The following is a 57,671-nucleotide window of genomic DNA, read 5'->3' on the forward strand; positions in this document are numbered from 1 at the left end:
GCCCCGGCCGACCTGGCGCTGGCCATGTCGCACGTGAACTCCGAGCCCCGCGGCGCGCTCGGCTTCGCGACGCCCGCCCGCGCCTTCCGGGCGATGCTCGGCGGCGACGCGGCGGCGCTGCTCGAGGCGTACGGCGTGGAGGACGTGCCCGTCGAGGAGCTCGACCTGACGCCGGGGCTCATCGAGCGGGCGCGCGCGGAAAGGGGCGATGCCCCGCTGTCCTAGCCTAGAAGGAAAAACGGAATAGACGGACCGACCGTCCGGCTGAGTCTGGGAAGAGGCGCCGGGCGGCGGGCGGAGCATGGCCACCGGACCCATCGAAACACATCTCCACCGTTCCTTCAACTGGGAAAATGCCGCCCCCGGACCCCGGGAGGGGCCGCGGGGGCGTTCGGCTAGGTGCGGGAATGGCCTATTTGCTCAATGTGTTCGGCTGAGATCGGAAATCAACCGAAACAATTTATAGACTGAGTTGGTCGTATTCTTTGGGCAATTGCTCCTATAATATAGCCTTCGCTGCAGTCGGGAGGGGAGGGCTGGGGCTCCGTTATTATGTTGAAACGCTTTAACACTTTTGACGTTCTCACGAGTTTTTTGTTTCAAAAGCGTTAGGATGAGACTCATAGCGTGGGGCGTAATGGGTGCCCCGCACACGATGGGAGGCTATCAATGGCTAATCGTTTCGTTCTCAACACCATTTCTTATCATGGTTCTGGCGCCATCAAGGAGATCCCCGGCGAGCTCCAGCGTCGCGGCTACAAGAAGATCTTCGTCTGCTCCGACCCCGATCTGGTCAAGTTTGGCGTTACCGCCAAGGTGACCGACGAGCTCGATGCCGCCGGTATCGCTTGGAGCCTCTACTCCGAGATTAAGCCCAACCCCACCATCCAGAACGTCAAGGACGGCGTCGAGGCCTTTAAGGCCGCCGAGGCTGACGCTATCGTGACCATCGGTGGCGGCTCCTCCATGGACACCGCCAAGGCTATCGGCATCATCATCAACAACCCCGAGTTCGCCGATGTCCGCAGCCTCGAGGGCGTTGCTCCGACTAAGAACCACGCCGTGTTCACCATCGCCGTGCCGACGACCGCCGGTACCGCTGCCGAGGTGACCATCAACTACGTCATCACCGACCCCGAAAAGGTCCGCAAGTTCGTGTGCGTCGACACCAACGACGCCCCCGAGGTCGCCGTCGTCGACCCCGACATGATGGCTTCCATGCCCGCCGGCCTTACCGCTTCCACTGGCATGGACGCTCTGACCCACGCCATCGAGGGCTACACCACCAAGGGCGCTTGGGAGCTCTCCGACATGTTCCACTTTGAGGCCATTAAGCTGATCAGCGAGAACCTGCGCGACTCCGTTGCCGAGGCCAAGTCCGGTCAGCCCGGCTCCGGCCGCGAGGGCATGGCTCTTGGCCAGTATGTCGCCGGCATGGGCTTCTCCAACGTTGGCCTGGGCATCGACCACGCCATGGCTCACACCCTGTCCGCTCACTACGACACCCCGCACGGTGTCGCCTGCGCCATGCTGCTGCCGATCGCCATGGAGTTCAACAAGCCGGTTTGCGCCGAGCGCCTGGCCAAGGTCGCCGTCGCCATGGGCGTTGACACCACGGGCATGAGCACCGACGAGGCTGCTGACGCCGCTATCGCCGCCGTCAAGCAGCTTTCCGCCGACGTGAACATCCCGCATGTCTGCGAGGCCATGAAGGCCGACGAGATCGAGGTCTTGGCCAAGGACGCCATGGCCGACGCCTGCTTCCCGGGCAACCCGCGCGAGGCGACGCTCGACGACGTCATCGAGCTCTTCAAGAAGATCTGCCCGGCTGCCTAACATGGTTCGGCGGGCCCCTGCCCGTTAGCCCCAGAATCGTCCTCGGACATGTCGGAGGCCCCGCTGCGCACTACGTGCGGCGGGGCCTCCTTCTGTCCTGCGGAAAGATTCTGGGGCTAACGGGCAGGGGCCCGCCGGCTCGTTATCGTGGCGGGCGCTGCTCTGGGAAGCTCGATGGGTTGTCTCGCTAGGTAAATAATTGTGCGTGGTGGTATTGTTGCTGTGGGTTTAATTCGATATGAAAGGGTGACTTTGGTGTCCAAGATGGATTCTACGCTCTCCTATATTACTGACCAGTTGAAGGCGCTTACCTCGATTGCTTCACCTACGGGCTATACCCGTGCGGCTACTGACTATCTAATGGAAACGTTGCGCGATATGGGCTTTGGCCCCGAGCGCTCCAATAAGGGTAACGTGTTGGTTGAGCTTGGTGGCGAGGGTGAGCCGCTCGTACTGGCGAGCCATGTCGATACCCTGGGCGCCATGGTGCGCTCCATCAAGGACAATGGTCGCCTGCGTCCCACGACGCTCGGCGGGCATCAGTGGTCTACGGCCGATGGCGAGAACTGCACCGTTTACACGCGCGATGGCAATGTCTACACGGGCGTGGTCCTCAATACCGAGCCTTCGGCGCATGTGGCCGATGAGCCGGTCAAGACCATCGAGAAGAACATGGAAATCCTGCTCGACGAGAACGTTGACAGCAAGGACGATGCGCTCGAGCTGGGTATTCAGACGGGCGATATCATCGCCATGGATCCGCGCACCACGGTGACGGAGAGCGGCTACATCAAGAGCCGCTTCTTGGACGACAAGCTGTCCGCGTCGATTCTGCTGGGTTTGGCCCGCGCCGTTGCTGGCGGCGAGGTGACGCTTTCGCGCAAGGTGTCGCTGCTCTTTACCGTGTACGAGGAGGTTGGCCACGGCGGTGCCTTTGTGCCGGCCGACACGCGCGAGATGATCAGCGTTGACATGGGCTGCGTGGGCGACGACTTGGGCTGCACCGAGCGCATGGTGTCGATTTGCGCCAAGGATTCGGGCGGCCCCTACAACTACGATCTGGTGACCACACTGTCCAATATTGCGCGCGAGCTGGAGCTCGATTACGCCATCGACGTGTACCCGCATTACGGTTCCGACGTCGAGGCCACGCTTTCGGCCGGCTATGACATTCGCCATGGCCTGATCGGCCCAGGCGTGTATGCGAGCCACAACTACGAGCGCAGCCACATCGACGGTGTGCGCAACACCTACGAGCTCGTTCGCGCCTACGTCCAGCGCTAACGATGCAGCGGCCTCGGCTGACACGGCAGTACCGACCGAGGCTGTCCTCTCTAACTTGCGGTGAAATAGGGACTGTTTGGCGGTTTTAAACGCTTAAACAGTCCCTATTTCACCGCAACTTATGAAGGGGATGGGGCTATTTGATGGCGCCGGTCACGGTGCCGCCGCCCAGGACGATGTCGCCGCGATAGACTACAACGGCTTGGCCGGGGGCGATGGCGCGCTGCGGCTCGTCAAAGGTCAGCAACATTTGCCCGTCTTCGCCGCACGTAAGGATCGCTGCCTGGTCTTTCTGTCGGTAGCGGTACTTGGCGCCCACGCGGATGCCGCCGGCATCCAGCTCGGCCTCCATGCGGTCGGCAGGGGCGCTCCAGATCCAGTCGTTGGCCGTGAGCGCCGTGGCCGTCAGGTCCTCGGCCTCGCCCAGATGCACGGTGTTGTTAGCGGCGTCGACGCCCGTCACATACACAGGATGCGCCATCGCGACGCCCAGGCCTTTGCGCTGGCCGATGGTGTAGCGCAGCGCGCCGTTGTGGCGCCCGACCACGCTGCCGTCGCGCCACACAATGTCGCCCGGTGCAGCGGGATGTCCGCAGCGGCGCTCGATATAGCCCGCGTAGTTACCGTCTGGAATAAAGCAGATGTCCTCGCTTTCGGCCTTCTGGGCGTTGGTAAAGCCCTGCTCGGCGGCTATGCGGCGCACGTCGCGCTCTTTGTCTAGGCCTGCCAGCGGAAAGATCGTGTGCGCCAGGCGCTCCTGCGTGAGCGAATACAAAAAGTAGCTTTGGTCCTTTTTAGGGTCCTCGCCGCGATGCAGCTGCCAGGTGCCGTCTGCCGCCTGGCTTGTTTTGGCGTAATGGCCCGTGGCGATGTAGTCGCAGCCCATGTCCAGCGCTGCATCGAGCAGCGCGCCAAACTTAATGTGGCGGTTGCAGATAATGCACGGATTGGGCGTCAGCCCCTCCTGGTAGGCGTTCATAAAACGCTCGACAACGTTGCGGTCGAAGGTTTGCTGCAAGTCGAGCACGTGATGGGGTATCCCCAGGCGCTCGGCGACGGCCTTTGCATCGGCGATGTCGTGGTCGACCTTACTCATGCCCGTGGCGGGATCGGGCGCGGGGCAGGTGAGGCGCATGGTGGCACCGACACATTCGTAACCCTGACTTTTGAGCAGATACGCGGTCACGCTGGAATCGACGCCGCCGCTCATGGCGACGAGCACGCGCTTGTTGTGCATGAGGAGGTTCTCCTTGGTGGCATGTGGCCAAAAAAGAAAAGCGGCGCGGGAGGCTGGTTCCGCGCCGCAGACATTGTAGCAAGTTCGGACGTCTCGTGGGGCATCCTGTTGGGATGAGCTCAGGCTGCCAGAAGAGAGGGGAGACCGGCGTGCCTTGGACTCGTTCTAAGAACGAGAAGCTCTAGTCCTGGAAGAGCGCCGTGGACAGGTAGCGCTCGCCGGTGTCGGCGAGCAGCGCCACGATGGTCTTGCCTTCGTTCTCGGGGCGCTTGGCCAGCTGCAGAGCGGCCCAGACGGCGGCGCCGGACGAAATGCCCACGAGCACGCCTTCCTTGTGGCCCACGGCGCGGCCGGTGGCAAAGGCATCGTCGTTCTCGACGGGGATGATCTCGTCATAGACCTGGGTGTCGAGGACGTCGGGCACAAAGCCGGCACCGATACCCTGGATCTTGTGCGGGCCGGCCTGGCCCTTAGAGAGCACCGGGGAGGTGGCGGGCTCGACGGCGACGACCTGAATCTCGGGGTTTTGCTCCTTGAGGAACTCGCCCACGCCGGTCACGGTGCCGCCGGTGCCGACGCCGGCGACGAAGATGTCGACCTTGCCGTCGGTGTCGTCCCAGATCTCGGGGCCGGTCGTGGCCTTGTGAATGGCCGGGTTCGCGGGGTTCACAAACTGGCCGGCGATGATGCTGTTGGGAGTTTCCTTCTGCAGCTCCTCCGCCTTGGCGATAGCGCCCTTCATGCCCTTGGAGCCGTCGGTGAGCACGAGCTGTGCGCCGTATGCCTGCATGAGCTTGCGGCGCTCGACGGACATGGTCTCGGGCATAGTGATGATCACCTTGTAGCCGCGGGCCGCCGCCACCGAGGCGATGCCGACGCCGGTGTTGCCGCTCGTGGGCTCGATGATGGTGTAGTCGCCACCGCGCACGAGCTTGCCGGCCTTCTCGGCCTCGTCAATCATGTTCTTGGCGACGCGGTCTTTGACGGACCCGGCGGGGTTGAAGTATTCCAATTTGACGAGCACACGGGCCTTGAGGTCCTCGTCGGCCTCGAAGTGGGTGAGCTCCAGAAGCGGGGTGTGGCCGATAAGCTGATCGATGGACGTGTAAACATTGCTCATGGTGAACCTCCAAAGTGTTCAAATGACTGGATACCGTGTGGTTTTACGGTGTGTGTGGCAGCGAAACCCACAAACCTTATAGGTTGTTCGTTTTGCTGTTGGCAAGCATAGTAGACAGTAAAGCCTAGTAACGCAATAGGAAATAGAAGATTATTACGAGTCGATTAACCATCTTGACGGGAATAGGTATTTTCAAAACCAATTTTTCGGCTAGAATTTCTACGAATTAAAAGACCGAAAGGCAGCTATATATATGTTGGTTTCCACAAAGGGCAGATATGCCCTGCGCGTTATGGTCGACCTGGCCGAGCACCAGGCGACAGGCCGTATCCCGCTTAAAGAGATTGCGGCGCGTCAGGGTATTTCGGAGAAGTACCTCGAGAATATTCTGGCTACGCTCGTGCGCGCCAACATGCTCTCGGGCATGCGCGGCAAGGGCGGCGGCTATGTGCTCACGCGCCCGCCCGAGCAGTACACGGTGGGCGAGATCTTGCGCCTGACCGAGGGCAGCCTGGCGCCGGTCGCCTGCCTGGATGGCGACTGCAAGGGTTGTTCGCGCTCTGACGAGTGCCCCACGCTCGACGTGTGGAAGAACCTGGACAAGCTTATCAACGACTACCTCGACGGTGTGACGCTCGATCAACTTGTCGCTCCCAACGAAGGCTACGATTACGTCATCTAACCCACACCTGCCATTTGGGGACGGGGTGGAAATGGCAGATTCTCTCGCCCTTTGAGACTTGGCAAATAAGAAGGCCGCCCATTTTTGTGATGGGCGGCCTTCGTTTTGGGCTGTTGAGACGGGCGCGGCCGGAATGGCCGTTTTAGCCCTCGGCGATGCTGTCGAGGATGCTGCGCATGATGGACACCAGGATGCTGCCCATAAAGGCCGATCCAAAGCTGGCGATGGAGATACCCGCGCCCAGCAGATTGACCGACAGATAGCTGGCCAGCTCGAGCATAAAGCTGTTGACTACGAGCTGAAAAATACCCAGCGTAATGATCGTGAGCGGCAGCGAGATAACCGTCAGAAACGGCTTGACGAGCGAATCGACGATGTTCAGGAACAGTCCCACGAAGGCGAAACAGACCCAGGCCTCGGCAAAACCGAAGGGCTGGATGCCGGGGACGAGGAACGTGGCAATCGCGATGGCGATCGAGGTAAAGAGCCAGTTAAGCATAAAGCGCATGGTGTGAATCCTTTCTTGCGCAGGGTGCGTCGGTGTCGCGTGAAGCGGTTTGCTGCGGCGGCTTGGACGGCCGCTCGGGTGTGCCGCCTTGTTCGGCCGCCCATTGTCTCAGATATTCGTGGAGCTTACGTGCGCATTCGGTTTCAAAACGGCGTTCGTCCTGAAAAACGCGCCGCTGGCAGAGAGTCTTGTCGCTTTAGTTTGGTGGTGTGCTACACTGCTACGGGCAAAAGCCACAGGCGTTGCCCTATTGCATAGAACGGGCGAACGATGCCCGATGTCAGTATCAACTTCGATGCCTTATGGCGGGTTTGGCGGTGATCGATGAATATCGAGAACATGTTTGACAAGCCTGATGTCAAGCAGCTGGTCCACGCATTTAGTCTTTTGGATGACGAGAAGGATATCCAGGCGTTTTTGACCGATATCTGCACGCCGCGCGAGATCTGCGATCTTTCGCAACGTCTGCAGGTTGCGCGTTATCTGGATGAGGGCGAGCCTTATGTTGAGGTTCAGGCCCGCACCGGCGCTTCGTCCACTACGGTGAGCCGCGTGTCCAAGGCACTCAACGGCGAGTACGGCGGCTATCGCAAGATCCTCATCAAGCTGGAGGATGGCGAGTAGGCCAGCGGCAACAAACGAATTGCGCAGAACCGTCCCTTCGGGGGCGGTTTTTTGATCCTTTGGGGACGGAGGAAAACGGATCACTGGGTTAGACTGACCTCCTCGGTGATCCATTTTCCTCTGTCTCCAAGGGGTCAAATCTGTTGGCGTGGGGCAAATCTGTCCGCGCGGGCGGGTAGGATGGAAGCATTGAATATTGCGAACGGTTTGAGTGGAGGACCATGCCTGTTCGAATCTATACCACCAACGCCGGCGCGGATTTGAGCGATGCCGAGGCGGCGCTGCTTGCCGACCTTATTGCCCGCCACGGGCGTGCCGTGCTGCTGGCGCCAACGTTTGCCGAGCTCGACCTGTGCCGTCATGATGCGGCGGAAGCCGGCGTTTCGCTGGGTATTGACTACAAGACGCCTACATCGTGGCTTCGCTCGCTTTGGGAGCTTTTGGGCGACGGGCGCGGTTTCGTCGACAACCTGCAGCGCCAGATGCTGTTTTCGGACATGGTAGCACGCCTCGACGACGCCGACCTGCAGCCGCTTTCGCGCAGCCAGGGCACGGTGCGTATGCTCGCGCGTATGGCTCGCGATGTGCTGCCGGGTGTGGCAGGGACAGGCACCGAGCGTTGCTGCGACAACGTTTGCAAGCCCAAGCCCAAAAGCGACGCCGAGGCTCGCGTGTTTGAACTTTTGTGCGCCTATGCGCGCGGTTTGGACCGTCGAGATATGGTCGAGCCCTGCGAGGCGGCTGACATTATGGCCGGCGCTTTGGCCGACAACCTGCCGGGGTGCGCCCGCGCCGTTTGCGTGCGCGGCGTCACGTCATTTACGTATAGCCTGCTCGAGCTGCTGTCCGCCGTGGCAAACAACGGGGGAGAGGTTGTCGTGCTGCTTGCCCGCGAGCAAGCGGCGATGCGCGAGGAGCTTGCCGCGGCATTTGATGTCCGCGGTGTGCTGTTTGAGATCGCGCCGCTGGGGGAGGGCGCCGCCGCGCCCCAGACTGCCTCCAAGTCCGCTGCTCAGCCTGCCTTTATTGAGGTCGCCGGCCCCCATGCCCGTGCCCATGCTTATGCGGACGTCATCGATAAGTTGGTGAAAGCGCACAAGGAGTCCAAGGACGATAAAGTTGCTGCAACACCCGCCGACCCCGTACGCGTGCTCGTTGTTTCTGCCCGGGCACCCCAGCTGTTCGGCGAGCTTGCCGCTCGTTTGGCGGCGCGCCACGTTGCTGCCGAGACGGCCGAGTTCACGGCGTTTTCCCAATCCATTGCGGGCAGGCAGTTCACGGCGCTCGCCAACCTGATCGAGCGTATGAAGGCCGCCGACGAAGGGGCAGCTTCTAAGACTGAGTGGTGGCCCGCTCCGGAGCTTACCGACTGGATTTACAGCCCGCTTTCGGGTGCCGACGCCGCCAGCGCGCGCACGTTCGACAAGAATATGCGACTGTCGCGCAGCAAGACCACTGCGGGCGTCAAGAGCCTGCTGCAGAGCGTGCAGGGCCAGGTGAGGGGCGCGCGTAAAGCGGCGAGCGACGAGAACTGGTTTAAGAACGTGCCGTGCGTGATCTCGGACGTGTTCCAGGCGCTGCGGCGCGACAAACCCGTGACGGCGCTCAAGGCCATGCTTGCCGTTGCCGAGGCACTGCCCGATCGCGCACTTGGCGGTCTCGACGGTCAGGCCCGTCGCCAGGCGGAGGTGGCCCTGCTGCGCCACGTCATCGACATCCTTATGAATGGCGCCCGTGCGCTCGACGTGTCGCAGGCCGCGACCGTGCCCGTGCTCGATGACATTCGCACCAAGGTGGACAAGCGTAGCGCCGCCTACGATTACGAGACCTACGAGGTTGACCGTGCGCCACGCGCCCAGGTTCGCTTTGCTTCGCTTGCCGATGCGGCGGCCCTGCGCCCCGGCAGCTACGATGCCGTGCTGTTTGCCGACGTCGACCTGGACAGTTATCCGCTCTCACATGAGGAGGGCCCGCTGGCAACGCTGACGGCAGAGTTAGATCGCAGCGGTGTGACGCTTGAGCCTGCGGTCTTGCTGCGCGCACGCTTTGGCCGCGCGATACAAGCGTCGCGTGGTCCGGTTACGCTCGCCCGTGTGACCCACGATCGTCAGGCGCGCGAGTGCTATCCGGCGGCCGTGTGGACCGAGTTGCGGGCGCATGCCGAGGCCGCTAACGATGCTAAGGCCGCTGACGCCGACAAGGCCGCTGACGACGCTAAGGCCGTTGGCGCCGACAAGGCGAAGTGTGTGGGTGAGGGCGATATCGTAAGGGACTTCGATCCCGCGGCAGGCGAAGGTCTTAGGCGCGAGCGCGTGACCTGCGAAGCTCCTCAGCATCTGAGCGATGAAGCCATTCCGTATTTGGTCCTGCGTCGTCGCGATGGCGAGGGCGAGGATGCGCCGCTGGTGCCGCGCCTGACGTCTGCCTCGCAGATCGAGGCCTATTCGACCTGCCCGCTATGCTGGTTCGTCTCGTACCGCGTGAAGCCCCAGTCGATCGACGCTGGCTTTGGCAATATGGAGAAGGGCAACTTTGTCCACGACGTGCTGGAACACTTGCATGCCCGTCTGCCCCAGGAGGGCATGGAGCGCGTGACACCCATGAATCTGCCACGCGCGAAGGAGCTGCTGCGCGAGGTCTTTGACGAGACCTTGGCCGAGCATGCGGGCAAGCGCGGTACCGAGGGCCCGCTCGTGCCGCTCTCCCCGGTGGAGGAGCGCCAGGTGGCCGAGATTTTGCCGCAGCTGGAGGGCGTTCTTGCCTACGAGTCCGAGGCGCTCGCGCCCTTCGCGCCGCGCTACCTGGAGTTTGCGTTCAACGAGCTCCAGGTCGAGTATGCCGGCTGGCCGCTCGGCGGGCGCATCGACCGTGTGGACGTGGATGCCGAGAAACGCGCCGTGGTGATCGACTATAAGCACCGCACGGGCGTTGAGGAGTTTAAACTCGCCGACCCTACGGTGCGCGACGAGGAATCGGGTGAGGCCGCCATCGACGACCCGCGGTGGCTACCGCCACATACCCAAACGCTCATCTACGCCCAGGCCATGCGCCGGGCGCTGGATCTGGATACCCGTGCGGCGCTCTATTTTTCGACCAAGGGCGGCAAACCGGCGCTGCGAGGCGCCGCGAGTGCCGAGCTGCTCGAGGAGGAACGTGGTGACGGCCGCATTCCGGGGCTTAAGAAGGGTTTTCCCGGCGAGGGCGGCAACATGGACTTCGATGCCCTGCTCGACCGCGTGGAGGCCGGTATCGCCGAGCGCCTGCATGAGCTCGAGGCGGGCGACGTCGCCGCTGTCGACCCGGCGTCGACGCAGGCCGCGCATGCGCGCTGCTCGTATAACCATGAAGGAACGTTTGTAAGGAGGGACGTGTAGACCATGGATCTTTCGACCTTGATGCCGCAACAGCTGCAGATCGTCAAGACGCTCGACCGTCCGCTGTTTGTCTCGGCGGGCGCCGGTTCGGGCAAGACCTTTACCCTCACGCGCCGCATCGTCTACGCGCTCTCGCCCGAATCCGGTCCGTTCGTTGAACATCTGGACCAGGTGCTCGCCATCACCTTTACCAAAGATGCCGCGGCCGAGATTCGCGACCGCGTGCGCCGTGCGCTTATCGACGAGGGCATGGACGAGGAGGCACTGACCGTCGACGACGCGTGGATCTCGACCATTCACGGCATGTGCTCGCGTATCCTGCGCGCACACGCGTTGGAGCTGGGCATCGATCCCGAGTTCACGGTGCTCACCGATACCGACGAGCTCATGGATCAGGCTGTTGAGCATGTGTTGGGTCGCGCGACGGCGCCCGATGCCGCCCCCGAGCTCGCGGCATCGCTCAAGGCCCTCTACGCCTGGTATCCCATGGCGGGCGAGGGCGGTCCCTTTGGCGCCGGCACGACCGTCAAAGGCCTGGTGCGCGATCTGTTGGAGCTATCGAGCCAGCTGCCGGGCGGTATGGACGACGTGTGCGTGGCGCGCGGCCAGGCCGATACCTCGGCACTCGCCGATGCCTATCGCGCGGCGTTGGGCGCAAGCAAGGCCGCGACCGAGAAGGCACAGACGGCGCTCGATGCCATCGACGCGTTCGAGGCGAGCGGCAAGACCATGACCGATGCGGCGCGACTCATGATGTCGTGTACCATGCCTCGGGCGAGTAAGGCATTCCCTAAGGAGCAGGTGGAGCTGCTCAAGGCCGAGGCGGCCGATGCGTTTATCAATATCGTGCTTGCCTGCGGCGGCCCGGCGCTCGATGCGCTGGTGGGCCTGGCTCGCTCCGTCGAGGCCGAGTATCGCGCACTCAAGGCCGAGCAGTCCGCCCTCGATAACAACGACCTGCTGCGCATGGCCTATGAGGCGCTGCGCGACTACCCGGCTATTCGAGCAGCCTATGAGGGCCGCTTTAAGATGGTCATGATCGATGAGTTCCAGGATACCGACCAGATGCAGGTTGACCTGATCCGTTACCTGACCGGCGCGGGTGAGCGTGCGCTGTGTACCGTGGGCGATGCGCAGCAGTCGATTTATCGTTTCCGTGGCGCCGAGGTTGAGGTCTTCCGCCGCCAGGAGCGCAAAGTGGGCTCCTCTGCTGCGCCCGAGACGGCTGTCGCATCCGATGCCCCCGCCGGCGAGCTCGTCAAACTCGTGCGCAACTTCCGCAGCCACGACGAGGTGCTGCGCTATGTGGCGCGCGTCTTTGACGGCGATACCGGTGGTTTGATGCAGGGGTTCTTGGATCTTGAGCCGAGTGACGATCGCGAGGACAAGCTCAAGGCAAAGGCTTCGCGCCGCCAGGCGGTCTTCGTTGCCGGTGGCAGCACGCAGGAGCGAACGCAGGCGAAAGCTCGTGCGATTGCCGAGCGGTTCCAAGCGCTCGTCAAAGCGGGGCAGCCCCAGGGCAGCATGGTCCTGCTGCTGGGCCGCATGACCAACGCCGATGTCTATGCGCAGGCCTTCCGCGACCAAGGGCTCGACTGCGTGATCGCAGGCGGCTCGGTCTTTGCCCAGGCTGCCGAGGTGCAGACGGTGCGCGCTCTGGTGTGCGCGCTCGCCAATCCGGTCGATACGGCGCAGGGCCTTATGCCACTGCTCGCCTCGCCGATGTTTGCGCTCGGCGCCCAGGAGTTCCTGGCGCTGGCGACCAAGCTGGACGACCAGACGGGGGAGACCTCGCGCCGCAACATCGACGTGGGCATCATGAGCGATTCCGATGTGCCGGGTTTGCAAGACTTGCCGCTCGTGACGCGCGCCCGCGAGGTGCTGCGGTATGCGCTTCGTCGCGTGGGCCGCGATTCGTTCGCCGCCATCGCGCGCGATACTGTCAACGCTTCCGGCTGGTTTGTGCGTCTGGCACAGCGTGGTCCCGAGGGCAAGGCCATTGCCGCCAACGTGCTTAAGGCGCTCGATGCCGTGGCCGAGGCGGAGGCCGAGTTCGGTAACTCGCCGCGTTCCATTGCGCTTGCCTTCGAACGCTTCTTGGCGGGCAAGGAGGCCCCAGGCGCCCTCAACGAGGAGGGCGACGGCGCGGTGCGCATCATGACGGTGCATGCCTCCAAGGGCCTGGAGTATCCGGTCGTGGCGGTTGCGGAGTGCTTTGGCGTGCGTAAGTCCTCGGGTGCGGCTCAGATGGGGCGTGTCGAGGGTGGAGCGCAGGTCGTGGCGCTGCCGGCACGCTTCGACGGCGTTAAACTCGCGGACGGCACGTTCGTAAAGGGCGATGACGTCAAAAAGCAGTTTGAGCATGCGTTTAAGGGTAAGGGCACGTCGCTATGGTTGCCGCCGGAGCTCATGGAGGATGTCTGCGCGACGGGTTCTCCCGCCGAGGCATTCGTTCGCCTGCGCAACGACGACCTGCAGCTTTCGCTCGAGGAGCGGGCTCGCTTGCTCTATGTCGCCATGACGCGAGCGCGCGAGCTGGTCATTCTGGCGATGGATGTCGGCGTGAGCCGCGGCAAGGTGACGGCGCCGACCTTCGATGTCGAGACGGATCTGACCTACGACGTGCTGCGCCGCATCCTGCCGACCGACAGCCTGGACATACCGCAGCTCGATAGCGACCGTTTGGTGTTCGACAACTCCAAGCCGGGCGACTACGAGCTCATCTCGCTGGCGGACTTTACGTTTGGCGAGCAGGCGTTTGAGGTCAACGCTTCGCTGGATGTCGAGGGCAGGCTTGTCCGCGGCGATGCGGAGCCGGAGGGTGCCGGTGCGGATGCCCACGCCGCTGTTCCCGGTCCAGCCGACCCCGAGCCCGATGCGTTTGAGCTCGTGTATCCCCAGGCGGTGGGCGTGCGCATGGGCACCTGCCCGTATCCGGCGCGCGATTCGTACAGCTACTCGTCAATTGCCGCGGCGCTGCATGCCGAGTCCGAGGACCGAGCCGCCGAGGCGCATGTGCCCATGGACGAGGCTGGCGATGATGCGGAGTCGGATGGTTCCGAGATGACGGATGCAGGCGTGGCCGCCGTTGAGCCCGCCGGCAACCCCATGGCGCTGGGCTCGGCGTTCCATGCCGCCTGCCAGTGGCTGATCGAGATGGGTGCCGATGCGCTGCCCGCCGAGCGTGCCGACGCCCTGGCTCGCCTGTGGCGCCTGACGCCGGAACAGCGCGAACGCTTCGACGTTGCCCTGGATCGCTGGCTCAAGTCGGCGGTCCGTGCCGAGCTGCTTGCCTGGCCGTGCGTTCGCGCCGAGGTGCCGTTCTTTTCGCTGGGCTGCGAGGATGAGGACATCGCTCGCTACGGTGCATATGCCGAGGGCGCCATCGATGCTTTGGCGACGAACCCGGCGGATTCGTCACGCGCGCTGGTCATCGACTACAAGACGGGCGGCACACCGGACGAGACGCCGGAACAGCTGCAGGAGAAGCACGCCCTGCAGGCGCGCGTTTACGCTGATGTTCTGCACAAGGCGGGCTTTGAGGCCGTGACCGTCAAGTTCGTCCGTGTGGAGCAGCTGGATCCAACCATCTTCGTCGAACCCGCCGAACCTCAAGTAGTCACCTACAACCTTTAGCCCTCAGATAACTTGCGGTGGAATACGGACTGTTCTGGCCAAAAAAGCCGCCAAACAGTCCGCATTTCACCGCAACTGCGTGAGTAGCCGTGTGGGTTTGGCTAGGTTCGGGTGCTGTCCGTGCCGTGGGGTAAAATCGTTCAGTCAGAACACGAACCCGCATCGGAGCTCATCACATGGCATTTGTCCATCTGCACAATCACACTGTTTTCTCCATGCTCGACGGCGCAACCCGTATCCAGGATATGGTCAATCGTGCCGTTGAGCTGGGCATGCCCGCCGTCGCCATTACCGACCACGGCTACATGTATGGCGTGCCCGACCTGGCGCTGGCCTGCGACGCCGTCAACCACAACACGCCCGAGTACAAAACCTGGAGCCACGACAAGGCCTTCTTGGAAAAGGATCGCCGCGACGAGCTGGTGGAGCCCGATCCCGAGGAAAACCCGCGCGAGCATGCCCAGTATGTGAAGGACATGGCCATGTGGGACGAGAAGGGCAACATCGACGAGCTCAAGCCGCCCCTGGTCATCAAGCCCATCTTTGGCTGCGAGGTCTACTTTACGCCGGACGAGACCCTTGCCCGCGACCATAAGCCCGAGCTCTACCACATGATCCTTCTGGCCAAGGACCAGGAGGGCTACGTCAACCTGATGCAGACGGTCTCCGAGGCAGCCGTGCAGGGCTTTTACTACAAGCCCCGCGTGACGCTCGACAACCTGCGCCGCCACGCCAAGGGCATGATCTGTACCAGCGCCTGCATCGCGGGCATCATTCCCAAATACATCGATCGCGGCGACATGGAAGGCGCCATCAAGTGGGCCGAGACCTTCCGTGATACCTTCGAACCTGGCGACTTTTATATCGAGATCCAGGAACACGGCATCACCACCGACAACGGCCTGACCGATGAGCAGATGGACCGCACGCTCATCGACATCGCTAAGCAGGTAGGCGTCAAGGTCATCGCCACCAACGACTTCCACTACCTGCGCCGCGAGGACGCTCCCGTGCAGGACGTCATCATGTGCATCGGCATGAACGCCAAGGTCGACGACCCCAACCGCATGCGCATGACTGGCTCGGAGTTTTACATGAAGACCGAGGAGGAGATGCGGGCGATGTTCCCGTATTGCCCCGAGGCCTGCGACAACACGCTCGAGATCGCCGACAAGTGCTACGTCGAGCTGGACTGGGACTCCATCATCCTGCCGCGCTTCCCGTTGCTCGACCCCGGCGAGACGCACGAGAGTCAGTTCCGCCGCGAGTGCGAGAAGGGCCTGCGCCAGCACTACGGTGACGACTGGGCCACGCGCGAGATCGGTGGCGTCAACATCAAAGAGCGCTTTGAGTACGAATACAAAGTCATCTGCGACAAGGGCTTTGCCGCCTACTTTTTGATTGTTGCCGAGTACGTGCAATGGGCCAAGGACAACGGCATTGGCGTCGGCCCCGGCCGTGGCTCGGCTGCCGGCGCTATCGTCGCCTACGCCATGAACATCACCGCGTTCGATCCGCTCGAGAACGGCCTGATGTTCGAGAGGTTCCTGTCCCCGCAGCGTACCGAGATGCCCGATATCGATATGGACTTCGACGATGAGCGGCGCCTCGAGGTCGTGGAGCACGTTCGCCAGCTCTACGGCCCCGAGAAGGTCACCCACGTCATCACCTACTCGACCATCAAGGCCAAGCAGGCCATCAACGACGCCGCTCGCGTCCTGGACTACCCGGTCTACATGGGCCAGCGTCTGTCCAAGATGGTCTCGAGCGACCCCAAGGTCAAGCTCAAGCAGGTGCTCGAAAAGCAACCCGGCAAAGAGGACCTGTTTAACCCCGATTTTGCCGAGGCATATAAAAAGGACGACGACGCCCGCCGCATCATCGACACGGCGCTCTCAATCGAGGGCCTCACCCGTGGCGAGGGCGTGCACGCGTGCGCCGTTCTGATCTGCCGCGACCCCGTCAACGAGCACGTGCCCACCAAGCTCGACACCAAGGGCGGCGTCGAGATTACCCAGTACGAGGGCCATACCGTTGCCGACATGGGCCTGCTCAAGATGGACTTCTTGGGCCTGCGCACGCTGACTGTTATCTCCAAGGCAAAGGCAAACATCAAGAAGAACTTCGGCATCGACATCAAAGAGGAAGAGATTCCCTTTGACGACCCCGAGATCTTTAAGCTCATGGGTTCCGGCCACACCGCCGGCGTCTTTCAGGTCGAGTCCGCCGGCATGACGGCCACGATCAAGAACATGAAGCCCACCGAGTACAAGCACGTCGTGGCATTGATCGCTCTGTACCGCCCGGGCCCGCTGGGCGCCGGCATGGTCTCGTCCTACATCAACCGTATGAACGGCAAGGAACCGGCGGTTTCCTACGACGACCGCCTGGACGACATCCTGGGCGAAACCTACGGCACCATGGTCTACCAGGAGCAGGTTATGCTCATCTCCGTCGAGATGTGCGGCTTCTCCAAGGGCGAATCGGACTCGCGTATCCGTAAACCCGTGGCTAAGAAAAAGATCAAGCTGCTCACGTCGACGGTGCTGCACTGGGAGGATGGCTCGGACGAGACCACCTACGACCACTGGATGAACGGCGCTATCAAGAACAACTATACGCGCGAGGTCGCCCAGAAGATTTGGGACGATGTTCTCGAGTTCGCATCTTACGCCTTTAACAAGTCGCACTCCGCCGGCTACGCCATCCTGGTTATGCAGACGGCGTGGCTCAAGGCGCACTATCCGCACGAGTACATGGCGGCCGTTCTGACGTCCTACACGGGCAAGACCGACAAGATCGTTCATTACGTCTCGGCGTGCCGTCACGACGGCATCCCCGTGCTTTCGCCAGATGTCAATGAGTCCGGTACCGAGTTCACGGCTACCAAGGAGGGCGTGCGCTTTGGTCTGGCCGGCATCCGCGGCGTGGGCACCGGCGTGGCGCAGGCGATTATCGCCGAGCGCGAGGCGGGCGGTCCGTTTAAGACGCTGCACGACTTTGTCGAGCGCGTGGACTCGAGCCAGGCCAACCGTCGCGTGATCGAATCGCTCATCAAGGCAGGCGCCTTCGACTCCACGGGCTATCCACGCCGCCAGATGATGCACTTTGTGGACAAGAACAACCCCGAGAACATCATCGACGCCGCGGTAAAGCGCCAGAAGGATCGCGCGAGCGGCCAGACGTCGTTCTTCGATATGTTTGGCGACGTTGAGGGCTCGGGCTTTGAGGTGAGCGTGCCCGATCCGGATGGCCAGGAGTGGGACCGCCACCTTAAGCTGAGCCAGGAGAAGGAGGTTCTGGGCATCTATGTCTCGGACCACCCGCTGCGCCCGTTTGAGTATGCACTTAGCAAAGCGCGCGACTTCTCGTTCTCGCAGATCGACACCGGCTACGAGGTGCAAAACCCCACGGGCGGTACCATCAACCAGGAGATTCCCGAGGGCAAGGCGCTGTGGTGGGCCGGTATGGTCTCGAGCGTGTCCAAGCGCGTGACCAAAAACGGCGACCCCATGGGCATCGTGCAGCTCGAGGACATGGAAGGCGAGGCCACCGTCGTGGTGTTCCCCAAGACCTATAAAGAGGCCGAGGGGTACCTGTACGGCGAGGTCGATCCCGAGACCGGTGCACAGCTGTCCGATGCGTTTGTGCGCATTAAGGGCAAGCTCGAGCGCTCGGACCGCGGCGACCAGATCATCGCGCAGGAGATTGTGCCGCTTGAGCTCAACGAGGAGAGCAACAAGCCCAAGGTGTTTGAGGTCATGGTGCCCAACAACCGCTTTAGCCAGGGCAATATGGCGCGTCTTGCCACGGTGCTTACCACCAACCCGGGCGGCGACCGCGTGGAGATCTTTATCGAGCAGGTGGACGGGCGCGTACTGCGTGCCGAGGTACCGGCCAAGGTCAACGCACGCTCGATTCCGTTGTTGGCAGAGGCGAAGGCCATCGTGGGCAACCAAGGCAGAGTGACGGTGATCTAAGGGCGACCTTGCTGGTCCGCGCGAGATTGGAGGAAGTGATGGCACAGGGGACGTTTGTGCAGGCGCTTCGTAAGGAGGCGGCGCTCAGCAGTACCTTTATGAAGGGGCGCTCGCTCATGCTCAACGGTGCCGTGCTGTCGTTCGAAGATTCCGGCTCGCGCTTCTCCAAAAACGTGCACATCGAGGGTACAGTGCGCGGCTCGCGCGGCGACCTGTACAAGACGCACGTGGCGCTCGACATGGACGAGCACGAGGTTATCGACTACGATTGCGATTGCCCGGCCGCCTTCCGCTATTCCGGCATGTGCAAGCACGCCATCGCCACGGCGCTAGCGTATCTGGATGCCAGCGGCGCCGAGCCCGTCGAGGGTTTGCGCACGCCGGTCCGCACGTTTACGGTACCGCCCGCACAGTCCAAGCAGCCCGCCCGTCCCGCGCCCACCGCATCTGCGGTCAATCCCAACTTTCCCTTCCCGGCGCCCGTCCCCACGAGCCCAAGCCTTGTGGCGGCGCTTTCCGATCTTTCGGACGCGCGCATGGATGAGCTCGTGGCCATGCGTCGCAAGCTCGCCGGCACCATTGACCCCGATGCGCCCAAAGCGGTGCTGGAGCCCTCGCTGGTGCCGTACTACAATCCGCTGTTTGCCGATCGCTTTAACTGGGCGCTTGAGTTTCGCATTCGCTGCGGTTCGGTGTCCTACGTGGTTAAGGATATCGACGGCATGGCCGATGCCTATGTGCGCGGCGGTACGTTCTCCTATGGTAAGAAGCTTACGTTTGTCCATGTGCCCGAGGCGTTCGATGACGTGTCGACAAAGCTGCTCGACTTTATCGCAATGACGGTCGCCTACCTAGGCGATATTACGAGCTCGCGCTCGGCATCGTATGACTTTGCCCGCAGCGGTTTTGTCGCCGAGCGTCAGTTGCCGGTATCCGAGTATTCCATCGTGTCCGTGCTGGACCTGCTGTGTGGCAGGACCCTGTCCTTTGAGCCTGCTTGGTCGCGGGGGACGACGACGCATCGCGCCTACGAGGTGGCGGTCGAGCCGTCGCCGCAGGGGGAGGGCGAAGTCCCGGCCAAGCGCCCGCCGCTCCTTGCCGCCAAGATTGCACCGGCGGCGGGAGGCAGCTATGACCTGCGCCTTCCGGCCGATATGTACTGCTTTGTCGCTGGTGACGCAGCCTATCTGGTCGATACGCGCCGCGCGCGCCGTACCGACACGGCGTTTGCCCAGCATGCGGCACCGTTCCTGTCGCGCTTGTTGCCCTGCCGCACGCCGGTCCATATCGCCGCCGACCAGGTGGGCGAGTTCTGCCGCATGGCGCTGCCTATCTTGCGCGACTACACCGACCTGACCGCCCCCGCCGCGCTCGATGCCGTGGCGCCCGAGCCGAGCTTTGCCATGGCGATTGGCGTCGACGATGGCCTTGTGACCTGCAAGATTACAGTGGCCTACGGTGATTGGTCGGCAGATCTCTTTAGTCTTGGTGCTCCGGGTAGTCCTTTCGAAGAGCAACGCCCCGGCGTTCCGCCCCGCGATACGGTGGCGGAGTTTCGCGTTATGGACACGGCGGCCCTGTACTTCGATTTCTACGAGGGCGGCCTGGCGTTTGAGGAGCGCGATGACGAGAGCTTGTTCCACTTGCTGACCGAGGGCCTGTCTGCCTTGTCCGAGCTGGGCGAGGTCATGCTCAGTGATCGTCTGCGCCAGATCTCGGTGCGCCCCGCGCCCAAGCTTTCGGTGCGCGCGACCGTCAAGAGTAACCTGCTCGACGTCGAACTGGGCGCAAGCGGGCTCTCGTCGGCCGACCTTGCCATCTATCTCGATTCGTATAAGCGCCACCAGACGTTTGCGCGCCTCACGTCGGGCGACATCATTCGCCTGGACGAGGGAGTGCGCGCCGCGTTTGGCCTTGCCGAGGACTTGGGCGTCGATGCCGTCGACCTGCTCGATGGCGTGTCGCTTCCCGCGTCGAGCACCCTGTTCGTCGACAGCATGCTTGCGCGCACGCCCGAGCTCGAAGCCGATCGCGACGCTGCATTCCGTCGCACCGTTGAACGCCTGGACACGCTCGGCAAGATGGACTTTACGGTGCCGGCCTCGCTCAAGGCCACACTGCGCGGCTATCAGGTCGACGGCTACCAGTGGCTCGGCTCGCTCGAGCATCTGGGCCTTGGCGGCATTTTGGCCGATGATATGGGTCTGGGCAAAACACTGCAGATGATCGCACATATCCTGGCGCGCGTGGAGGCGGGGGACGCTAAGCCCACGCTCGTGGTATGCCCCGCGTCGCTCGTGTACAACTGGGCTGCCGAGTTGGAGCGCTTCGCTCCCTCGCTTGATGTGTGTGCCATCGTGGGCGCCAAGGCCCAGCGTCGCGTGCAAATTGCCGGTGCCGCCGAGCACAACGTGGTCGTGACGTCGTATGACCTCATGCGTCGCGACATCGACGAATATGTCGAGCAGGACTTTGCCCGCGTAGTGCTCGACGAGGCCCAGTACATTAAAAACCCGCTCACGCAGGTGGCGCGCGCCGCCAAGCGCCTGCCGGCCGGCGTGCGCTTTGCCTTGACGGGAACGCCCATCGAAAACCGCCTGTCCGAGCTTTGGAGTATCTTCGACTTTTTGATGCCGGGTCTTCTGGGCACGCGCGACTCATTTGCCAAGCGCTTTGAGAGTCCCGTCGAACATGCCGAGGGCGACAGTGCCGCTCGTCTGCAGGCGCTCGTGTCGCCGTTTGTGCTGCGTCGCGTCAAGGAAGATGTGGTGGCCGACCTGCCCGAGAAGATCGAGGATACGGTGATGGCGCAGCTTGCCGGCGAACAGCGCAAGCTCTACCTGGCCAACCAAGACCGCATCGCCCAGCAGGTGCAGCACCGCGAGGCCGGGGAGTTTAAGAAAGATAAGCTCAAGGTGCTCGCCGAGCTCACCAAGCTGCGCCAGATCTGCTGCGACCCGCGTCTTCACTACGAGGATTACAAGGCGGGGAGCGCCAAGCTCGATACGTGCATGGAGCTCGTGCACGGCGCACTCGACGGCGGGCATCGCATCCTGTTGTTCAGCCAGTTTACGGGTATGCTCGATATCATCGGCAAGCGCCTGTCTAAGGAGGACATCGCCTTCCTTAAGCTCACGGGCGCTTCGTCTAAGGAGAGCCGCGCCAAGATGGTTGCGCAGTTCCAGGCAGGCGAGGTGCCGGTGTTCTTGATTTCGCTCAAGGCGGGCGGTGTTGGCCTTAATTTGACGGCTGCCGACGTGGTCATCCACTACGACCCGTGGTGGAACGTGGCCGCGCAGGACCAGGCGACCGATCGCGCCCACCGCATTGGCCAGCAGCACACCGTGACCGTGTACAAGCTCATCGCCAAGGACACGATCGAGGAGCGCATTATGCAGATGCAGGAGTCCAAGCGCGATCTGGTTAACAGCGTGCTCGGCGGCGATGGCATCTCATCGGCACTGTTCACGCGCGAGGATGTTCTGGCACTGCTCGGTGGCGACGGTCGCTAACTTGCGCATGCCGATGGGTGCCAGGACAGGTACTCGGAATTGCCTGAGCGCCCTGGACTCTGCCGAGCCCCTCGATATGTGTTCATTTGCCATGCCGTGGATGGTTCGCCTACCTTTGGGCATAAGAAGCATCAGGAATATTGGCACATCAGCAAAGGAGAACATCATGGCGAAATTCTTTAAGGACTCCGACGGCAAGCTCGTTGCCGCCCTTGGCGACGGCGTTGCGACCCCTGCCGGCTGCACGGAGCTGACGGCAAACACCGAGGATGCGGCGCACGAGAAGCACGTGCCTGTTGTCGAGATCGAGCGCGACGGCCACGTCATTCGCGCGCGCGTGGGCTCGACGGAGCACCCCATGCTGCCCGAGCACTACATCGAGTGGATCGCGCTTGAGGCCGAGGGCCGCCTGGAGGTCCATTACCTTGAGCCCGGCATGAAGCCCACGACGTTTTTCGCTGGCGGTTCCAAGACCGGTACCGTCTATGCCTACTGCAACCTGCATGGGCTGTGGTCCGCGACGTTCTAGGAGCGCGCCCCCGCTCGGGGTATCATAGCTAGCATATGCACATGCGAGCGCCGGCTGCATTATGCGGCCGGCGCTTTTACTACGACAACGACGTTTTAAGACGGAAAGGGCGGGGCCATGAAGCTCGCACTTGCACAGATCGATATGCGCCTGGGTGACATCGAGGGCATTTGCGGCCGCATCGAGGACCAGGCTCGCCTGGCTCATGAGCGCGGCGCGCGCGTGCTGTGCGTTCCGGCCCCGCTCTTTATGGGTGCCATGCCGGGCAGCCTGGTGGGCGCTGCCGATTTTGAGCACGATATGCTGACGGGCCTGACGGGCGTTGCCGAGCGCATCCAAGAGCTCGACATGATCTGCATCGTGCCCTCTGCGGTTTCGTTTGAGGGCCAGCCCCTGCTTGACTATATGATGCTCAAAGATGGTCGCGTGGTGCCCGCGCGCGCAAGTATTGCCCTGCAGCGTGGCGAGAACAACGACGCGCGTTGGGCGCCTCCGGTGTTTGACGTGGACGGCGTGCGCATCGCCGTGGTGTTTGACCTGAACCGTGAGCTCGAGATGCTGCCGACCGGCGTCGACCTCATCGCCTATTTTCAGTTCAACGCGTTTGATATGACCGACCGCGAGACGGCCGCCATTGCCGCCGTTCGCAGCGGTGCCTACCGCAAGATCGCGTCCAAGCGCAGCGTATGGTTTGCCTGCATGGCGCCGGTCGGTGCCTATGACGAGTCGGTGTATACCGGCGGGTCGTTTGTGCTCGACGACTGCGGGCGCGTGGTGGCCCAAGCGCCGTGCTTTGAGGAGAGCCTGCTGGTTCAGGAAATTCAGCGCGGCGTAATGCTCGATGCTTTGGAAGACCACGAGCTGCCCGAGTTTCGTTCCGAGGAGTGGTTGTGGCAGGCGCTGGTGCTCGCTGTGCGCGATAACGCCCGTGCCCATGGCACGTCGCGCGCCGTGGTGGCGCTCGAGGGTGATTTGCCGTCGTCTTTGCTTGCGGCGCTTGCCGTCGATGCCTTGGGTCCGCGTAATGTGATTGGCCTGGTGCTGGGGCGCAATCGCATCTTTACGCCGGCGCATGAGGAGGCAGAGGCCACCCGCTGTTCTGCCGTGCGCTCAATCGCCGAGCGCTTGCACATTCGCACCGTCGAGCGCGATGCGCCGGATGCGGCGCGCGTGCTCGACCGCGACGTGTCGGCGGGCGATGCCGAACGCCTGCGATCGCGTGCGCTGGGCCTGATGCTCGAGGATACGGCGCTCGAGCTGGGCGCTATGGCGCTGAGCCCGCTTTCCAAGACCGAGTACGCGCTGGCGGCGCCCGCGCTGTCCGGCGGCTACCAGGGCGACTTTGCGCCCTTTGGCGATGTGTATCTGTCGACGCTCGAGTTTGTGGCACGCGTGCGCAACCGTGCCTCGGCCGTGGTGCCCCAAGAGCTCGTGACGCTCAACGCAGTGGAGGATTGCATGGATCGTGTGCTGGCGCAGGCACTCTCGACGCTCGCCGGTCCGGTCGACATGCTCGATCGCGCGGCGCAGCTGCTCGGTGGGCTCGAGCCGGGCGAGGTCGATGGCGCGCTCGAGGCGCACGTGGACCGCAGCCGACCCTTCGACGACATCCCAATGGCCGCCTGCAAGCCCGAGGCTTGCTCGCTGCTGCTGATGCTCGTGCGTCAGGGCGAGGCCGCCCGCCGCATGCTGCCGACGGCGCCGATCGTCTCGGCCCGTTCGTTTGTCGAGCGCGCCTGGCCGTACATGCTTGCGTGGTCCGATCTGGGGCTCAACGGCAAGGAGCGCATGACGGTTGATTCGCTGGCACGCGCCGAGGTGCGACGCTTTGCCGACGACGATACGAATGGCCGTATGCGCGGCGAGATGATGGACTTATTGGGCGAGCTGTTGGGTATTTCGCCCGAGCAGATGGAAGAGCTGCGCTCCGAGGACGGCCAGCGCCGCCTGCACGAGGGCATGAAGAAGTTTGAGGGCGAGGTCCAGGATGCCATCGAAAAGATGATGGGCGGCCAGAGTGGCCCGCAGGGTGGGCCCCAGGGTGGTCCGAGGCCGCATCCGCCGGTTGATCCCCGACAGTTTCCGTTCTTCTCGCAGAACTAAACTGGGGATGGGATTCGCTCCCAACCCCGATACTTCAACTAAGCACCTTGGCCCCGTTGTGTTATTCTAGAACAGACGTTCGTGAATGATGCTCGGGGCCTTGCCTTGTGCTGTACTTGTGACGAGGGGAGGTTGGCTTGGTCATTTTGGGTATCGACCCCGGTTTGGCCCATACGGGTTGGGGGATTATCGAGGAGCGGCGCGGCGAGGTTCGCTGCCGTGCCTACGGTTGTATCGAGACCAGCGCGGGTAGTCCGCTCGCGGTGCGCCTGTCGCATATCGCCCGCGACCTCAAGGGCGTCGTGGAGCGTTATCGACCCGATACTGCTGCTATCGAGAGCATCTACTTTGGCGCTAATGTCCGCTCGGCAATCCCCACGGCACATGCCCGCGGTGCCGCGCTCGTGGCGCTTTCGGAGTGCGCGCTCGAGATCGGCGAGTACACGCCTATGCAGATCAAGCAGGCTGTGGTGGGTACCGGCGCCGCGGACAAGCGGCAGGTCGCCTACATGGTGCGCACGCTCACGCAGCTCGACCACGACCCTCATCCCGACCATGCCGCCGATGCCCTGGCTTGCGCCATCTGCCACGTAAACCTCAGCCGCACCCGCGCCCTCACCGGTGGCGAGTTCTATCAACAGAGAGGAACCGGATACTGATGATTTCCCAGCTCCACGGAACGCTTGTCGAGGCCACGATGAGCTCTGCTGTCGTCGACGTGTCGGGCGTTGGCTTTGAACTCGGCATTTCTGGCGGCACTGCGGCCACGCTGCCTACGCCCGGCGGTGAGGTGCGCCTCTATACCCGTATGCAGGTGCGCGAGGACGCCATGACACTTTTCGGTTTTTCCTCTAAGGATGAGCGCACGATGTTCGACCGGCTTGTGTCCGTCTCGGGCGTTGGCCCGCGCTTGGCGCTCGCCGTACTTTCCACCTATACCGTGGGACAGCTGTATTCCCTGGTGATGGCCGAGGACGACAAGGGCATGGCCAAGGTGCCCGGCGTGGGCAAAAAGACCGCCCAGCGCCTCATCTTGGAGCTCAAGAGCACCTTTGCCAAGGACAAGGGCTTTGTGCCGGTCGATGCGATCCCCGGTCAGGTTGCGATGCCCGTGCCCGCCGCCGCTCCTTCGGCGATCGATGACGCCCGTGCGGCACTCCTTTCCATGGGCTTTAGCCCGCAGGAGACCGATGTCGCTCTGAGCGGGTATGATGGGCAGGATATGCGTGTCGAGGATCTGCTCGGCGCGGCGCTTAAGCGACTCGGAATGGATGCGTGATGTGGGAAGCCGATGACTCTCAGGACCTGTGGGCGACGCCCGGCAACTCGCCGGCGGCATCCATGGCGCACGGCGAGCGCATGGTGGGCTCGGAGCTGACGGCCGAGGACCTCGATGTCGATCGCACTTTGCGCCCCCAGCGCCTGGACGATTACTGCGGCCAGGAGCATATCAAGCAGAGCCTGCGCGTGTTGATCGAAGCGGCGCAGAGCCGTGGGGAGACGCTCGACCACGTGATCTTCTCGGGTCCTCCGGGCCTGGGCAAGACCACGCTGGCCACCGTAATCGCCAACGAGTTGGGCGCTCAGATAAAAACGACGAGTGGCCCGGCCATCGCGCGTACGGGCGACCTGGCGGCCATCCTTACCAACTTGCAGCCGGGTGATGTGCTGTTTATCGACGAGATCCACCGCCTCAACCGTTCGGTCGAGGAAGTCCTGTACCCCGCGATGGAGGACTTTGCCCTCGATATCGTGATTGGCAAGGGTCCGGCGGCGCGCTCGATTCGCCTGGATATCCCCAAGTTTACGCTGGTAGCAGCAACGACCCGCTCAGGCATGTTGACCGGCCCGTTGCGCGACCGCTTTGGCATTTCATATCGCCTGGATTACTACACGGTCGAAGAGCTCGCGCAGATTGTGACGCGCTCGGCAACTATTCTGGGCGTGGCGATCGACCATCCCAGTGCACTTGAGATCGGCTCGCGTTCGCGCGGCACGCCGCGTCTTGCCAACCGCCTGCTCAAGCGCGTGCGCGATTACGCACAGGTGCGCGGCAACGGTCCCATCGAGCTCGATATCTGTCGCCAGGCGCTCGAGTTCTTCGAGATCGACGAGCTCGGCCTGGACTGGATGGATATTCGTATCTTGGAGACGCTTGCCAAGACGTTCTCCGGTCGTGCCGTGGGACTTACGACCCTTGCCAGCGCGGTGGGCGAGGACCCGGGCACGCTCGAGGATGTCTATGAGCCCTATTTGCTGCAGTGCGGGTTGATGATTCGTACGCCGCAGGGCCGTCAGGCAACCCTGCGCACCTTTGAGCACCTGGGGATTGAACCTACCGTTTAGGGCGCTTTGTTTTGGCGGGCTGTTGGGCTATCGCCGGGCATCGGGTAAACATATCGCCGTTCATCGGTTATGGGCGTTTTACTATTGCGCGCCCGTGCTATGCTGAATTGGTCTTTTTCTCATTCGGTAACGAAAGGACCGCCCATGCCTACTGACATCGAAATCGCACGTTCTGTCACGCCGCTGCCTATTACCGAGGTGGCCAAGAACGCCGGCGTCGACGTTAAGCACCTTATTCCGTACGGCTTCGACAAGGCTAAGGTCGACTATTCACTGCTCAACGAGCCGACCGATCACCAGGCCAAGCTCGTCCTCGTGACCGCTATCAACCCAACGCCTGCGGGCGAGGGCAAGACCACCACGACCATCGGTCTGGCCGATGGCCTGCGTCGTCGCGGCGTCAAGAGTGCCGTGGCCCTGCGCGAGCCTTCGCTCGGCCCCGTCTTTGGTGTTAAGGGCGGTGCTGCCGGCGGCGGCTGGGCTCAGGTGATCCCCATGGAGGATATCAACCTGCACTTTACCGGCGACTTCCATGCCATCGGTGCTGCCAACAACCTGCTGGCCGCCATGCTTGATAACCACATCCAGCAGGGCAACCAGCTTGGCATCGACGTTAAACGCATCACTTGGAAGCGCGTCGTCGATATGAACGACCGTCAGCTGCGCCACGTCATCGACGGTATTGGCGGTAAGGCCCAGGGCGTGCCGCGCGAGGACGGCTTCGATATCACCGTCGCCTCCGAGGTCATGGCAATCCTGTGCCTGTCTACGAGCATCAGCGACCTCAAGGAGCGCCTGGGCGAGATCGTCGTCGGCTACAGCTTTGCCGGCGAGCCTGTCCGTGCCCGCGACCTTAAGGCCCAGGGTGCCATGGCCGCGTTGCTTAAGGACGCGCTCAAGCCCAACCTGGTGCAAACGCTCGAGGGCACGCCCGCGTTTGTCCACGGCGGCCCCTTCGCCAACATCGCCCACGGCTGCAACTCTATCATGGCCACGCGTATGGCGATGCGCTTTGGCGATGTTGCCATTACCGAGGCCGGCTTCGGTGCCGATCTGGGTGCCGAGAAGTTCCTCGACATCAAGTGCCGTATGACGGGCGTTCGCCCCAGCGCCGTCGTGGTCGTCGCGACCGCTCGTGCGCTGAAGTACAACGGTGGCGTCGCCAAGGCCGACCTCAACGAGGAGAACCTCGAGGCACTCAAGGCCGGCATGCCCAACCTGCTGCGTCACGTCGACAACATCCAGAACGTTTATGGTCTGCCCTGCGTGGTCGCCATCAACCGCTTCCCGACGGACACCGAGGCCGAGCTTGCGCTCATCGAGTCCGAGTGCCAGAAGCTCGGCGTCAACGTTAAGCTTTCCGAGGTCTGGGCCAAGGGCGGCGAGGGCGCGCTCGAGCTTGCCGATGAGGTCATGCGTCTGATTGAGCAGCCGAGCGAGCTCAAGTTTGCCTATGAGGACGGCGCCGATGTGGCCGACGCTCTTGAGGCCATTGCCACCAAGGTCTACCGCGCCGACGGTGTTGACTTTACGCCGGCCGCCAAGCGCCAGCTCGCCGAGCTGCGCGAGAACGGCTTTGGCAACCTGCCGGTGTGCGTGGCCAAGACGCAGTACAGCTTTAGCGACAACGCCAAGGCCCTGGGCGCTCCCGAGAACTTCCGCATCACGGTGCGCGAGCTCAAGGTTTCCGCCGGTGCCCACTTTGTGGTCGCACTGACTGGCAGTGTTCTGACCATGCCGGGCCTGCCCAAGGTCCCTGCGGCCGAGAACATCGACGTCGACAACGACGGCAACATCACCGGCCTGTTCTAAGCCTGCTGCCCATAGCTGCTTGTCCGCCCCGCCGTGCCCACAAGGCCCGGCGGGGCTTTTTTATCCTTAGGCCCGCGCATGTCTTGTAGATACCGACGGGCTCTGCCCATCATAGGCTTTTGCGCGGGTAGAATGCATGGATAACTTGATGCTCACGCGCGACGGAAAGGAATCGTTGCATGGATCAGGACAAGACAACCGTGATGGGCGGCTACGGTTCCGCGCAGGCTGGCGATAGCGCCGATGCGACCCGCGTTGTTCCCAACCCCGGATATACCGACCCCGCCGCGACGCAGCCTTCTGCCGAGCCCACCCGGGTTATGGGCTATGGCGACACGGCGCAGGATTCTTACGCTGCATCTTCGCAAGGCTCCTATGGCAACGCAGCTCCGGACCCGTTTGATTACGCGCCGCAGGATTCTTATGCCGCCTCGACGCCGAATCCCTATGATGACCTGCCACAGAATCCCATTCCGCAGCCTCAGCAGACGACGTATATGCCTCGCACGGCGCAGCCTCGCTACGAGTCGCGCGAGCCGTATCGCGAGTACCCCAAGTCGATTCCGCAATATGGCGAGGACGAGGAGAAGAAGCCGTCGCGTTCGTCGAGCGTGATCAAGAAGATCCTCATCGTGCTGGCGATTTTCTTTGCGCTGTCGGTTGTGTTTGCCATCGTGTCGGGCATGCTCAACAAGCGAGGGAGTTCAACGGCCGATACTACTGCCGAGCAAACCGAGTCCGCCTCGTCTAGCACCGTCGATCTGAGCGATATCCCGGGGCAGTACTGGTCCAACGCCAAGAAGATCCTCAAGTCGCGCGGCGTCGATCTTTCGAATGCCGTGGTCCTGACTGATGATGGCTCAACGCCCGTCGTCGATGCCAACTGGGTCGTTACTTCTGCTTACTATAACGACAGCGGCAACCTCGAAATTCAGCTCACGCACAAGAACAGCTCGGGCAACTCGTCCGACGGCCAAAGCGGTACCGACAGCTCGAGCTCCAATACGCTGGAGGACTTGAGCAACAAGGCACAGGAGCTTGGGGATAAGGCCCAAGAGCTGGGTGATACGGCTCAGAACCTGGGCGACACCGCTCAGAACTTGGGCGACATGGCGACGGATGCCTGGAACGCCCTACAAAACGGCATCTCGGGCGCGCAGGGAAACTAGCTGTTAAGCGGGCTACAGCTGCTCGGCCGGACGCTCGGGCGAGCTAAAGCCCGAATCAAATGTGACGACGCACGAGACGTCGGGCCGGCGCTCGTGCACGATGCGCGTGACGAGCTCCAGGAGCTCCTCGTCGGATATGTCAAAGCCGTCGGGACGCACCAGGTCAAACGAAACGAACCCGTCGTGCTCGTGCAGGTCGTGGATGGAAAGCGCGGGGTCGATCTGCATGACGCCGCGCTTGACCCAGCCGCGCAGGTCGTCGCCGGTGGTGGCGATAGGGTCGCAGTGCAGCGTGATATCGATGCCCATTTGGCGCTTGATGTCGTGCTCGATGGTGTCCAAAATCTCGTGGTGCTCAAACGCGTCGCCCTCGCCGGGCATCTCCACGTGGGCGCTGGCAAACTGACGACCGGGGCCGTAGTCGTGCACCATGAGGTCGTGTGTGCCCAAGACCTGCGGATAGGACATGATCTTGTCGCGGATTGCCTGGACGAGCTTGGGGTCGGGCGCTTGTCCCAGCAACGGGCTGATGGCGTCGCGCACTAGGCCCATGCCGCTGATGCAGATGAAGATGCCCACACCCAGGCCTGCCCAGCCATCGAGGTCAAAGCCGGTCGTCTGCGAAATAAGCGCCGCCATCAAGACCGAACCCGAGGTGATGACGTCGTTTTTGGAGTCCTGTGCTGTGGCAATGAGTGTTTCGGAATCGATACGGTTGCCCAGCGCGCGGTTGAATGCGGCCATCCAGAATTTGACGAGCATGGACAAGACGAGAGCGGCTAGGGAGACCAGCGTGTAGGCGGTGGGGGAGGGCTTGATGATCTTGGTAACCGACTCGAGGATCAGGTTGATGCCGACGGCGCAAACCAGGACGGCGACGAACAGACCGGCTAGGTACTCGTAGCGGCCGTGGCCATAGGGGTGGCCTTCGTCTGCCGGGCGGCTGGCAAGGCGGAACCCGAGCAGGCTCACGATGTTGCTCGAGGCGTCGGAGAGGTTGTTGAAGGCGTCGGCGATGAGCGAGACAGAGCCGGCGAGCAGGCCCGCGATGCCCTTGGCCAGGCACAGAGTGATGTTGAGGCCAATGCAGACGAGGCTTGCGGAAAAGCCCGCGTTGGTGCGGCAAGATGCATCGACCGGCTCGCTCTCGCTGCCGGGAACAAGCGTATGTACCAGCCGATTTACAAATAGCATAGCGGTCGTCCTCACAATCATGTTTAAGGGGATAGTGTAGCTCGCGCGGGGGCGCCGTGCACCGATGCTCAGAAAATGCAGCAATAGTCTGCCGGTGCTAACGAGCGAGCCTTCTCGTCTGCCTGGGTGGTCCATTTTGGGCCACATGGGTATGGGCATGTGTCTGTTTGCTCGACATACTTAATGTCGACAGTCCCTGTGCAAAGGAGGACGTTTCCATGGACGAGATGTTTGCCATTAAATGTCAAAACTGCGGCGGCCCTATGTACTCGCACCAGGCTAAGCGCAGCTTTGAGTGCGCCTATTGCGGCACGGTGGTTCCGTGGCAGGCGGACGCCGGAGAGCCCAAGAGCGCTTTGGGCATTCGCCATACGCCGTTGACGGTGGTGGATGGACTGCTCAAGCTCACGCATGTGTCGCAACTCGAGCGCCCGGAGGACCCGGACTGGTATTTCTTTAATTCGCACTGGCGCAGTCAGTCGGTCCTGGAACATCTGCTGTGGGAGGATCGCGGCACGGCGCAGGAGTTCCAAGAGGCCACGCATGTGAGCATTCCTTGCCCCTTCTGCGGAGCGTCCTTTGAGGGCGAATCAACGCAGCGTGTGTTTGAGTGCCCGTCCTGCGGCAACAAGATCGGCATTGCCGACCTGCTCAAGCCCGGTACCTTCAGCAAGCGCCTGACCATGGGCGTTGGTGCGGAGTATGTACCTGAGCAGGGTATTCCCTGCGAAATCTCGCCGCAGCAGGCGCGTGCCAACGCGCTGCAGCTGGTGCGTCAGTACCCGGATGCCTTTGCCGGGCACGACGTGGAAGACGCGATCCAAAACGACATGATGCTCTTCTATTTCCCCATGGCGCTGGCGGACCTGCGCATGATGGCGAGCTTCCCGGGCAAGGGCTTGAGCAAGGAAACCCTGGTGTACTACGAGGTGCTCGACTGGGCATACCCCAGGGCAAACTACCTGGACGTTCGCCTCATGGGCATTTTGGAGCCGTGGGACTTTGCCAAGGTTGGGCCGTTTGACCCGGCCATGCAGGAAGGTGACTTTCGCGTTGTCTCCGTCGATGCGGCTACCAAGGACCAGGTGGTCATTGATAAGTTGGCGCTCGACATTGCCGGCAACGATGCCGAGGCGGTGCTGGGGCTCAATAAAAAGAGCATCCGCACTTGGGCGCGCAAGGCCCGCAAGCATAAGGACGGCCTGGTGATGGTGCCGGTGTACTTTGTCGATCGTCCGGCGACGGACAGCCGCGATGGCGAGCAGGTGCGCATTGCCGTAAACGGCCAGACGAGCCGCGCGGCAGCGGTGGTGTTTAGCGACAAGCGCGAGACGCATGTGGTGGCGTCGCTCAATCCGAGTCTACATCTGTCCGGCGAAAGTACCGTGCATGCCGCGCCCATCGAGGTCAAATACGTTAAATCGCCGTTTCTGTACCAGATCGTGCGCCGTGGAGGCGGCGAGCAACCGCGCCAAGTGGCAGCGGCGGCGGAGGGTTCTTACCGAGAGGAGAAGCCCAAACGCAAGGGCCTGTTCGGCGCGATTTTGGGAAGTAGGGAAGCGCAGCCGGTTGGCGCTGCGATGCGATAGTTAGAGGAACGGGGCAGTCCGCACTCCTGCGGACTGCCCCGTTTTTGTGTTGCGGGGAAGTGCCGGGCACTTCATTAAAAGTCCTCGCGCGGACTCGAATTCCAATGTCGCCTAGCGCCTTCGTGCAGGATTCCCGAAGTGACTAAAATATGACCATAGAGACAGTTTTAACGAACCCCATGGGAGTGGCACGCATGGACAACAACACCTTGCTGTTTCAGGACAAAGGTTCGGGTAGGTCTAAAGACGTCAAGATCTACCCCAACCGTATTGAGGTGCTCAAGAAGGGCACTTTTGGTGGCAAGCACACCGAGATTGTCTATCTTAAGGACATCACGGGGGTCAACAGGATCAAGGGTCGCGACGTTTTCCTACGTAACAGGCTGTTGACTGCTTGTGTCTTTAGCCTGAGCAGCCGCTCCCAAGCTCAGGAGTTCGTGAATGCACTGAACATGGTGATGTAGCCGATAACGGCGTTCGGGCTAAGGTAAAAATCGGGGCGCAGAACGGTATTCTGCGCCCCGATTGAGTTGATGCGCCCAAAAAACTGGCTTGCCTATTCGTTAACGTCCTCGGTATTGTCGCGGTCACTGGCAAGCATTGCTGCGCCGGCGACTGTCGTCGCCATGGCGGCAGCGGCGAGCCCGGCGGCAATGCCGGAACCGTCGCCCGTGTTGGCGAGCTTTCCGCCCGAGCCCTTGCCCTTGTTGCCCTTACCATTCTTATCAGCGCTGTCTGCGTTGGAACCCGTGCCGCTGCCGTTGCCGGCGCCGGTGCCGCCTGCACTGCCCGAGGCCGCTACGGTAAAGCTTGCGGCTCCGTCGCTGGCGAGCGTGTAGTTCTGCGCCGCGTCGCCCAAGAGACCGTTCACGCGCACCCAGTACGTTCCTGCGGCAAATGTTTCGCCCTCGGCCATTGCCGTGCCCGGAGCGCCGTTCGCGTCGTGCACAAACTCGAGCTGGGCCGTGCAGGCATCGGTTTCGAGCTTGCCCTCGAGTGATGCCGCAATCTTGGCGCGCACGTCTTCGCCGGCCTTAAGGCCTTCGAGTCCCTCAAAATGGGGCGTCAGCGCGCGTGGATCGATATCGATGGGCACAGAGCCCTGCAGCCCCGTAACGGTCTCGTTGCCCAGGGCGTCGACATCCACGTATTCAATGGCAAACGCATGGCCCGAAGCTGTCGCGTTGAGCGCGTTGCTGCTGTCGGCAAGGCGGAAATGACCCTCGCCAACGGTCTTGCCATCCTGGAATGAGGCATCGCTCAGCGAGTCGCCGTACGTCATGCGCATGCGGGTCGGGAGATAGTACGGGAGATAGTACGAAGCCGTCTGCTTGTGCTCCGTATCGTAATTGCGCTGGTAGATGCTCCGGGCCAGCGCCGCATCAACAAAGTCGGATGCGATGATGCCAATGTGCTTGAGGTAATCTGACTTTGTATCCTCGGTGCCGCTGGGGTTGATGTACGGGCTCTTATACAGATGCTCGTTGACTACTCGTGCCGAGGTAAAAGGATTGCCTCCGTGCGACAAGCCCGTGCAGCTGGTGTAGTTGATAGACCAGCAGCGCTCCAGGACTTGCTCCTTGGCCCCGTTATCGTCCTCGACATCTACCTCGTTGCGCGTGCGCCCGGTCGTTTCCTTCAGCGCATTATCGACCCAGCTGAGCTTGTCGGTTCCCGTGAGTTTGTACTTGTCCTGGGCGTATACCTTGGTGCAATAGGGCTCTTTGTCGCCTGTTTCCCCCGCGGCTTCAAAGCCCCGCGCGTCTTGGACGAGACACATAGTGGCGCTGTCGGAGTGAGCCTTGATCTTGTCATCCCATTCGGTAAGGTCGAGGCCCCACGTGTGGCCGCTTACACTGTTGCCGGCGAGCCTAAATCGACGCAGCAGAACGATCTTTCCGCGCACCTCGTGTAGCGTGGGGATTCGGCTCGACGTATAGAACAGTTTGGGGTTGTCGTCCAAAACCTTGGCGAAAGCCGTCGTAACACTTTCGTCGGTAGCCTCGTCGTTGCCTCGTGATACAAGCATGATGAGCGCTTCTGTCGGGTTTTCGTTCAAAAACGTTTTGAAGTAGCCTATGACATCGGAAAGATGCATAAAGTACGCGTCTTTTTTGAGCAGGTAGTAATCCCCGTGGTCGATACCGGGGTCGTCGCCCTTTCCGAGCCGGATATCAAAATAGCGAATGCCTTCGAGCAACTGCGTGGGAATGTAATCCTGCTGGCATTTTACTTGCGAGGATTGGGGCTCAGTGTCGTTGTCCACGCTGCAGGTGCCCGAATCGTGCGTACCCGGGATGCTCAGCTCGTCGAGGAACTTGTTGTCGTCGACGTATTTCATCCAACATGGCCCATCGACGTAGCTGCTGTACGTGATCCAGTCGAGGCTGCTAACCGTGGCATCGTTCTTTTTCATGTCGTAACCGATAAGTTCGAGCTCCCACGGAATGCTCTTACTCTTATGGCAGATCTTATTGTTGTCCTGGTCTTCGCCGTTCGATTCTATTGCCAGGTACTTAATGTCTTTTTTCTCGGTTTCTTTCTCGACCGTGCGGTCTCGGATGATATAGGTTCCGTTTGATTGACGCTCGAACGCAAAAGCGCGGCTGGGCTTGTTGTCATACTCGCCGCCCCATACGTGGATGACCTTTCCATCTTTGTCCGAGTCGTCGTCGACCGACCAAATGCTGTAGCCCGTCTTTTTATGCTCTTCGAAATTGAGCAAGGTGCGGATAGCATACTAGTTTGTATCGTCATTCTTGGTCGTTACGTTCTCAAGGATGAGCTTGCTGGACGTGCCGTCGTTAAACAGGTGGCAGACGTTGCCGCGAACGTTGCCGTCTTGGTTGACGCTCGCGGTGCGAAAATAGCCCGCGGGGCGAAGGCGAATGACGAAATTGTCGAGGCTGACTGACGCTGTGGCAGCGTCTTCTGCAAATGCCGCGCGCACGGGAAGGCCCAATCCCGCGGTTTCGGGCAGGCTTACAAATGGCGACAATGCTGCGAGTCCTAGGCCCAACGTGAATGCTTGACGGCTGATGGCGTGGTGTTCGGTCATAACTCCTCCGTTCGCAGGGTGCGGTTATGCACTCATTTTGTTCACTATACTGCCCGGATGTCTAAACGTGTTGGCTTAATTGTCTGCGTGGCGCCATAAATCGGCGGGCGGACGCGTTGGGGCGCTTGTCTATTTGTGCTGCTACCGCGCTGGGGGTGGTTTTGCCGCCCGGCACCCTCGCGTTCGCCGGCTATCGGCATAAGAAAAGGAGGGTCGGTTTACCGGCCCTCCCTGGGTACGAAGCGCTGGGGTACCGTCGCTTGTTTGCTCTGCGACCGTGTTTCCCGTTGCGCTCGCCAGTCGCTTAGCGCTTGATCTCGATATCGTCGAGCTTGACGTCCATGGCCTCGGTCTTGGCCTTGGCAATGTCATCGGCAAACTCCAGAGACTTCATCATGGTCTCGACGGCGTCCTTGTGCTCCTCGACATTGTCGATGCTCACGTAAACGCTGCCGCCGCCTGCTTCGGTGAAGTACTCAGTCGTTACGCCGCCCGAGTGTGTATAGGAAGCGTTGCGCCAAGTCTTGCCGTTGTACTTGACGGGATCATTCTCGGTCCACTCAAAGTTGGCCTTCCATTTGGCCTCGTAGTCGAACAGCTCGTCAGCGTTCTTGTCAGAGTCGAAGACAGGGATGAAGCGATCGCTGGCGTGCTCGCTCTCGGTGAACTTAAACTGGGCCCTATCGGCGGTGTCGCCTGCGACGTCCGTGATTTCGACGCCCTCGGGCACCTCGACCTTAAACCAAATGAAGTCGGTCCTCATATCCACGGCTGGCTTTTCTGCTCCGCCGCCACCGCCACTGCCGGCAGCGCCACCGCTTCCACCGCAACCCACCAGGGCAACTGCGGCAAAAAGACTCATGCAGAGGGTGAGAATCGCAAAGGCCTTCTTTTTCATGGTCGTGTCCTCCTCGATCTGTAACCGCCCATGGATTACCTGCCTTTACTGTACGCGTGGGCGGCTCGCTAGGGTGGGCCATGTGTCCCATTCTGAGGGCCGGATTTGCGCCGTTAAGTGGCAATATGCTCGGACGCAAAAGAGGGGAGGGCCGATGCTGTCGGCCCTCCCCGGGGTTGGGTGCCCGTTGTTTTAATGGGGCGCGTGTACGCGGGTGCGCATAGGCACGTGCGGGTGTCCCGTTACTTGATCTCGATGCTCGAAATCTCGACTTCGCGTGCCTCGGAAACTGCCTCTTCCATGTCATCGGGGAACTCGATGGAGTTGAGGAGCGTCTCGGCTTCTTTCTTGTGCTGGTCGAAGTTCGAGATGAGGACGTAGACGCTTCCCGGCTCAACGTCGGTAAAAAGCATGGTTGAGATGCCGCTGTTGTCCTCGTATGTTCCGACGAGCCACGTCCTGCCGTTATACTCGACGGACCCGCCATCCTTCCACTGGAACGTATCCCCCTTCTTTTCCGCCTGGTCGGCGTGGGATTCCTCGGCCGTCAGCGCTTTTTTCCAAACGGGGATAAAGCGATCGGCCGAGGCGTTCTCGTTCTCGGGGAAGGTGAGCTGGACCCTGTCGGCGTTCTTGCCGGCGGAGTCGCTCACGCCAACGCTCTCGGGCATCTCGACCTTAAACCAGATAAAGTCAGTCTTTTCGGCGACGGGGGCCTTTTCCCTGCTCTCGCTCTTGGCGGTGCTGCCGCTTCCGCCCGATGCGCTCCCGCCGCAGCCGACAAGGGCAAATGCGGCAAAGAGGGCGATGCAAAGGGAAAGAATCGATAGGGTCTTTTTCTTCATGGTGGCGTCCTCCTTGTCTGCCAGGGACATCGTGCGCCGCGGATCGCTGGGGCGGCGGTTACGCATGCACATGATGCCTTTGTTTACTGTGCGGTTATTCCTCCATTCGTCGTCCGGCGCCGTGATGAGCTTGCCCCAACATAGGGCTCCTTACCTATATGTATGCCCCAGTTGCCGCTGCCCGGGAGTCTCGAAAGGTGGGCCATGTGTCCCATGTTTGTGTCGCTGCCGCCTATCGTGTGCCATAGAAATCCGCGATGGCCAGGTGCGCTGACGCTCATGTGCTTATGGGCTAGACTTAGCACCATTACGTGATCGATGCGGTCGGTCGGCGGTTGCCACCCGACCGATGTATATGACTTGAAGGTGCATGTGTATGAGCCAAGAGATGATGGACAAGACCTGCCGCGGGTTTGCCGAGGCGCTGGCCGCGCGCGAGCCGGTTCCCGGCGGTGGCAGCGCGAGCGCCTTTGTGGGCGCGCTGGGCGCCTCGCTGTGCGGAATGGTTGCCCGCTACGGTGCGACCAATCCCGCGCTTGCTGATCGTGCGGATGACCTGACGCGTGCGTTTGCCCATGCTGATGAGCTGGCCCAGGAGCTTGTCGAGTTGGTTGCCGAGGACGTTCGTGCCTATGGGCAGGTGTCCGCGGCGTACGGTATTCCGCGTGACGATCCGGCTCGAGCGACCGCGATTCAGGATGCGCTGCATGTGGCCGCTATGCCGCCGTATCGCATTATGGATGCCTGCGGGCGTGCGCTGGCGCTGCTCGAGGACATGGCCGACAAGGGTTCGCGTCAGCTGCTGTCCGATGTGGCGTGCGGCGCCGTGTTCTGCCGTTCCGCTATGCAGGGCGCGAGCTTGACGCTCTTTGCCAACACCACGTCTATGAAGGACCGGGCGCGCGCCGAGGAGCTCGAGACCGCGTGCGATGAGCTGCTCGACATGTGGTTGCCGCGCGCCGATGCGCTGGCGCGCCGCGCCGCCGACGCTGCAAGGAAGAGAGGATAGCCATGGCTGAACTGCTGAAGGGTGCTCCCGTCGCTCGCGCTTTGACTGAGGAACTTGCTGCTCGCTGCGCAGCCCTGCGCGAGCGGGGCGTTGTTCCGACGTTGGCTATCGTGCGTGTGGGTGAACGCGAGGACGACCTATCCTACGAGCGCGGTGCGCTCAGGCGCTGCGAGAAGGTTGGCATTGAAGCTCGCCGCGTTTTGCTTCCCGCTGATGTTTCGCAGGACGAGCTGTTGGCGGCTATTAAGGACATCAATGCCGACCCTGCTGTTCATGGCTGTCTGATGTTCCGCCCGCTGCCCGCCGGCCTTGACGAGAACGCCGTCGCCGCGGCACTCGATCCCGCCAAGGATGTTGACTCCATGACGCCGGCTTCGCTGCTCACCACGCTTTCGGGGCGCGGCGAGGGTTTTGCCCCCTGCACAGCCGAAGCCGTGCTTGCTCTGCTGGATCATTACGGCGTTGAGCTGGATGGAGCTAAGGTTGCTGTGGTCGGGCGCTCGCTGGTGATCGGGCGTCCCGTTGCCGCCATGCTTACGGCGCGCAATGCGACCGTGACAACGTGCCATACGCATACGCGCGACCTTGCTGCCGAGTGCCGTGCTGCCGACATTGTGGTTGCGGCCGTTGGACGCGCGCGCACGATTGGTGTGGACGCGGTTCGCGAGGGCCAGACGATCATCGATGTTGGCATTAATTGGGACGAGGCCGCTGGCAAGCTGGTGGGTGACGTCGATTTTGATGCTGCGGAGCCGATTGTTGGCGCAATTACTCCCGTTCCGGGTGGCGTGGGCGCTGTAACGACGGCGATTCTCGCCAAACACGTAATCGAGGCGGCGGAGCGTGCATCGAAATAGGCGTTTTGGGCTGTTTGAGGGGGTTAGTTCTATACCACGTGGACAAAAAATGCCAAATATGAGTACTGTTGCCAAGATAGTCTCATATATTTTAGGTCAAATAGGCTCTCTAACGATATTTATTATCGATAGAGAGCCTTTGTTATTGGACCTATGAGGAATTACATCATCTAATTTTTGAACAAATGTAGACTTTCGACACCCATGCGTAGCAAAATTGCTGTTACTAAATTGGTGACAGTACTCATATTTGGCATTTTTTGACCACAGGGGTTGCCAGCGCCGTGGTTTCGCCCTTTCTGCGCCGAAGCGATACACTGTTATCGTTTGATTTCTTCGCTCAAGGAGGATGCGCATGCCGTGCACAACGATTTTGGTTGGTAAGAACGCGAGCTACGACGGGTCGACGTTGGTTGCCCGCAACGAGGACTCGTCCAACGGGGTGTTTGAGCCCAAGCGCATGCGCGTGGTGCATCCCGACGAGCAGCCGCGTGTCTACACGAGTGTCCTGAGCCACCTGACCGTTGAGCTGCCCGATAACCCCATGCGCTACACGAGCGTCCCCGATGTTGTCCCGGGCCACGGCATCTGGGCCGAGGCCGGTTTCAACGAGCTCAATGTGGGCATGTCCGCAACCGAGACGCTCACCACCAACGAGCGCGTTCGCGGCGCCGACCCGCTCGTCGACTACGTGCCCGCCAAGGGCAACGAGGGCGAGGACGGCTATGTTCCGGCGCAGCCCGGTGGCCTGGGCGAGGAGGACATGGTGACCCTGGTGCTGCCGTATGCCAAGTCCGCCCGCGACGGCGTGCGTATCCTGGGCAACCTGCTCGAGCGCTACGGCACCTACGAGAACAACGGCATCGCCTTTAGTGATGTGGACGAGATCTGGTGGCTCGAGACAATAGGCGGTCACCACTGGATCGCCAAGCGCGTGCCTGACGACGCCTATGTGACCATGCCCAACCAGCTGGGTATCGACAGCTTTGACCTGGATGACGCCGAGGGCGTCCAGGTCGACCACATGTGCTCCGCCGACCTGCGCTCCTGGATGGCCGAGTGGCATCTGGACCTGACGCTGGGTGTTAAGGGCGACGGTCCCGCCGCGGTCTTTAACCCGCGCGAGGCCTTTGGCTCGCACAGTGACAGCGACCACGTCTACAACACGCCGCGCGCCTGGTACATGCAGCGCTGCCTTAACCCCAGCGATGTGTGGGACGGTTCCGAGGCCGACTACACGCCCGAGAGCGACGATATTCCCTGGAGCCGCGTGCCCGAGCGCAAGGTGACCATCGAGGACATCAAGTACGTGCTTTCGAGCCACTACCAGGGCACGGAGTACGACTGCTACGGCAGCAAGGGTACGCCCGCCACGCGCGGCGCCTATCGCCCCATCGGCATCAACCGCAACAGCCAGCTCGCCGTGTTGCAGCTGCGCCCCTATGCGCAGCCGGCGTATCGCGCCGTGCAGTGGATGGCCTTTGGCTCCAACTCGTTTAACGCACTGGTTCCGCTGTACGCCAACGTCGAGACCATGCCCGAGTACTACGCCGGCACCCAGGCTCGCGTGACGTCCGAGAACTTCTACTGGGCCAACCGCCTGATTGGTGCGCTGGCCGACGTTCGCTTCCACGAGTGCGGCCGCGCCGTGGAGGACTACCAGGAGAAGGTCGGCGGCATGGGCCACAAGCAGATCCATGACGTCGACGCTGCCGTAGCCGTTCTGCCCGAGGCCGAGGTGCCCGCCGAGCTTGCACGCGCTAACGAGGCCTTTGCCGAGCGTGTTCGTGTAGAAACCGATGCTCTGTTGGGCAAGGTGCTCTACACCACGAGCTGCGCCATGAAGAACTCCTTCGCAATGAACGATAACGTGAGGTAGGGATTCCCTATCGGTTGAATAGCGCTAAAACGCTTTGTCGCTTTCACTCAATCTTGGGTACAAGAAGGCCAATGCAGTTGTTTGTGATTGGAGACAACCATGGTTATGAAACTCGATCAGCTTGTTAACGGCGCCATCAACGTGGGCTTTGGCGCTGCCGCCGTTGCTGTCGAAGGCGGCAAGAAGGTCCTCGACGACCTTAACACCAAAGGCGAGCAGGTCCGCAAGGACACCGCCACCCCCGATATCGCCCGCAGCGTGTCCGACATGTTCGAGCAGGCCGGCGGTACCATCTCCGATCTGACCGAGCGCTTGGGCATGCAGGGCGAGACCGCGGCCCAACGCGTGCTCGACGAGCTCATTCTGGCTCGCGTCCGCGTCATGACAGCCCCCGAGCGCACGGCCTTCCTGGCCCATGTGCGCGACATCGTCGATTCGGTCGAGGACAACGTGACCTCGGTGCCCGTCGAGTCCGTTGAGCCCGACGATGCGAAGGATACCGAAGAGGCCGAGTAGCAGCGCAGATGGCAGATTCCACCACCGATTACAACAATCTAGATCCCTTGGGTGACGAGGCGGCGGTTGTCGATGAGGTCGATGCCGCCGTCTCGGGCGCTCGCAAGAAGCCGCGCGCTGTCGATATGGTCCCCGAGGAGCCCGACGCGATGGCGCCGGATGAAGAATACCAGCTCACGCCGGCGGGTCGCCGCGAGCGCATCGGGCAGATTGTTCGCCTGGTCAAAAAGTACCGCGTGTGGGATAACCTCACGCCGGTTCGTTTGCGCCGCCTGCTCGAGGAACTCGGCCCCATGTTCGTCAAGATGGGGCAGATTCTGGCCAACCGGTCCGAGATTCTGCCGCAACGCTTTTGCGACGAGCTGCGTCGTCTGCGGTCCGACGTGGAGCCGGTGCCGTACGAGGTCGTACTCAGTTGTCTGGAAGAAGAATACGGCCTGCGCCTGGGAGAGATGTTCGATGCGATCGACCCTAATCCGCTTGGTAGCGCATCGCTCGCGCAGGTGCACCGCGCCCGCCTGGTGACCGGCGAGGACGTGGCCGTTAAGGTGCAGCGCCCCGGTGCGCAGCAGGTGATGGCGCAGGACATCGACATCATTCGCTCGGTGGTGCGTATCGTTTCCAAGTTCGTCAACACCGACCAGTTTGTTGACCTGCACGGCGTGGTCGAAGAGCTGTGGACCTCGTTTCGCGAGGAGACCAACTTTTTGGCCGAGGCCAAAAACCTCAACGATTTCTATGACTTCCACAAAAGCGTGCATGGCGTATCGTGTCCCAAATCCTACCTGGACCTTTGCACCGAGCACGTGGTGGTCATGGACTACATCGACGGCATCTCCATCGCCGATCCCAAGCGTTTGGCAGCCGAGGGTTATGACTTGGAAAAGATCGGCGCCGCGATCGTCGAGGACTACTCGACGCAGGTGCTCGATGACGGCTTTTTCCATGCCGACCCGCATGCGGGAAACATTATTCTCAAGGACGGCATCGTTTACTTTATCGACTTGGGCATGGTCGGACGCATGTCGAGTCACGATCGCGGTATCGTCAAGGACATGATTTTCGCCGTGGCCGAGGGTGACGTGCCCAAGCTCAAGGATTCGCTCATGCGCTTCGCCGTGACGCGTGGCGACTCGGCTGAGCTCGATCATTCGGCCTTTTTGTCCGATTTGGACTTTATCGTGGCTGACTTTGCAGGCCTTGACCTGAAGGATCTGGATATCGGCGAGTTTTTGACCTCGCTGTTAAACCTGGCGCGCAAAAACGACGTTGAGCTGCCGAGCGTGGTAACGATGTTCGCGCGCGGCATGGTGACGCTCGAGGGTTTGCTGACCGAGTACATGCCCAACGTCAACATGATCCAGATCATCCAAACGCACATTAAAAACGAGAAAAGCACCTATACGCGCGTGCGCGACATGGGGCGCGATCTTGCCGCGAGCAGCTATCGCGCGGCGAAGGGCTCGCTCGAGGCGGCCGAGTATCTTGGCCTGGCTTCGCGCATGCTCACGCGCGGCCAGCTTAAGGTGAACACGCAGATCATGAGCAGCGATAAGGCGCTGCGACAGCTGGGCGGAATTATCGACCGTATGTCGATGGCAATTGTGATTGCTGGCCTGTTTATCGGTTCGTCGGTGGTGTACTACGCGCGCATCGAGCCGGTTGTGTTTGGTATCCCGGTCATTGGCTTTATGGGCTACGTCAGCGCACTGGTGCTGGCGCTTATGCTGGGCCGCAATATCTGGCTCAACAGTCACGGCGGCAAGCACTAGAGGCCGCGACCGTCACCGCATTTTCCTATCGCAAACAATAGCTTTTACCTTGGGCTTCGCCTGCGTGCGAGGCCCTTTTGCGTGATACCATTTTGACGGTAATAATCGATGGCCTAGATGGTGGTGCGGAGACGCACGAATGCGCGGTTTACCTGCGCGTTTGGGAGAATTGGGGTGCAAGTCCCCGGCTGTACCAGTAACCGTAATTCCTCTTGGCTCGGGATGTTCGCGTCGCAGATCGGACGACGTGCCCGAGTCGTTAAGGTTAAGTCGGATCGCCTCCCATCTTGCATGCGGCTGCGGCGTATGCCGCCGGTGTGCATAGGGCTCTGGAGGGAAGGGGGACCCCGATGGGGGAACTCGAGCGCAACATGCGCGATGACGTGGGGCAGCCTCAAGGCAACGCTCCAAGTACAGACAATGGGAGACAAATGGATATGTTTGTGGACGAGCGCCAGCGCGTCTCGCATCGCCGTGGCGCAATTGCGCGCGGCGTAGCCAAGCGCGGCCTGGTGGCATTCCTGGCCTTCGCGATGGCCTTTGGCACCACGCCGGCTCAGCTGTGGGCCGAGGGCGCCGAGGGCATTGCCGAGGCTGTGGCTCAGGCTGCGACGCCGGACGAGGGTGCAGCGCCTGCGGATGGTGCTGCCGACCAGGGTAAGGCCGAGGTTTCGGATTCCGAGGGCGCGCCTGCAGCTAGTGCCGCCACTACAGAGGCGGCAACTGGCGACGAAGGCTCGGCGACGGGGGAGAGCCCTGCCACGAGCGTGCAGTCTTCGACGGCATCCGCTGGCCAAGCAGGATCTGCCGCCGCGACTGCCGTCCAGACAGAGAACCCGACAGAAACCGGCGATGTCGCCAAGAAGCAAGTCGAGGTCTCGTTCTCGATTGTCGGCACCGATGCCGACGGCAAGGCTCAGACCTGGGTGGCACCTACGCAACTCAAGCTCGACGAGGGCGCGACGGCTGCGGACGCCTTCGTTAAGCTGCAGCAGAAGACGGGCTTCAAGGCGGACTACGATGCAAACACGGCATACGGGTTCTACCTCAAGAGCATTACGTCCCCGACGGATAGCCGCACGCTTGCCTACGACGCGACAACTGGTGCCTTCTGGCAGCTCTTTGTTGATGGCGCGTCTTCCTCGGTTGGCGCGAGCAGCATCAAGCTCACCCAGGGGCAGAAGATTGAGTTTGCCTATACGGCTGGTAGCGCGTCCCCTGTCGTTAAGGACCAGGTTGCCGCAAATGTGACCGTCATTGGTCGCGATGCCCAGGGCAAGACTCAGACTTGGGTCGATAACGCGCAGTATGTGGTGACGTCCGGCTCGAGCGCACTTGACCTTACGAAGGTCGCGCTCGAGGCGAATGACATCGACGCCGTTGCTGCGGGCTCCTTCATTCTGAGCCTTAAGTACAACGGCGTTGAGCTGGGTACGCCGCTCGATTATTCGACCTATTGGCAGCTGTTCATCAACGGCAAGTCGAGCGACTACACGGCAGACAATGTCACCATTCATGCTGGCGATACCGTTACGTGGTTCTACGGTGGCTGGGGCGACCAGTTGCCCTCTGATTCCGTCCGTGCCTCCGTTCAGGTCCTCGGTAAGGACAAGGACGGCAAGCAGCAGGTTTGGGCCTCGACGGGCCAGACGAGTCTCAAGGCTGGTTCCACTGCTAAGGATTTGCTGGAGCAGACTGGTCTTACCCTCGATGCTAAAGAAGAGTCTTGGGGTTGGTACCTCAGCGGCATTACCTCGCCGCTTGACGGTAAGACCTATGAGTATGATCCTGCGACCAAAAGTTATTGGCAGTTCTATGTAAATGGCAAGTTCGCCCAAGTCGGGGCCGGCAACTACGAACTCCAAGAGGGTGACGCCGTCACCTTTATGTATGGTGCTGACGCCGATGCCCTCCCCGGTCAGGTTCTTGGGTCCGTCGATGTTATCGGTCCCGATGTCAACGGCAACAATACTCGCTGGGGCTCGGCAAGCAATGTTTCCCTGCCCGAAGGCTCTACGGCCCAGGACCTTATTGAGACGGTTCTGAAGGCGAAGGGCGTTACGTACAACGGCTCCCAGAGTGGTGAGTACTGGTTCCTGAATTCCATTACTTCGCCGTTCGATCACAAGCCGTATGGCTGGGATGGTGCGACCAAGAAATATTGGCGTCTGTTTATCAACGGAGAGCCCTCATCTCTCTGCGCCAACCAGGTCACGCTCAAGAGCGGCGACAAGGCTACGTTTGCCTACACCACCGATAAATCGCCCATGCCCGATCCCGACAAGATTGTCGTGGACCCGAGTGCAACGACTCCTGATTGGGATGCCGAGTGGGCCGGCTACGGCAACGGTGGCAACGGTTCGACCGTAACGGATGCCAAGACACCTGCGCAGGCCGCCGGTCTTAAGTGGGCCTTCGATTGGAAGGCCGAGTCTGGTCAGCAGTATGCCAACTGCAGCGAACCTGTCATCGCTAACGGCTTTGTGTACATCGCGACCGAGAACGAGCTCATTAAGATCGATTCGTCCACGGGCAAAAAGGTTGCCTCTGCGCCGCTTGCCTCCAAGGTGAGCTATACCTCTCGTCCGATCTATACCAACGGCCTTATCATCGTTCCGCTCAACGGCGGTGCGGTCCAGGCGATTACTGCAGACAAGCTGATCTGCAAGTGGCTGACGCCTGGTTTGACGGACTTGACGCAGAGCTCCTGCACCGTCGTTTCGGACGGCGAGTATGTCTATGTTGGTACGGTCGATATTTCGTATGACGAGAACTACAACGCGACCTACGGCAACGGCTCCCTGAAGCGTATCAAGATTGCCACGGGCGAAGTCTCTTGGCAGAACATTGACCCTTCCGAGGGCTATTATTGGACTGGCGCTGCGCTGACGGATAAGTACACCATTGTTCCTACGAGCGCGGGCACGCTTAAGTGCATTGATAAGACGACGGGCGATGTCGTTTCGACCATGAAGCTCGGCGCTGTCGCAAATGCCGATTGCATTGCCGATCCGTCCAATGGTTCGACCTTCTATCAGATGACGCACGACGGAAAGCTCCATGTGATTTCGCTTTCGGCAAAGGGCGTGCTGAGTGAACAGAAGACGGTTGATCTGGGCCTTACGAATAATCTGAGCGCCCCAGCGGTGTCTGGTGACAATCTGATTGTCGGCGGACAGACGGCTACGGGCTCTGCTCTGGTTCTCTATAACCTGAAGACGGGTAAGACCACGATGGTCGCTGCTGCCGACGGCAAGGCGCTGCCGGCTGGCCTCAACGGTATTGCTGCTACTCCGCTGGTGAGTGTTCAGGGCGGCAAGACCTATGTGTACTTCACCGTGAACAGCGCGGATAGCAAGGATTACGTCAACTACTCTGCTGGCGGTGGCGTGTATCGCTATACGCTTGGCGACGCAGAGGCGACGCAGATTTATGATGCGGCTGGCCATTACCAGTACTGTGACTCTCCGGTCATTGCCGATGCTTCTGGCAACCTCTACTACATCAATGATTCGGGTACTCTGTTCAAGCTGGGGGCTGTCGAGTCTTGGACGGTTGCCTTTAATTCCAACGGCGGGTCTGCTTGCGACACTAAGTTCGTTGCTACGGCCGACGGCAAGCTGGTCAAGCCGGCCGATCCGACGCGCGATGGCTACACTTTCGGCGGTTGGTTCACCGATGAGGCTTGCACGCAGGCGTATGACTTCAGTACGCCGGTGACGGCCGATCTGACGCTGTATGCCAAGTGGACCAAGAATGCTGTTAACCCTGGCGGTAATGGCGGTTCTGGCACTAATGGTGGTAACGGTGGCGCTGGCAACGGTTCTGGTGCTGGTGCCGGCACTGGCACGGGTTCCGGCTCTGGCACGAAGGGCCAGCAGGCTGGCGGCGTTGTCGCCCCGGGTCATAAGCCGGCGACCAAGACGACGGTGTCGACCAAGACCGAGACCAAGGACAACAAGTCCGACAAGAAGGACTCCGATAAGTCCGATAAGAAGGACGAGAAGAAGTCTGACAAGAAGTCTGACAAGAAGGACAGCAAGTCCGACAAGAAGTCCGATTCCAAGTCCGATACGGGTGCTGCTTCCACGACCACTGCTAAGAAGTCCTCTAGTGCCTCCGAGCAGGAGGCTGGCACCAACCCGCTCGCCATTGTTGGCGTTGCCGCCGGCGTCATCGGTCTCGCCATCGTCGGCGTGTTCGTGTTCACCAAACGTCGGTAGGTGAGGGCTGTGTCCAATAAATCCAAGGACGCTGACCCCAAGCAACCAGATTCCTCGTTCATTCAGTTCGACGATACAAAGCAACAGGGCGCCGCTTCGGCGGCGTCCGCCCCTCGTCGCAAGGCGCTCCTTGGCGTTTTGACTGCCGCGTGCACCATTCTGATCGTCGTCTCGCTGGGCTTCGTCCATCCTTCCGAGAGCGGCGCCTGGTCCATCGACTGGATCATTCAGGCCGTGACGGGGGAGAGCGTCGTCACCAAGGACACCAAGGCGTCTGGCTCGACTATGGCTTCGGGCGAGGCCAGTTCCGAGGACTCCAAGTCATCGAATGATGCAAAAGACGAGTCCAAGGGTTCGAACGACGGCAAGGACGATTCCGAGTCTTCGGACAAGGAATCGGATAAAAGCTCGGATAGCAAGAAGTCCGATGGTCAGGACGGCAAGAAGTCTGGCGATAAATCCGCTGCCCAAAATACGGGAGTCGGCGATACTTCCAATGCGTCTGGCGGTGGCCAGTCGTCTGATGGAGCCTCATCCTCTAATGGTGGAAACGCCTCCTCGGGCGGCCAGAGCGGCTCGCAGGAGTCCAGCTACATAACAGTGACGGTTTCGGTCACATCGAGCGCTGTGGGCAATCCTGTGTCTTCTGGTGGCACCTTTACCTTTAACGAAGGCGCTACCGTCTACGATGCCCTGTGCGCGCTGGGCCTTTCTGTCAACGCACATGGCTCGTCGTACGGCACGTATGTCTCCGCGATTGGTGGTTTGGCGGAGAAACAGTACGGCGGTACGAGCGGCTGGATGTACTCCGTCAACGGCACAACGCCCATGACGGCCTGCAGCAACTACGTTCTCTCCAACGGCGACAACGTGGTCTGGTATTACGTTACAGGCTAGAGGCCTCGACATAGCGCGCCAGACGGGCGGTTCGGACAAACATCCGGGCCGCCCGTTTTCATGCGAATGGGACCGGGCCGCCCGGTCTCTCGGCAAACAAAAAACCGGTTGGAATGGGAATTCCAACCGGTTATACATTCAAGCAAATAGCGAATCGACTACGACCGTGCGCCCTCGAGGAAGAAGCGACGGCTGAAGTAGTTGTACCAGGTGACGAGGAACGTGGCGATGGCCTTCATGGCCTGGTAGCCGATGCTCAAAAACGTGACGCCCACAAACATGTATAGGTCGTTGAGGCCCAGGCCGATCACCGACAGGATGGTGAAGATCGTGAACTCGCGCTTGCGGCTCATGCCCTCGCGGTGGTCGAACACATACTTCATGCTGAGCCAGTAGTTGACCACGACGGACGTGGTAAACGAGACCGTGGTGCTCATCAAAAAGTCGAGGTGAAACAGCTCGACGAGCGCAATGAGCATACCCCAGTCGATGCCAAAGGAGATAAGACCCACGACAGCGAACTTGAGGAACTGCTTGGTATGAGGTTGTGCCAGTGCCTTGCGCACGTAATCACATCCAATGCGTTGATGAATCGAGCAGAGGATACTTTAGAGCTTTTGCAAGGGAAACGTAAGGTCTTTGCCAAGAACTATACGAACTCGCCAAATTATCAAATGCTAATCCGCAAACGTTGAAAATTTGCCCGTAAACGAGCAATGCCCACGAACAACACAGCGCTCGACGCGCGTCATCTGTGGGCATTGTAAAGCTGTAAGGTTGCGAGTTACTTGGTCTCGTCGCCTTCCAGGAAGATCTTTCGGGTCACAAAGTTGTAGACCATGACAAGCGCGGTGGCGCAAATCTTGGCGATATTGGCCTCGAGCCCCAGGCCGGCGTTGAGCGCCAGCACGATGCCGTCGTTGAGTCCCAAACCGATCACAGACAGCACGACAAAGATAATGAACTCGCGGCGGCGGCTCATGCCCTCCTTGTGCGCAAACACGTACTTCATGCTGGCGAGGTAGTTAAAGATGAGTGAGATGATAAAGCCGCTGGTGTTGGCGATTAGGATGTTGAGGCCCAGACCGTAGTGGAGCAGATTCATAATGCCAAAGTCGATGACCGTGGCAATGACGCCGACGACGCCAAACTTCATGATCTGCGCAAGGAGCTTTTGCATGGTACCTGCCTTATGGTGGCGCCGGGGCGCCGCGGGGATGACAAACTCAGCAAGTTTAGCCAATCCCCACGGGTGGTGCTAGGCGCGCTCCTCGATAGCACCGTTTCTATATGCATCGAGCAGCTGGCGCAGGTCCTGGATCTGGCTGCGGATCTTGGCACCGGAATCGGTGTCGCTCACCATGCGGCGACGGTCGGCCTCGTCAAAGCGGTTGGTCTCGCTTTCGATATCGACGTTGCGGGTGAGTGCCTCGGCAACCGTCGTAAAGGCCCGGTGCGACTTGAGGCGGCAGCCGCGCGAGCTCGAGATGAGCGTATAGCCGGCGATACCCGTCTTGGGATGGTAAGCGCGGCAGAAGCCGCCATCGATGACCAGCAGCTTGCCCTCGGCGCGGATGGGCTGCTCGCCCTTGGTGGTTTTAACGGGCGTGTGGCCGTTGATGATGTGGCCGGTCGGTGAACATGCCATGGGCGTGACGCCAAACTCGCGCATGATGTCGTCGCAGACCGAGGGCGACTTGGTAAGCGTAAAGTACGGGTCCATCGGCTCGACCCAGGTGCTCTTATCGGCGATATAGGCGCGCTCAAAGGTACGCACCAGGCGTCCGCTGGCGGGTGAGTTAAAGCCAATCCACAGGTACCACATCCAGTCGAGAGCGTCGCGGTCGCCCACACGCCAGGCGCGGCGGGCGATGTAGTCGCAAAAATCGAGATAATCGCGGCCAGCGTGCCAGGTGCCCAGGCAGTTCATGCTGCTAAAGGTGCCGTCTTCGTTGAGTGGCACGCAGCCATGGAACAGCAGGTTGCCGTTGGCAACCTTGTACATCGAGCCGTGGGAATAGAGGAAATCGATATGGCGATGCAGGTGATCGGCGGTGACAAACTCGGACACGAGCTTGTCGATGATGTGCTGCTCCTGAGACGTGAGCGTATAGGGGTCCGCCGGGTCGACGGTGGGGAAGTCGTTGGTCGTGAGCGGCCACACGCTGCCGTCGGCGAGCGTGACCGTGCCGGTGTCGTGTTCGATCTTGTCGAGTAACAGGCGGTCGGTCATGTCGAACTCGGGATGGCGCTGGATAATCTGGCCCTCGAGCTTAAAGAGCAGCACGTTGATGGCCTTGATCAGCGGGGTGATGGACTCGCCGGCGGTGTAGGTGGCATCAGCAAAGGCGACAAGTTCACGCAGCGAGATGCCGTAGTCGTTCTCCAGGATCTCGTAGTTGTCGTAGCGTAGGTTGTTGCGCAGCACCGTGGCGATGCAGGCAGGTTCACCGGCCGCAGCGCCCATCCACAGCAGGTCGTGGTTGCCCCACTGGATGTCGAGTGAATGGTAGGTGAGCAGGCGGTCCATAATCTTGGCCGCGCCGCCACCGCGGTCGAAGATATCGCCCACCAGGTGCAGGTGGTCGACGGCCAGGCGCTTGATGAGCGAGGCGAGCGACTCGATAAAGTCGTCGGCGCTGGCGGTCTCTAGGATGGACTCCACGATGCGCTCGTGATAGCGCACGCGATAGTTGTTCTCGTCCGGGTGCGTGTGTAACAACTCGTCGATGATATAGGCGTAATCGCGCGGGATGGCCTTACGCACCTTGGAGCGCGTGTAGCGGCTTGAAAGCGAACGAGCGACCATGATGAGCTGGTCAAGCATCGTCTTGTACCAGGTGGGTGAGTCCTCGCGCTGGCTGCGGACCAGCTCGATCTTCTCGCGCGGGTAGTAGATAAGCGTGCACAGCTCGCCCTTCTCGTCAAAGGAGAGCGTTTCGCCAAAGATTTCGTCGATATGCTCGCGCACGACGCCCGAGCAGTTGTTGAGGATGTGCATAAAGGCTTCGTACTCGCCATGCACGTCGCTCATAAAATGTTCGGTGCCTTTGGGCAGGTTGAGAATGGCCGAGAGATTGATGATCTCGGTAAACGCGGATTGCTCGGTGGGAAATTGTTTCGACAGCAGACGCAGATACTTGAAGTCTTGCGGATTGCGATCGAATGCGACCATGAAACACCTTCCGATAGGGCTGGTAAAACTGATAAACAGCGTCAAACGTTTATCAGTATGCGCCGCTTTTGTTTCGATTGGGGGTGGGAGGTTGAATTGTTGGCCGAACGGTTTGGTAAATCGATTTAGTTGAGGTAGATATGGCGGTTGGGTGGAGACGACAGAAGGTGTTTTCTCAGATATTTATGCGTGGGGTCGGTGGAGACGATGGTGGTAAAGATGTTCGCTATTATTGGTTCGATTTGGTAAATAGTGGACATATGTACCGTATGTAGGCTCACTGTGCGATAATTTGCGCAGCAATGAGTAAGGAGCCTCATATGAGTGATTTTGTCCTGACCTGTGAATCCGCCGCCGATCGAACTCGGGAGTTCTTTGAATCGCGCAATATCCCTGTCGTGTGTTTTCATTACGAGATCGACGATGTTGTCTATACGGACGATCTGTATCAGTCGATTACGCCGGACGAGTTTTTTGCCCAGATATCCGCGGGCGCCATGCCCAAGACGTCTCAGGTGAGCGTGGGTGAGTACGAGGAGTTTTGGGAGCCGCTTGTTGCCGAGGGTAAAGACGTGCTGCACCTGACGTTGTCGTCGGGTATTTCGGGTACGTATGGCTCGGCTTGCGTTGCGGCGCAGATGCTCGTGGATCGCTATCCCCAGGGCGGCAAGGTGCGCGTCATCGATTCGCTGGCGGCGTCTTCGGGCTTTGGCCTGCTGGCGGAATGTGCCGCCGACGTGCGCGATAGCGGGGCTTCACTCGACGAGACGGCTGCCTGGATCGAGGAGCACAAGCTCAACCTGCACCACTGGTTCTTCTCGACCGATCTGTCGAGCTACCTGCGCGGCGGTCGCATTTCGGCTGCGAGCGCGATCATCGGCACGGCGCTTAAGATTTGCCCGCTTATGACGGTCGATTGCGAAGGTGGGCTGTCGCCACGTGAGAAGATTCGCACTAAGAAGCGCGCGATTTCCGAGATGGCTAAGACCATGGTGGCACATGTGCAGGACGGTGCGGATTATTCGGGTAAGTGCATCATGTCGCACTCGGCGTGTCGCGAGGATGCCGAGGCAGTTGCGGCGCTGATCGAGGAACAGATTCCGCAGCTTAAAGGCAAGATTGAGATCAATAACATCGGTACTCTGATTGGCTCGCACACCGGACCTGGTACGGTGGCGCTCTTCTTTATGGGCGACAAGCGCGTGGATTAATTGCCCCATCACATCGCTGCATGATTGCTCAAACGAAAACGGCCCGCCTCACGTTTGTGGGGCGGGCCTTGCTGTTGCGGTTAGCGTTTCTTTCCTCGGAAGAAAAAGCCGTGCAGTGAGGGCTTGAGCCCGCGGTTGGCGCGACGCTCCTCGACGCGCTCGTGGATCGAAGCGACGCGCTCGATGACCTCGTCGGGAATCGGCACGTCGGGATTCATGTTCTCGACCTGGCTGACTTCGGCGGCGGCGACCTGGTCGATAATGGGCACATCGTCGCGCGAGATAACGGGCGTGGCGTCTTCCTTCATCTTGCGATAACGCTGCATCATGTCGGTCTGTAGCTGCTGTGCCGAAGGCGGCGTCCAGATGATGGCGTTGGCGCCGGCGGCGATGGTCTCGCGGATGCTCTCGGGCGTCTTGCCGCCCGGCGCGATGAGCGGCAGGTTGGGATAGTGCTCGCGCAGTTCACGCAGGACCTGCGGCGTGTTTTTGCCAGCGGCGATGTTAAGAATCTTGGCGCCGGCGCGCACCTTTGCGTGAGCATCGTCGTCGCAACGTACGACCGTGGCGATGACGGGGATGTCGGCGATGTTGGTGATGTGCTCGACCATCTCGGCGGTGGCGGGGGAGTTGACCACACAGCCCGCCGCGCCCTGCATCTCGGAGACGGCTGCCATCTGAACGGAGCGCTTACCGGTCGTAGTTCCGCCGCCCACGCCTACAAAGACCGGGCACTCGGCGACGGTCAACAGTGCCTGCGTAATGGCCGGCTGCGGCGTGAAGGGGTAAACGGCAAAGACGGCATCGGCGTTGGAGTTGCGGATAACCGCGACATCGGTGGTGTAAATGAGCGACTTGATGCGGCGGCCGAAGAGCGTGAAGCCGCTGGCCTCCTCGATCTCGTCGGGCATGCGAAGGGCAGCCTTGCGCAGACGTCCGTCGATGGGCAGGGGCTCCATAGGGAGCAGGCCGTTGGGCGTGACGGCTACCTGGGGCTCGGTGAACTCGTCTGCGAGCTCGACCTCGGAGAAATCGACCGAGGCGACGATGTCTTCGTGAACCTCGGCGGGCACATCGATGGGAGCTTGGTCGTTTGCCGCGGCAGGCGTGTCGAAGGAGCTGGTGCCGACGAAGGCGTCGACGCGCTCGTTTAGATCGTTGAGGGTATCCATGGAGGCTCGATTCTATGTGATGACGGCCGGCGCGATGCAGCCGGAATTGCGAATGCTAAATCGTTTGACGAGTTGATTTTTCCCCGCCGCGCCATCCGTTAGACCGAAGGGCCGGCGAACGTGAAGGAGCTGTGGTGGCGGGTATTGAGGTGCTATCTTGAATGTCCCGTTTAAAAGAGAGGTGACGCGGTATGGAATTGACAGCAATGTTTGGCTCGATTGGCCTGTGTGTGGGCGCAATCGTTGCCGCCGCGGTCATCTACTTTGTGGTCACGGCCATTAAGGGCAAAAGGACCGAACGCAAGGAGCGCGCGATGCTTAAACAGCATCGCGACCAGCAGGGCAAACGCGCACGGAGATAGCTTGTTGAGTTTTGGATCCGTGCGCTAGCTGCGTTTTCGGATCAGGGCAATGTAGAAGCCCTCAAATTCGCGGCTGGGCGGAATGGTGAGCGTGCCGGGCAGGCCGTTGGCGATGGCCGATACCTGACCCGCGGCAATGGCTTCGGTCAGGGCGTTGGACTCGATGCGCGGCTCCTCGCCAGCTTCCTGGGCGCGGCGTGCCTCACTTTCGCTTGGCGTGCCGTCGAGGGGGATGAGCTCGCAGTCCATATGCTTGTCGAGGGCCTCTTGCAGGGCGTCCTCGTTTTCCTGCGGCAAGATCGAACAAGTCGAATAGACGAGCGTGCCGCCCGGTTTGAGGGCTCCCATGGCGCGGTCCAGAAGCGCACGCTGCGAGCGGGCGCATTTGACGAGCAGCTGCTCGGTCAGGCCGCGCAGGCTTTTCTCGTTGCCGCTGATGACGGTGCCCGTGCCGGTGCAGGGAGCGTCGAGCAGGATGCGGTCAAAGCGGAAGAACTCGTCGAGCTCGCGTGCGTCGGTGCGCATGACGGGCACGTTTTTTGCGCCTTGGCGGTGGAGGTTGGCTTCGAGCTTCTCGGCGCGGGGAATGCTCATCTCGCAGGCGGTAAGGTGCGCCTGCCCCTGCGTGAGGGCGGCGATCTGCGTCGTCTTGCCGCCAGGGGCTGCGCACATGTCCAGGATGTCTTCGCCTGCCTGTGCGCCCAGGACCAGCGGCGGCATCATGGACGACAGGCTCTGCAGGTAGATCTTGCCGTCGCGGTAGATGCCGAGATCCCACAGATCGGAAACCTGGGCCTCGGGCAGGATAAAGGCGTCTGGGTACCAGGCGACGGGGTTGTGGGCGATGCCGGCGGCATCGAGCGCCGCAGCGATGTCCTCGGCGGTCGCCCTGAGCGTGTTGGCGCGCAGTGTGACCGGGCGTGTGGCCGCGGCGCCGAAGCCCTCGATCATGAGCTCGGCATCGGCAGGCGTATAGGCGCCGGCAACCGTGTCGACCATAAAGCGCGGCAGGTCGGCAGCGCAGGGGAGGGCGGCAAGCTGGTCGGAAAGCTCGGTGGCGGCAAACTGCCTGAGCTTGAGCTCGGCCTTGACCTGCTTTTTCTGCTTACGACGACGCGGCTTGGACATCCGTCTTTCCTTCCCATTCCATTACATGTCGAGTGTTTAGTACTGGCTCTCGTGCTTGCTAAAGAAGTCGAAGCGCGGGGGCAGCGGCTTCACGCGGTGCTCGCCGGGCTTCTCGCCCAGGATCTCCACGAACTCGTCCGTGGAGGCAAAGATGTTATCCCAGCTAAAGAAAGCGACCGGGTCGACGTCGAAGTACTCGCAGATGAGCTCGCAGCCGGCCGGCACAATACCGTGCATCAGGACGGTTGCCACGCGCAGCTCGGTAAAGGCGTCGACAAGGGCCTGCGTCATCGCGGCATTGGCCGGCTCGCCCTCGAGCTTGTTGGCGGCCTTGGAGGCGTCGCTCCAGCGCTTGTTGGCGGCGCGCAGGTAGTCGTCGCACACGGCAAGCGCGCGGTGCGTCTCGAACTTGTACATGGCCTGCTCAAAGGCGAGGGCTGCCTGCTGGGCGGCTTCGACCACGGTGTCAGAAGCGGCACCGGCGGGGATGCAGCCGTTGCGGTAGGGGCTCTCGTCGCCTTCCTTGACGGCGACGCCGTAGAAGCAGCTGCGGGCCAGACGGTTGAACACGCCGGTCAGCAGCGCGCTCTCCTTAAGGGCCGGGTCGATAACGCGCTTGTCGTCGCAGGCGCGTACCTCGTTGCCGTCCTTGTCCTTGCCGGTCACACGCGTGTCGTATGCCTTGGGGCTAAAGCTCACCGGCTTTTCGGATAGGCCGAGCGACAGCCAGTGCGCGCGCATCTGCTCGCAGGTGTAGTGGTTGAGCAGGTCGTCTGCCGGCGGGGGAGGCGTCTGCGAGGACGAGCTGGCCTTTTTGCCCATGTAGAGCAGGTGGTAGCAGGCGCTGACGGTGCTCTGCGTGAGGTCCCAGCCCAGGGCCTCCCACATGGCGGTCTGCGCGATGCAGTAGAAATAGATGTTGTCCTGACCGATGAACTGGTAAATCTGAGCGTCGTCAGAGCACCACCAGTCGCGCCAGTCAAGCGAGCTGTGCTGGTAGGTGGGTGCGGGCACCTGCGTGGAGTCGGCGGCGGGCTCGCCCATGAGGGCGGCATCCTGGGCGGCGACGCCCTCGGTCACGCCGGCGGCCTTGGCATCGCGCGCGAGCACGGTACGCGTATAGCTGATGGGCGCCCACAGGCTCTCGGGCCAGCACCAGCAGGTGACGTCGGAGACGCCATCGACCTCGGGCACCGGAACGCCCCAGTCGATGTTGCCGGTGATGCGGAAGGGCACGAGTGCCTTGCCGCTGCGGAAGCGCACGCCACCGTTGGCGAGCACCGCGTGGGCGTCGTCGCGCTTCTTCCAGCTGGGGAAGGTGACGGTAAAGCTGCTCTTGTTGCCCTCGGGCTCCAGCACGGTGTGCTCGGGGAGCTGGTCCTCGACGGCATCGAAGGCCTCGCGGAACTTGTTCTGGATGTAGAGCTGAGCCGGCAGCAGCCACTCCTCCATGGTCTTGGAGACCACGGAGCGAACCTGCGGGTTCTGGGCGAGCTTGGCGGTGTAGGTCTTCATAAAGTCGAGGTAGGCCGGCAGGTCAAAGTAGAGATTGTCGACCGGACGCAACTCGGGCACCTCGCCGGTGAGCTGGCTTTTGGGCGCGATGAGCTCCTCGGGCTCAAACTGGTGGCCCAGATCGCACTCGTCGGCATAAGCCTTCTCGGACTTGCAGCCCTGGATGGGGCAGCGGCCGATGACCTGGCGGCCGTTGAGGAACGTGCCGGCCTTGGCATCGTAGAACTGCAGCGTGGAGCGCTTGGAGATGGTGCCCTGCTCGTGCAGGCGCTCGATAATCTCGGCAGTCACCTCGTTGTGGATCTGGGCCGCCGGCTCAAGGCCCGAGCCGCCGTAGATATCGCAGCTGATGTTGTAGTTGTTGAGGGTCGTGGCCTGGCGGGAGTGATTGGACTCGACATACTCGCCGATGGACTTATCGTAGCCTTCGTTCTCCTTGAGCTTGCGGTAGCTCTCCATGATGGGCGAGCCGTAGCAGTCGGTGCCCGAGGTGAAGATGACGTTTTCGCGGCCCAGGCGGTCGCGCAGGAAGCGGGCGAAGAAGTCGGCCGGGACAAAGACGCCGCCAACGTGGCCAAAGTGAAGGCCCTTGTTGCCGTAGGGCTCGCCGGCGGTAACG

Annotated in this window: 40 protein-coding genes and 1 pseudogene (1 of these 41 running past the window's edge); 27 read left to right on the forward strand and 14 right to left on the reverse strand. The window is 61.3% G+C overall.

What is annotated here, in order from left to right; genetic code table 11:
• From GT571_RS06750 to GT571_RS06760, 3 genes and pseudogenes are all read left to right on the forward strand, one after another.
• Window positions 1–225: pseudogene (locus GT571_RS06750) on the forward strand (IS30 family transposase); the annotation flags it as partial.
• A gap of 444 nt (window positions 226–669) precedes the next feature.
• A complete protein-coding gene (gene fucO / locus GT571_RS06755) occupies window positions 670–1,836 on the forward strand; it encodes a lactaldehyde reductase (protein ID WP_022094861.1) in 1,167 nt (388 codons plus the stop codon).
• Window positions 1,837–2,100: 264 nt separating this feature from the next.
• Complete coding sequence (locus GT571_RS06760) at window positions 2,101–3,120, forward strand: M42 family metallopeptidase (protein WP_161156304.1); 1,020 nt, start codon at window positions 2,101–2,103, stop codon at window positions 3,118–3,120.
• Window positions 3,121–3,256: 136 nt separating this feature from the next.
• Here the strand turns inward: GT571_RS06760 and mnmA are convergent, their stop codons facing one another.
• Both mnmA and cysK read right to left on the reverse strand, forming a co-directional pair.
• Entirely contained in the window at window positions 3,257–4,357 is a 1,101-nt protein-coding gene (gene mnmA / locus GT571_RS06765; RefSeq protein WP_124786046.1) for a tRNA 2-thiouridine(34) synthase MnmA, read from the reverse strand.
• 181 nt (window positions 4,358–4,538) lie between these two features.
• The gene (cysK, locus tag GT571_RS06770; protein WP_055250951.1) at window positions 4,539–5,477 is read right to left on the reverse strand and encodes a cysteine synthase A; all 939 of its coding nucleotides are present in this window, start codon (window positions 5,475–5,477) and stop codon (window positions 4,539–4,541) included.
• Between the two features lie 253 nt (window positions 5,478–5,730).
• Here cysK and GT571_RS06775 point away from each other — a divergent pair, with 253 nt between their 5' ends.
• Entirely contained in the window at window positions 5,731–6,159 is a 429-nt protein-coding gene (locus tag GT571_RS06775) for an RrF2 family transcriptional regulator (protein WP_117564502.1), read from the forward strand.
• 142 nt (window positions 6,160–6,301) lie between these two features.
• On the opposite strand, the gene GT571_RS06780 is transcribed toward GT571_RS06775, so the two are convergent.
• A complete protein-coding gene (locus tag GT571_RS06780) occupies window positions 6,302–6,667 on the reverse strand; it encodes a phage holin family protein (protein ID WP_055250947.1) in 366 nt (121 codons plus the stop codon).
• 324 nt (window positions 6,668–6,991) lie between these two features.
• On the opposite strand from GT571_RS06780, the gene GT571_RS06785 reads away from it, so the two are divergent.
• The 12 genes from GT571_RS06785 to GT571_RS06840 all read left to right on the forward strand — a co-directional run bounded on the left by GT571_RS06785 (window position 6,992) and on the right by GT571_RS06840 (window position 29,752).
• The gene (locus GT571_RS06785) at window positions 6,992–7,291 is read left to right on the forward strand and encodes a YerC/YecD family TrpR-related protein (protein ID WP_022094855.1); all 300 of its coding nucleotides are present in this window, start codon (window positions 6,992–6,994) and stop codon (window positions 7,289–7,291) included.
• A gap of 221 nt (window positions 7,292–7,512) precedes the next feature.
• Window positions 7,513–10,665, forward strand: coding sequence for a PD-(D/E)XK nuclease family protein (locus GT571_RS06790; protein WP_161156244.1), 3,153 nt, complete (start codon window positions 7,513–7,515; stop codon window positions 10,663–10,665).
• Window positions 10,666–10,668: 3 nt separating this feature from the next.
• Window positions 10,669–14,301: a UvrD-helicase domain-containing protein gene (locus GT571_RS06795; RefSeq protein WP_161156246.1), complete on the forward strand. Its 3,633-nt coding sequence runs from the start codon at window positions 10,669–10,671 to the stop codon at window positions 14,299–14,301.
• Window positions 14,302–14,477: 176 nt separating this feature from the next.
• The gene (dnaE, locus tag GT571_RS06800; protein WP_161156248.1) at window positions 14,478–18,281 is read left to right on the forward strand and encodes a DNA polymerase III subunit alpha; all 3,804 of its coding nucleotides are present in this window, start codon (window positions 14,478–14,480) and stop codon (window positions 18,279–18,281) included.
• Window positions 18,282–18,319: 38 nt separating this feature from the next.
• Window positions 18,320–21,793, forward strand: a complete 3,474-nt coding sequence (locus GT571_RS06805; protein WP_161156250.1) for a DEAD/DEAH box helicase — start codon at window positions 18,320–18,322, stop codon at window positions 21,791–21,793.
• Window positions 21,794–21,959: 166 nt separating this feature from the next.
• Window positions 21,960–22,322, forward strand: a complete 363-nt coding sequence (locus GT571_RS06810) for a desulfoferrodoxin family protein (RefSeq protein ID WP_161156252.1) — start codon at window positions 21,960–21,962, stop codon at window positions 22,320–22,322.
• Window positions 22,323–22,439: 117 nt separating this feature from the next.
• Entirely contained in the window at window positions 22,440–24,425 is a 1,986-nt protein-coding gene (locus GT571_RS06815; RefSeq protein WP_161156255.1) for an NAD(+) synthetase, read from the forward strand.
• 137 nt (window positions 24,426–24,562) lie between these two features.
• Window positions 24,563–25,084, forward strand: coding sequence for a crossover junction endodeoxyribonuclease RuvC (gene ruvC / locus GT571_RS06820; RefSeq protein ID WP_035137351.1), 522 nt, complete (start codon window positions 24,563–24,565; stop codon window positions 25,082–25,084).
• Window positions 25,084–25,704, forward strand: coding sequence for a Holliday junction branch migration protein RuvA (gene ruvA / locus GT571_RS06825; RefSeq protein ID WP_055250934.1), 621 nt, complete (start codon window positions 25,084–25,086; stop codon window positions 25,702–25,704). Before ruvC ends, ruvA begins: the two co-directional genes overlap by 1 nt.
• Window positions 25,704–26,771 carry a Holliday junction branch migration DNA helicase RuvB gene (ruvB, locus tag GT571_RS06830; protein ID WP_117639770.1) on the forward strand — a complete coding sequence of 356 codons (1,068 nt, stop codon included), beginning with the start codon at window positions 25,704–25,706 and terminating at the stop codon, window positions 26,769–26,771. Before ruvA ends, ruvB begins: the two co-directional genes overlap by 1 nt.
• Before the next feature lie 144 nt (window positions 26,772–26,915).
• On the forward strand, window positions 26,916–28,583 hold the full coding sequence (locus tag GT571_RS06835; protein ID WP_117778469.1) for a formate--tetrahydrofolate ligase: 1,668 nt from the start codon (window positions 26,916–26,918) through the stop codon (window positions 28,581–28,583).
• A 179-nt stretch (window positions 28,584–28,762) separates the two neighbouring features.
• A complete protein-coding gene (locus tag GT571_RS06840) occupies window positions 28,763–29,752 on the forward strand; it encodes a hypothetical protein (protein WP_161156256.1) in 990 nt (329 codons plus the stop codon).
• Between the two features lie 12 nt (window positions 29,753–29,764).
• Here the strand turns inward: GT571_RS06840 and GT571_RS06845 are convergent, their stop codons facing one another.
• On the reverse strand, window positions 29,765–30,946 hold the full coding sequence (locus GT571_RS06845) for a cation diffusion facilitator family transporter (protein WP_161156258.1): 1,182 nt from the start codon (window positions 30,944–30,946) through the stop codon (window positions 29,765–29,767).
• 218 nt (window positions 30,947–31,164) lie between these two features.
• On the opposite strand from GT571_RS06845, the gene GT571_RS06850 reads away from it, so the two are divergent.
• On the forward strand, window positions 31,165–32,535 hold the full coding sequence (locus GT571_RS06850) for a TFIIB-type zinc ribbon-containing protein (RefSeq protein ID WP_161156260.1): 1,371 nt from the start codon (window positions 31,165–31,167) through the stop codon (window positions 32,533–32,535).
• 194 nt (window positions 32,536–32,729) lie between these two features.
• Entirely contained in the window at window positions 32,730–32,999 is a 270-nt protein-coding gene (locus GT571_RS06855) for a hypothetical protein (RefSeq protein WP_161156262.1), read from the forward strand.
• Window positions 33,000–33,091: 92 nt separating this feature from the next.
• Here the strand turns inward: GT571_RS06855 and GT571_RS06860 are convergent, their stop codons facing one another.
• From GT571_RS06860 to GT571_RS06875, 4 genes are all read right to left on the reverse strand, one after another.
• Window positions 33,092–35,260 (reverse strand): phosphatidylinositol-specific phospholipase C, encoded by a 2,169-nt coding sequence (locus GT571_RS06860; protein ID WP_161156265.1) that lies wholly within the window; start codon window positions 35,258–35,260, stop codon window positions 33,092–33,094.
• A 15-nt stretch (window positions 35,261–35,275) separates the two neighbouring features.
• Entirely contained in the window at window positions 35,276–35,593 is a 318-nt protein-coding gene (locus GT571_RS06865; RefSeq protein WP_161156267.1) for a hypothetical protein, read from the reverse strand.
• A gap of 304 nt (window positions 35,594–35,897) precedes the next feature.
• Window positions 35,898–36,491: a hypothetical protein gene (locus GT571_RS06870; protein WP_161156269.1), complete on the reverse strand. Its 594-nt coding sequence runs from the start codon at window positions 36,489–36,491 to the stop codon at window positions 35,898–35,900.
• Between the two features lie 242 nt (window positions 36,492–36,733).
• Window positions 36,734–37,336 (reverse strand): hypothetical protein, encoded by a 603-nt coding sequence (locus GT571_RS06875; protein ID WP_147326467.1) that lies wholly within the window; start codon window positions 37,334–37,336, stop codon window positions 36,734–36,736.
• A 376-nt stretch (window positions 37,337–37,712) separates the two neighbouring features.
• Here GT571_RS06875 and GT571_RS06880 point away from each other — a divergent pair, with 376 nt between their 5' ends.
• From GT571_RS06880 to GT571_RS06910, 7 genes are all read left to right on the forward strand, one after another.
• Window positions 37,713–38,345, forward strand: coding sequence for a cyclodeaminase/cyclohydrolase family protein (locus GT571_RS06880; RefSeq protein ID WP_158549281.1), 633 nt, complete (start codon window positions 37,713–37,715; stop codon window positions 38,343–38,345).
• A 2-nt stretch (window positions 38,346–38,347) separates the two neighbouring features.
• On the forward strand, window positions 38,348–39,202 hold the full coding sequence (locus GT571_RS06885; RefSeq protein ID WP_161156271.1) for a bifunctional 5,10-methylenetetrahydrofolate dehydrogenase/5,10-methenyltetrahydrofolate cyclohydrolase: 855 nt from the start codon (window positions 38,348–38,350) through the stop codon (window positions 39,200–39,202).
• Window positions 39,203–39,557: 355 nt separating this feature from the next.
• Window positions 39,558–41,081, forward strand: a complete 1,524-nt coding sequence (locus tag GT571_RS06890) for a C69 family dipeptidase (RefSeq protein ID WP_161156273.1) — start codon at window positions 39,558–39,560, stop codon at window positions 41,079–41,081.
• Between the two features lie 99 nt (window positions 41,082–41,180).
• Window positions 41,181–41,597 carry a hypothetical protein gene (locus GT571_RS06895; RefSeq protein WP_117583986.1) on the forward strand — a complete coding sequence of 139 codons (417 nt, stop codon included), beginning with the start codon at window positions 41,181–41,183 and terminating at the stop codon, window positions 41,595–41,597.
• 8 nt (window positions 41,598–41,605) lie between these two features.
• Entirely contained in the window at window positions 41,606–43,369 is a 1,764-nt protein-coding gene (locus tag GT571_RS06900) for an ABC1 kinase family protein (RefSeq protein WP_161156275.1), read from the forward strand.
• A 431-nt stretch (window positions 43,370–43,800) separates the two neighbouring features.
• A complete protein-coding gene (locus GT571_RS06905; protein WP_161156277.1) occupies window positions 43,801–47,592 on the forward strand; it encodes a DUF4430 domain-containing protein in 3,792 nt (1,263 codons plus the stop codon).
• A gap of 9 nt (window positions 47,593–47,601) precedes the next feature.
• Window positions 47,602–48,489 carry a DUF4430 domain-containing protein gene (locus tag GT571_RS06910; protein WP_233502362.1) on the forward strand — a complete coding sequence of 296 codons (888 nt, stop codon included), beginning with the start codon at window positions 47,602–47,604 and terminating at the stop codon, window positions 48,487–48,489.
• 158 nt (window positions 48,490–48,647) lie between these two features.
• Here the strand turns inward: GT571_RS06910 and GT571_RS06915 are convergent, their stop codons facing one another.
• The 3 genes from GT571_RS06915 to GT571_RS06925 all read right to left on the reverse strand — a co-directional run bounded on the left by GT571_RS06915 (window position 48,648) and on the right by GT571_RS06925 (window position 51,664).
• The gene (locus GT571_RS06915) at window positions 48,648–49,055 is read right to left on the reverse strand and encodes a GtrA family protein (RefSeq protein ID WP_055250894.1); all 408 of its coding nucleotides are present in this window, start codon (window positions 49,053–49,055) and stop codon (window positions 48,648–48,650) included.
• Window positions 49,056–49,273: 218 nt separating this feature from the next.
• Entirely contained in the window at window positions 49,274–49,669 is a 396-nt protein-coding gene (locus tag GT571_RS06920; RefSeq protein ID WP_117564479.1) for a GtrA family protein, read from the reverse strand.
• 78 nt (window positions 49,670–49,747) lie between these two features.
• Window positions 49,748–51,664 carry a fructose-1,6-bisphosphatase gene (locus GT571_RS06925; RefSeq protein ID WP_161156279.1) on the reverse strand — a complete coding sequence of 639 codons (1,917 nt, stop codon included), beginning with the start codon at window positions 51,662–51,664 and terminating at the stop codon, window positions 49,748–49,750.
• Window positions 51,665–51,984: 320 nt separating this feature from the next.
• On the opposite strand from GT571_RS06925, the gene GT571_RS06930 reads away from it, so the two are divergent.
• Window positions 51,985–52,875 (forward strand): DegV family protein, encoded by an 891-nt coding sequence (locus tag GT571_RS06930; protein ID WP_161156281.1) that lies wholly within the window; start codon window positions 51,985–51,987, stop codon window positions 52,873–52,875.
• Between the two features lie 80 nt (window positions 52,876–52,955).
• Here the strand turns inward: GT571_RS06930 and GT571_RS06935 are convergent, their stop codons facing one another.
• On the reverse strand, window positions 52,956–54,047 hold the full coding sequence (locus GT571_RS06935) for a beta/alpha barrel domain-containing protein (RefSeq protein WP_117639734.1): 1,092 nt from the start codon (window positions 54,045–54,047) through the stop codon (window positions 52,956–52,958).
• A 191-nt stretch (window positions 54,048–54,238) separates the two neighbouring features.
• On the opposite strand from GT571_RS06935, the gene GT571_RS06940 reads away from it, so the two are divergent.
• On the forward strand, window positions 54,239–54,409 hold the full coding sequence (locus GT571_RS06940; RefSeq protein WP_161156283.1) for a hypothetical protein: 171 nt from the start codon (window positions 54,239–54,241) through the stop codon (window positions 54,407–54,409).
• 24 nt (window positions 54,410–54,433) lie between these two features.
• On the opposite strand, the gene GT571_RS06945 is transcribed toward GT571_RS06940, so the two are convergent.
• Window positions 54,434–55,537, reverse strand: coding sequence for an RsmB/NOP family class I SAM-dependent RNA methyltransferase (locus GT571_RS06945; protein ID WP_161156286.1), 1,104 nt, complete (start codon window positions 55,535–55,537; stop codon window positions 54,434–54,436).
• A gap of 36 nt (window positions 55,538–55,573) precedes the next feature.
• Window positions 55,574–57,671, reverse strand: the 3' portion of a protein-coding gene (locus GT571_RS06950) for a methionine--tRNA ligase (RefSeq protein WP_161156288.1). 53 nt of this gene lie beyond the right edge of the window; 2,098 of the gene's 2,151 nt are visible here — the last part of the coding sequence; its start codon lies off the right edge, out of view — the gene reads right to left on this strand; it ends in the stop codon at window positions 55,574–55,576.

It is taken from the genome of Collinsella aerofaciens, from assembly GCF_009876115.1.
GTDB classification, from domain to species: Bacteria; Actinomycetota; Coriobacteriia; order Coriobacteriales; family Coriobacteriaceae; genus Collinsella; species Collinsella aerofaciens_N.

What these genes read in the sequence shown, in the direction of transcription:
- GT571_RS06905 (WP_161156277.1), top strand. Translation starts at nt 43,801, where the DNA reads ATGGATATGTTTGTGGACGAGCGCCAGCGCGTCTCGCATCGCCGTGGC.
- GT571_RS06775 (WP_117564502.1), top strand. Translation starts at nt 5,731, where the DNA reads ATGTTGGTTTCCACAAAGGGCAGATATGCCCTGCGCGTTATGGTCGAC.
- GT571_RS06945 (WP_161156286.1), bottom strand. Translation starts at nt 55,537, where the DNA reads ATGTCCAAGCCGCGTCGTCGTAAGCAGAAAAAGCAGGTCAAGGCCGAG.
- GT571_RS06920 (WP_117564479.1), bottom strand. Translation starts at nt 49,669, where the DNA reads ATGCAAAAGCTCCTTGCGCAGATCATGAAGTTTGGCGTCGTCGGCGTC.
- GT571_RS06815 (WP_161156255.1), top strand. Translation starts at nt 22,440, where the DNA reads ATGAAGCTCGCACTTGCACAGATCGATATGCGCCTGGGTGACATCGAG.
- GT571_RS06885 (WP_161156271.1), top strand. Translation starts at nt 38,348, where the DNA reads ATGGCTGAACTGCTGAAGGGTGCTCCCGTCGCTCGCGCTTTGACTGAG.
- cysK (WP_055250951.1), bottom strand. Translation starts at nt 5,477, where the DNA reads ATGAGCAATGTTTACACGTCCATCGATCAGCTTATCGGCCACACCCCG.
- GT571_RS06785 (WP_022094855.1), top strand. Translation starts at nt 6,992, where the DNA reads ATGAATATCGAGAACATGTTTGACAAGCCTGATGTCAAGCAGCTGGTC.
- GT571_RS06935 (WP_117639734.1), bottom strand. Translation starts at nt 54,047, where the DNA reads ATGGATACCCTCAACGATCTAAACGAGCGCGTCGACGCCTTCGTCGGC.
- fucO (WP_022094861.1), top strand. Translation starts at nt 670, where the DNA reads ATGGCTAATCGTTTCGTTCTCAACACCATTTCTTATCATGGTTCTGGC.
- GT571_RS06760 (WP_161156304.1), top strand. Translation starts at nt 2,101, where the DNA reads ATGGATTCTACGCTCTCCTATATTACTGACCAGTTGAAGGCGCTTACC.
- GT571_RS06845 (WP_161156258.1), bottom strand. Translation starts at nt 30,946, where the DNA reads ATGCTATTTGTAAATCGGCTGGTACATACGCTTGTTCCCGGCAGCGAG.
- GT571_RS06865 (WP_161156267.1), bottom strand. Translation starts at nt 35,593, where the DNA reads ATGACCGAACACCACGCCATCAGCCGTCAAGCATTCACGTTGGGCCTA.
- GT571_RS06940 (WP_161156283.1), top strand. Translation starts at nt 54,239, where the DNA reads ATGGAATTGACAGCAATGTTTGGCTCGATTGGCCTGTGTGTGGGCGCA.
- GT571_RS06835 (WP_117778469.1), top strand. Translation starts at nt 26,916, where the DNA reads ATGCCTACTGACATCGAAATCGCACGTTCTGTCACGCCGCTGCCTATT.
- GT571_RS06790 (WP_161156244.1), top strand. Translation starts at nt 7,513, where the DNA reads ATGCCTGTTCGAATCTATACCACCAACGCCGGCGCGGATTTGAGCGAT.
- GT571_RS06870 (WP_161156269.1), bottom strand. Translation starts at nt 36,491, where the DNA reads ATGAAAAAGAAGGCCTTTGCGATTCTCACCCTCTGCATGAGTCTTTTT.
- GT571_RS06900 (WP_161156275.1), top strand. Translation starts at nt 41,606, where the DNA reads ATGGCAGATTCCACCACCGATTACAACAATCTAGATCCCTTGGGTGAC.
- GT571_RS06930 (WP_161156281.1), top strand. Translation starts at nt 51,985, where the DNA reads ATGAGTGATTTTGTCCTGACCTGTGAATCCGCCGCCGATCGAACTCGG.
- mnmA (WP_124786046.1), bottom strand. Translation starts at nt 4,357, where the DNA reads ATGCACAACAAGCGCGTGCTCGTCGCCATGAGCGGCGGCGTCGATTCC.
- GT571_RS06805 (WP_161156250.1), top strand. Translation starts at nt 18,320, where the DNA reads ATGGCACAGGGGACGTTTGTGCAGGCGCTTCGTAAGGAGGCGGCGCTC.
- ruvB (WP_117639770.1), top strand. Translation starts at nt 25,704, where the DNA reads ATGTGGGAAGCCGATGACTCTCAGGACCTGTGGGCGACGCCCGGCAAC.
- dnaE (WP_161156248.1), top strand. Translation starts at nt 14,478, where the DNA reads ATGGCATTTGTCCATCTGCACAATCACACTGTTTTCTCCATGCTCGAC.
- GT571_RS06840 (WP_161156256.1), top strand. Translation starts at nt 28,763, where the DNA reads ATGGATCAGGACAAGACAACCGTGATGGGCGGCTACGGTTCCGCGCAG.
- ruvA (WP_055250934.1), top strand. Translation starts at nt 25,084, where the DNA reads ATGATTTCCCAGCTCCACGGAACGCTTGTCGAGGCCACGATGAGCTCT.
- GT571_RS06850 (WP_161156260.1), top strand. Translation starts at nt 31,165, where the DNA reads ATGGACGAGATGTTTGCCATTAAATGTCAAAACTGCGGCGGCCCTATG.
- GT571_RS06810 (WP_161156252.1), top strand. Translation starts at nt 21,960, where the DNA reads ATGGCGAAATTCTTTAAGGACTCCGACGGCAAGCTCGTTGCCGCCCTT.
- GT571_RS06895 (WP_117583986.1), top strand. Translation starts at nt 41,181, where the DNA reads ATGGTTATGAAACTCGATCAGCTTGTTAACGGCGCCATCAACGTGGGC.
- GT571_RS06890 (WP_161156273.1), top strand. Translation starts at nt 39,558, where the DNA reads ATGCCGTGCACAACGATTTTGGTTGGTAAGAACGCGAGCTACGACGGG.
- GT571_RS06780 (WP_055250947.1), bottom strand. Translation starts at nt 6,667, where the DNA reads ATGCGCTTTATGCTTAACTGGCTCTTTACCTCGATCGCCATCGCGATT.
- GT571_RS06880 (WP_158549281.1), top strand. Translation starts at nt 37,713, where the DNA reads ATGAGCCAAGAGATGATGGACAAGACCTGCCGCGGGTTTGCCGAGGCG.
- GT571_RS06855 (WP_161156262.1), top strand. Translation starts at nt 32,730, where the DNA reads ATGGACAACAACACCTTGCTGTTTCAGGACAAAGGTTCGGGTAGGTCT.
- GT571_RS06925 (WP_161156279.1), bottom strand. Translation starts at nt 51,664, where the DNA reads ATGGTCGCATTCGATCGCAATCCGCAAGACTTCAAGTATCTGCGTCTG.
- GT571_RS06875 (WP_147326467.1), bottom strand. Translation starts at nt 37,336, where the DNA reads ATGAAGAAAAAGACCCTATCGATTCTTTCCCTTTGCATCGCCCTCTTT.
- GT571_RS06795 (WP_161156246.1), top strand. Translation starts at nt 10,669, where the DNA reads ATGGATCTTTCGACCTTGATGCCGCAACAGCTGCAGATCGTCAAGACG.